51 protein-coding genes, 5 pseudogenes and 1 riboswitch (2 of these 57 running past the window's edge) are annotated in these 55,980 nt (G+C 71.0%); of the genes and pseudogenes, 18 read left to right on the top strand and 38 right to left on the bottom strand.

Annotated features, from left to right (window positions below; all coding sequences use genetic code 11):
- The 3 genes from ABZ919_RS03375 to ABZ919_RS03365 form a co-directional block, all read right to left on the bottom strand.
- Nucleotides 1-2,168: the 5' portion of a DUF262 domain-containing protein gene (locus ABZ919_RS03375; protein WP_361242101.1), read on the bottom strand. The gene continues 109 nt to the left of window position 1, outside the view; only the first 2,168 of its 2,277 coding nucleotides appear in the window; its start codon is at nt 2,166-2,168; its stop codon lies beyond the left edge, outside the window.
- Between the two features lie 387 nt (nt 2,169-2,555).
- Complete coding sequence (locus ABZ919_RS03370; RefSeq protein ID WP_361242098.1) at nt 2,556-2,693, bottom strand: hypothetical protein; 138 nt, start codon at nt 2,691-2,693, stop codon at nt 2,556-2,558.
- Between the two features lie 44 nt (nt 2,694-2,737).
- The gene (locus ABZ919_RS03365) at nt 2,738-3,877 is read right to left on the bottom strand and encodes a helix-turn-helix domain-containing protein (protein ID WP_361242094.1); all 1,140 of its coding nucleotides are present in this window, start codon (nt 3,875-3,877) and stop codon (nt 2,738-2,740) included.
- An 87-nt stretch (nt 3,878-3,964) separates the two neighbouring features.
- On the opposite strand from ABZ919_RS03365, the gene ABZ919_RS03360 reads away from it, so the two are divergent.
- The 6 genes and pseudogenes from ABZ919_RS03360 to ABZ919_RS03335 form a co-directional block, all read left to right on the top strand.
- The gene (locus tag ABZ919_RS03360) at nt 3,965-5,020 is read left to right on the top strand and encodes a ferredoxin reductase (RefSeq protein WP_361242091.1); all 1,056 of its coding nucleotides are present in this window, start codon (nt 3,965-3,967) and stop codon (nt 5,018-5,020) included.
- A 7-nt stretch (nt 5,021-5,027) separates the two neighbouring features.
- Entirely contained in the window at nt 5,028-6,146 is a 1,119-nt protein-coding gene (locus ABZ919_RS03355) for an acyl-CoA desaturase (RefSeq protein ID WP_361242088.1), read from the top strand.
- A 51-nt stretch (nt 6,147-6,197) separates the two neighbouring features.
- Nucleotides 6,198-6,272, top strand: a pseudogene (locus ABZ919_RS03350) (DUF6207 family protein); the annotation flags it as partial.
- 72 nt (nt 6,273-6,344) lie between these two features.
- A pseudogene (locus ABZ919_RS03345) lies at nt 6,345-6,585 on the top strand (transposase); the annotation flags it as partial.
- Nucleotides 6,586-6,745: 160 nt separating this feature from the next.
- Nucleotides 6,746-7,135, top strand: a complete 390-nt coding sequence (locus ABZ919_RS03340; protein WP_361242085.1) for a hypothetical protein — start codon at nt 6,746-6,748, stop codon at nt 7,133-7,135.
- Between the two features lie 5 nt (nt 7,136-7,140).
- Nucleotides 7,141-7,354, top strand: a pseudogene (locus ABZ919_RS03335) (hypothetical protein); the annotation flags it as partial.
- A gap of 61 nt (nt 7,355-7,415) precedes the next feature.
- Here ABZ919_RS03335 and ABZ919_RS03330 read toward each other — a convergent pair.
- From ABZ919_RS03330 to ABZ919_RS03295, 8 genes and pseudogenes are all read right to left on the bottom strand, one after another.
- Nucleotides 7,416-7,562, bottom strand: a pseudogene (locus ABZ919_RS03330) (NAD(P)H-dependent oxidoreductase); the annotation flags it as partial.
- Nucleotides 7,563-7,707: 145 nt separating this feature from the next.
- Nucleotides 7,708-8,460, bottom strand: a complete 753-nt coding sequence (locus ABZ919_RS03325; protein ID WP_361242082.1) for an alpha/beta hydrolase — start codon at nt 8,458-8,460, stop codon at nt 7,708-7,710.
- 58 nt (nt 8,461-8,518) lie between these two features.
- Nucleotides 8,519-9,013, bottom strand: a pseudogene (locus ABZ919_RS03320) (FAD-dependent monooxygenase); the annotation flags it as partial.
- Between the two features lie 375 nt (nt 9,014-9,388).
- On the bottom strand, nt 9,389-9,853 hold the full coding sequence (locus ABZ919_RS03315) for an ATP-binding protein (RefSeq protein ID WP_361242079.1): 465 nt from the start codon (nt 9,851-9,853) through the stop codon (nt 9,389-9,391).
- A gap of 47 nt (nt 9,854-9,900) precedes the next feature.
- Nucleotides 9,901-10,320, bottom strand: coding sequence for an STAS domain-containing protein (locus ABZ919_RS03310; protein ID WP_361242076.1), 420 nt, complete (start codon nt 10,318-10,320; stop codon nt 9,901-9,903).
- Between the two features lie 229 nt (nt 10,321-10,549).
- Nucleotides 10,550-11,503 (bottom strand): sensor histidine kinase, encoded by a 954-nt coding sequence (locus tag ABZ919_RS03305; protein WP_361242073.1) that lies wholly within the window; start codon nt 11,501-11,503, stop codon nt 10,550-10,552.
- Complete coding sequence (locus ABZ919_RS03300) at nt 11,500-12,282, bottom strand: MEDS domain-containing protein (RefSeq protein ID WP_361242070.1); 783 nt, start codon at nt 12,280-12,282, stop codon at nt 11,500-11,502. Before ABZ919_RS03300 ends, ABZ919_RS03305 begins: the two co-directional genes overlap by 4 nt.
- Nucleotides 12,283-12,363: 81 nt before the next feature.
- Nucleotides 12,364-12,693: a hypothetical protein gene (locus tag ABZ919_RS03295; protein WP_361242067.1), complete on the bottom strand. Its 330-nt coding sequence runs from the start codon at nt 12,691-12,693 to the stop codon at nt 12,364-12,366.
- A gap of 158 nt (nt 12,694-12,851) precedes the next feature.
- On the opposite strand from ABZ919_RS03295, the gene ABZ919_RS03290 reads away from it, so the two are divergent.
- Nucleotides 12,852-13,022, top strand: coding sequence for a hypothetical protein (locus ABZ919_RS03290; protein WP_361242064.1), 171 nt, complete (start codon nt 12,852-12,854; stop codon nt 13,020-13,022).
- Between the two features lie 421 nt (nt 13,023-13,443).
- Here ABZ919_RS03290 and ABZ919_RS03285 read toward each other — a convergent pair whose 3' ends face one another.
- Entirely contained in the window at nt 13,444-14,772 is a 1,329-nt protein-coding gene (locus ABZ919_RS03285; RefSeq protein ID WP_361242061.1) for a TRAM domain-containing protein, read from the bottom strand.
- A gap of 99 nt (nt 14,773-14,871) precedes the next feature.
- The gene (locus ABZ919_RS03280; RefSeq protein WP_361242057.1) at nt 14,872-16,923 is read right to left on the bottom strand and encodes an APC family permease; all 2,052 of its coding nucleotides are present in this window, start codon (nt 16,921-16,923) and stop codon (nt 14,872-14,874) included.
- A 427-nt stretch (nt 16,924-17,350) separates the two neighbouring features.
- On the opposite strand from ABZ919_RS03280, the gene ABZ919_RS03275 reads away from it, so the two are divergent.
- Together ABZ919_RS03275 and ABZ919_RS03270 are read left to right on the top strand one after the other, a co-directional pair.
- Nucleotides 17,351-18,022: a TrkA family potassium uptake protein gene (locus ABZ919_RS03275; protein WP_361242054.1), complete on the top strand. Its 672-nt coding sequence runs from the start codon at nt 17,351-17,353 to the stop codon at nt 18,020-18,022.
- Nucleotides 18,022-18,693, top strand: coding sequence for a TrkA family potassium uptake protein (locus ABZ919_RS03270; RefSeq protein WP_361242051.1), 672 nt, complete (start codon nt 18,022-18,024; stop codon nt 18,691-18,693). Before ABZ919_RS03275 ends, ABZ919_RS03270 begins: the two co-directional genes overlap by 1 nt.
- Before the next feature lie 85 nt (nt 18,694-18,778).
- Here the strand turns inward: ABZ919_RS03270 and ABZ919_RS03265 are convergent, their stop codons facing one another.
- The 7 genes from ABZ919_RS03265 to ABZ919_RS03235 form a co-directional block, all read right to left on the bottom strand.
- Entirely contained in the window at nt 18,779-19,564 is a 786-nt protein-coding gene (locus tag ABZ919_RS03265; RefSeq protein ID WP_361242048.1) for a DUF3159 domain-containing protein, read from the bottom strand.
- Between the two features lie 3 nt (nt 19,565-19,567).
- Nucleotides 19,568-19,966: an OB-fold nucleic acid binding domain-containing protein gene (locus ABZ919_RS03260; protein ID WP_361242045.1), complete on the bottom strand. Its 399-nt coding sequence runs from the start codon at nt 19,964-19,966 to the stop codon at nt 19,568-19,570.
- Nucleotides 19,967-20,046: 80 nt separating this feature from the next.
- Nucleotides 20,047-20,733: a response regulator gene (locus tag ABZ919_RS03255; protein WP_361242042.1), complete on the bottom strand. Its 687-nt coding sequence runs from the start codon at nt 20,731-20,733 to the stop codon at nt 20,047-20,049.
- The gene (locus ABZ919_RS03250) at nt 20,730-23,285 is read right to left on the bottom strand and encodes a sensor histidine kinase KdpD (protein WP_361242039.1); all 2,556 of its coding nucleotides are present in this window, start codon (nt 23,283-23,285) and stop codon (nt 20,730-20,732) included. The genes ABZ919_RS03255 and ABZ919_RS03250 overlap by 4 nt, the downstream gene beginning before the upstream one ends.
- Nucleotides 23,286-23,993: 708 nt before the next feature.
- Complete coding sequence (locus ABZ919_RS03245; RefSeq protein ID WP_361242036.1) at nt 23,994-24,761, bottom strand: DUF3710 domain-containing protein; 768 nt, start codon at nt 24,759-24,761, stop codon at nt 23,994-23,996.
- A gap of 1 nt (nt 24,762) precedes the next feature.
- Nucleotides 24,763-25,314 (bottom strand): dUTP diphosphatase, encoded by a 552-nt coding sequence (gene dut, locus ABZ919_RS03240; protein WP_361242033.1) that lies wholly within the window; start codon nt 25,312-25,314, stop codon nt 24,763-24,765.
- Complete coding sequence (locus ABZ919_RS03235) at nt 25,311-25,895, bottom strand: PaaI family thioesterase (protein WP_361242030.1); 585 nt, start codon at nt 25,893-25,895, stop codon at nt 25,311-25,313. Before ABZ919_RS03235 ends, dut begins: the two co-directional genes overlap by 4 nt.
- A gap of 58 nt (nt 25,896-25,953) precedes the next feature.
- Here ABZ919_RS03235 and ABZ919_RS03230 point away from each other — a divergent pair, with 58 nt between their 5' ends.
- Nucleotides 25,954-26,418, top strand: coding sequence for a DUF3093 domain-containing protein (locus ABZ919_RS03230; RefSeq protein WP_361242027.1), 465 nt, complete (start codon nt 25,954-25,956; stop codon nt 26,416-26,418).
- Nucleotides 26,419-26,436: 18 nt separating this feature from the next.
- On the opposite strand, the gene ABZ919_RS03225 is transcribed toward ABZ919_RS03230, so the two are convergent.
- The 4 genes from ABZ919_RS03225 to ABZ919_RS03210 form a co-directional block, all read right to left on the bottom strand.
- A complete protein-coding gene (locus ABZ919_RS03225) occupies nt 26,437-27,351 on the bottom strand; it encodes a hypothetical protein (protein ID WP_361242024.1) in 915 nt (304 codons plus the stop codon).
- A gap of 13 nt (nt 27,352-27,364) precedes the next feature.
- Nucleotides 27,365-27,661 (bottom strand): DUF4193 domain-containing protein, encoded by a 297-nt coding sequence (locus ABZ919_RS03220; protein WP_005481602.1) that lies wholly within the window; start codon nt 27,659-27,661, stop codon nt 27,365-27,367.
- Nucleotides 27,662-28,054: 393 nt separating this feature from the next.
- Nucleotides 28,055-29,311, bottom strand: a complete 1,257-nt coding sequence (locus tag ABZ919_RS03215; RefSeq protein ID WP_361242021.1) for a HAMP domain-containing sensor histidine kinase — start codon at nt 29,309-29,311, stop codon at nt 28,055-28,057.
- A 6-nt stretch (nt 29,312-29,317) separates the two neighbouring features.
- Nucleotides 29,318-29,971: a response regulator transcription factor gene (locus ABZ919_RS03210; protein ID WP_351208943.1), complete on the bottom strand. Its 654-nt coding sequence runs from the start codon at nt 29,969-29,971 to the stop codon at nt 29,318-29,320.
- A 416-nt stretch (nt 29,972-30,387) separates the two neighbouring features.
- Between ABZ919_RS03210 and ABZ919_RS03205 the strand changes: the two genes are divergently transcribed.
- Nucleotides 30,388-30,561 carry a hypothetical protein gene (locus tag ABZ919_RS03205; RefSeq protein ID WP_361242017.1) on the top strand — a complete coding sequence of 58 codons (174 nt, stop codon included), beginning with the start codon at nt 30,388-30,390 and terminating at the stop codon, nt 30,559-30,561.
- A gap of 74 nt (nt 30,562-30,635) precedes the next feature.
- Here ABZ919_RS03205 and ABZ919_RS03200 read toward each other — a convergent pair whose 3' ends face one another.
- Nucleotides 30,636-31,451 carry an inositol monophosphatase family protein gene (locus ABZ919_RS03200; RefSeq protein WP_361242014.1) on the bottom strand — a complete coding sequence of 272 codons (816 nt, stop codon included), beginning with the start codon at nt 31,449-31,451 and terminating at the stop codon, nt 30,636-30,638.
- A gap of 8 nt (nt 31,452-31,459) precedes the next feature.
- Nucleotides 31,460-32,587, bottom strand: coding sequence for a ferrochelatase (locus tag ABZ919_RS03195; protein ID WP_361242011.1), 1,128 nt, complete (start codon nt 32,585-32,587; stop codon nt 31,460-31,462).
- Nucleotides 32,588-32,760: 173 nt separating this feature from the next.
- On the opposite strand from ABZ919_RS03195, the gene ABZ919_RS03190 reads away from it, so the two are divergent.
- Together ABZ919_RS03190 and ABZ919_RS03185 are read left to right on the top strand one after the other, a co-directional pair.
- Nucleotides 32,761-33,999, top strand: coding sequence for an MFS transporter (locus ABZ919_RS03190; RefSeq protein ID WP_361242008.1), 1,239 nt, complete (start codon nt 32,761-32,763; stop codon nt 33,997-33,999).
- A complete protein-coding gene (locus ABZ919_RS03185) occupies nt 33,959-35,278 on the top strand; it encodes a D-arabinono-1,4-lactone oxidase (RefSeq protein WP_361242005.1) in 1,320 nt (439 codons plus the stop codon). The genes ABZ919_RS03190 and ABZ919_RS03185 overlap by 41 nt, the downstream gene beginning before the upstream one ends.
- Here ABZ919_RS03185 and ABZ919_RS03180 read toward each other — a convergent pair.
- The gene (locus ABZ919_RS03180) at nt 35,202-35,927 is read right to left on the bottom strand and encodes a hypothetical protein (RefSeq protein WP_361242002.1); all 726 of its coding nucleotides are present in this window, start codon (nt 35,925-35,927) and stop codon (nt 35,202-35,204) included. The two genes, ABZ919_RS03185 and ABZ919_RS03180, sit on opposite strands and share 77 nt — an antisense overlap.
- Before the next feature lie 479 nt (nt 35,928-36,406).
- Here ABZ919_RS03180 and sepH point away from each other — a divergent pair, with 479 nt between their 5' ends.
- Nucleotides 36,407-37,447: a septation protein SepH gene (sepH, locus tag ABZ919_RS03175; protein ID WP_361241999.1), complete on the top strand. Its 1,041-nt coding sequence runs from the start codon at nt 36,407-36,409 to the stop codon at nt 37,445-37,447.
- An 82-nt stretch (nt 37,448-37,529) separates the two neighbouring features.
- Here sepH and ABZ919_RS03170 read toward each other — a convergent pair whose 3' ends face one another.
- The gene (locus ABZ919_RS03170) at nt 37,530-38,381 is read right to left on the bottom strand and encodes a sulfurtransferase (protein WP_361241996.1); all 852 of its coding nucleotides are present in this window, start codon (nt 38,379-38,381) and stop codon (nt 37,530-37,532) included.
- A gap of 325 nt (nt 38,382-38,706) precedes the next feature.
- Between ABZ919_RS03170 and ABZ919_RS03165 the strand changes: the two genes are divergently transcribed.
- Nucleotides 38,707-39,498: a VOC family protein gene (locus ABZ919_RS03165; RefSeq protein WP_361241993.1), complete on the top strand. Its 792-nt coding sequence runs from the start codon at nt 38,707-38,709 to the stop codon at nt 39,496-39,498.
- 147 nt (nt 39,499-39,645) lie between these two features.
- Here the strand turns inward: ABZ919_RS03165 and ABZ919_RS03160 are convergent, their stop codons facing one another.
- From ABZ919_RS03160 to ABZ919_RS03145, 4 genes are all read right to left on the bottom strand, one after another.
- A complete protein-coding gene (locus tag ABZ919_RS03160) occupies nt 39,646-40,296 on the bottom strand; it encodes a thymidine kinase (RefSeq protein WP_361241990.1) in 651 nt (216 codons plus the stop codon).
- Between the two features lie 49 nt (nt 40,297-40,345).
- Nucleotides 40,346-41,536 (bottom strand): nucleotide pyrophosphatase/phosphodiesterase family protein, encoded by a 1,191-nt coding sequence (locus ABZ919_RS03155; protein ID WP_361241987.1) that lies wholly within the window; start codon nt 41,534-41,536, stop codon nt 40,346-40,348.
- Nucleotides 41,536-42,123: a DUF5998 family protein gene (locus tag ABZ919_RS03150; protein ID WP_361241984.1), complete on the bottom strand. Its 588-nt coding sequence runs from the start codon at nt 42,121-42,123 to the stop codon at nt 41,536-41,538. The genes ABZ919_RS03155 and ABZ919_RS03150 overlap by 1 nt, the downstream gene beginning before the upstream one ends.
- 281 nt (nt 42,124-42,404) lie before the next feature.
- On the bottom strand, nt 42,405-45,239 hold the full coding sequence (locus tag ABZ919_RS03145; RefSeq protein WP_361241981.1) for a GNAT family N-acetyltransferase: 2,835 nt from the start codon (nt 45,237-45,239) through the stop codon (nt 42,405-42,407).
- A 178-nt stretch (nt 45,240-45,417) separates the two neighbouring features.
- Between ABZ919_RS03145 and ABZ919_RS03140 the strand changes: the two genes are divergently transcribed.
- The gene (locus ABZ919_RS03140) at nt 45,418-45,699 is read left to right on the top strand and encodes an HPr family phosphocarrier protein (RefSeq protein ID WP_361241978.1); all 282 of its coding nucleotides are present in this window, start codon (nt 45,418-45,420) and stop codon (nt 45,697-45,699) included.
- 147 nt (nt 45,700-45,846) lie between these two features.
- Here the strand turns inward: ABZ919_RS03140 and ABZ919_RS03135 are convergent, their stop codons facing one another.
- The 4 genes from ABZ919_RS03135 to ABZ919_RS03120 all read right to left on the bottom strand — a co-directional run bounded on the left by ABZ919_RS03135 (nt 45,847) and on the right by ABZ919_RS03120 (nt 50,693).
- Complete coding sequence (locus ABZ919_RS03135; RefSeq protein WP_361241975.1) at nt 45,847-46,533, bottom strand: GntR family transcriptional regulator; 687 nt, start codon at nt 46,531-46,533, stop codon at nt 45,847-45,849.
- 213 nt (nt 46,534-46,746) lie between these two features.
- On the bottom strand, nt 46,747-47,490 hold the full coding sequence (locus tag ABZ919_RS03130) for a M23 family metallopeptidase (protein ID WP_361241972.1): 744 nt from the start codon (nt 47,488-47,490) through the stop codon (nt 46,747-46,749).
- Nucleotides 47,491-47,502: 12 nt separating this feature from the next.
- A riboswitch (cyclic di-AMP (ydaO/yuaA leader) is annotated at nt 47,503-47,665 on the bottom strand.
- Between the two features lie 248 nt (nt 47,666-47,913).
- The gene (locus ABZ919_RS03125) at nt 47,914-49,302 is read right to left on the bottom strand and encodes a pitrilysin family protein (protein WP_361241969.1); all 1,389 of its coding nucleotides are present in this window, start codon (nt 49,300-49,302) and stop codon (nt 47,914-47,916) included.
- Nucleotides 49,299-50,693 (bottom strand): pitrilysin family protein, encoded by a 1,395-nt coding sequence (locus ABZ919_RS03120; protein ID WP_361241966.1) that lies wholly within the window; start codon nt 50,691-50,693, stop codon nt 49,299-49,301. The genes ABZ919_RS03125 and ABZ919_RS03120 overlap by 4 nt, the downstream gene beginning before the upstream one ends.
- Before the next feature lie 260 nt (nt 50,694-50,953).
- Here ABZ919_RS03120 and ABZ919_RS03115 point away from each other — a divergent pair, with 260 nt between their 5' ends.
- On the top strand, nt 50,954-53,413 hold the full coding sequence (locus tag ABZ919_RS03115; protein ID WP_361241963.1) for a DNA topoisomerase IV subunit A: 2,460 nt from the start codon (nt 50,954-50,956) through the stop codon (nt 53,411-53,413).
- A 60-nt stretch (nt 53,414-53,473) separates the two neighbouring features.
- Here ABZ919_RS03115 and ABZ919_RS03110 read toward each other — a convergent pair whose 3' ends face one another.
- Entirely contained in the window at nt 53,474-54,541 is a 1,068-nt protein-coding gene (locus tag ABZ919_RS03110; RefSeq protein WP_361241960.1) for a GTP-binding protein, read from the bottom strand.
- Nucleotides 54,542-54,610: 69 nt separating this feature from the next.
- Nucleotides 54,611-55,777, bottom strand: coding sequence for a citrate synthase/methylcitrate synthase (locus tag ABZ919_RS03105; protein WP_361241957.1), 1,167 nt, complete (start codon nt 55,775-55,777; stop codon nt 54,611-54,613).
- A gap of 113 nt (nt 55,778-55,890) precedes the next feature.
- Between ABZ919_RS03105 and ABZ919_RS03100 the strand changes: the two genes are divergently transcribed.
- A protein-coding gene (locus tag ABZ919_RS03100) for a citrate synthase (RefSeq protein ID WP_361241954.1) crosses the window boundary here: on the top strand, nt 55,891-55,980 show its start. 1,167 nt of this gene lie beyond the right edge of the window; only the first 90 of its 1,257 coding nucleotides appear in the window; its start codon is at nt 55,891-55,893; its stop codon lies beyond the right edge, outside the window.

Genomic DNA, 55,980 nt, shown 5'->3' with positions numbered 1-55,980 from the left:
GGCTTGGCGAACACCGGCTTGCCTGCCGCGGCAACGCTGATCTGACAGACGACATTGCCGGAAATCTTGGGGAAGCGTACGCGGACGGTGGTCGCTGTCGGGGCCGACAGGCTGCTGTCGAGGAGTTGGCGTACGAAGAGCTCATACCCGTCGACATCGGCCTGCGACTCCAGAGTGGTGAAGTCGTTCTCGATGCCGAGGACGGTTCCGTCGTCGGCGACACCGATGAACAGGTTTCCGCCCTCGCCGTTCAGGAAGCCGCAGACGGCCTTGACGATGTTGTGCCGTAGGGACTTGTCGGCCTGCCGGGTGTGCACGTTCCAGCGGGCGCTGGCCTTGAACTCGGTGCCCTGGGACTCGCCGGCGGTGATCATGTCGGCCGGGGTGGTCGGGACGTACGCGGGGCGTTCCCCCGTGAGGGTTTCGAACGCTTCCCGCACGACCTTGGCGATCAGCTGGCGCCGCCGTTCCAGGAAGGTGAAATAGTCGAGCTGTTCCCAGCCGACCGGGAGCGCGTGCCACCGTACCTGCCGCTCGAGCACCCCCGGGTCCATCGCGTCCGTGATTCTCGGCCAGTAGTCATGTGGTGCGTCGGTGTTGGACGGCTCGTCTGCCGGCCACGTCACGTAGGCCATGTTGGCGATGGCATTGACTTGGCGCCGGTCGGTGATACCCAGTCCGGCGAGCGCCTTGCGGTGGAACAGGTTGTCCCGGTCGACAGCCTTGGCGGGTTGGACTGAGGGGTCCAGCAGATGACGGATGCGTTGGTCGCCGAAGAGCATTTCGGCATCGAGGATGTTGAGCGCCGCCTGGTAGGCGAACAGCACCGGTGAACGCGACGAGGATGTGTCCAACCGGTTCGGCAGGGAGATGTCCCAGTAGTCGCCGGTGAAGTTCGCTGCGATGATCCGGTCGAGTTCCGCGGTGAAGGCTCGGCCGTCGCCTGGCGGCAGACTGCCGATCCGTCCCAGGTCGAACTCCATCTGTGACTCCGGCGAGTTGGAGTACCGACCGGTGGTGTGCGCCATGAAGAACCACGGTCCGATCACGGGTCGAAGTTCACCGACCGTCAGCCCGAAGTCGTGGCGTCCGATCAGCCAGATCGTGTAGCTGTACAGCAGGGCGTTGTCGGAGGTGATCATCTTGCGACTGCGGAAGCCGGCCGCCGTGACGCACTGGAAGAACTCGTGCCAGCTGGTCAGGTCCAGGACCTTCGTGTGTGCTTGGGCGAGCCGGTCGAACTGCTCCTGCCGTCGAGCGGCGGTGACCTTGCCGGTTTCGAGGTCCTTTCCTCGTAGGACGCTGTAGACGTGCTGCAGCCGGGCGCGGCGGAAGGCGACAGCGACGGCTACGCGCAGCAGTTGGTCCGGGCTGGGGTCCAGAAAGGCATTCCGAGGGCTCGGACCGGGGAGCCCTGCGACCACCGCGCCGCGGCTGAAGTCTTCGAGCTGGCGGCGGCCCTTCTCCCAATGCACTGACATCAGGGTGAGGATGAAGTCGGACTGGTTAAGCTTCACGCCTTCGGAGTTGATGCGCACGAAGATGTCGGCGACCTGCTCCTCGTTGGCCGAAGCACCCAGCTCCACAACCTGGAAGCGGAACTCGTGCAGGTCCCGGACCCTGTCTATGCGTTCTTCGAGCTCATCCTTGGCAGCGTCCGACAAGGGCTGGCCGCTGGCCTGGTCGAGCCGTTGGAAGAACTGCCGGACGGTCGGCTTGTAACCGCCTTGGGCCCAGAGCGCGGTGATGTCCGGAATGAAGTGGGCGTCACGCTCGATCGCCGCGTCCGTGACCTCGAACGTCTGGTCCTCCGGGTGGAACGCGATGCGAACGTTGATCTCGTCGAAAGACTTGGTGACGATCTTGCGCCCGGTGAGGACGGCGTACAGGGCGGTGAGTCGCTGCTGCCCGTCAACGACCAACAATTGAGGTGCTCGATCGCCGGCTTCCGTTCCGATCTGCCGCGTCCCCACCTCAGCCCCGGTCTCCCAGAACATGAGGGTGCCGATCGGGTAGCCCCGATACATCGAGTCGAAGAGATCGCGGGTCTTCGCCGCAGACCAGACGAACGGGCGTTGAATGTCTGGTAGTCCGATGCGACCGCCTTCGATGTTCTCGATCAGGTGCCGGAGCGTGTAACCAGTGTCGCGATACAAAGTGGGTGGCACAGCCGAGGGCTCCTAACGTCCGAGGGCAGCTGGTCGGCGGAAGCGATCACGGCGTGGGAACAGCATCAGGTTTCTACCACGCGGACAGGTGGCATCGCAGGGCCGATTAGAAAGATGTCGACCTGAGCGATCTTCGGAAAACCAGAGGTCAGATCCCATTTCTTGGCCCATCGCCATGCATGCGGGTGCCCAGGGCGTCAAACGAGCGTCACGGCCGACAGTCCGTCCCTTCAACCCGGTCGCTTCAGCCTTCGCCAACACCCTGCTCGACGCGACCGGCGTCCGCCTCGACCAACTCCCGCTCACTCGTGACCGGGTGTGGCCAGGGCTGCGAGACGCGGGCCTGACGGATCGGTAGGTGAGTGACTCGTGGTGGAACGCTCCCCGTCAGCCGGCCTGCTGCACCGTGACCGCGTCGCCCACCCGGACCGTCCCGGCTTCAAGGACGTCCAGGTAGACACCGAGGCACGAGAGCCGCCCCAGGTCGAACAAGGGGACGCGGTGCTCGCGGGCGGCCCCGCGCATGGTGCCGGGATCCGCCGGGAGTTCGTGGACGGTCGAAGTACGCGTCAGCTGACCCGAAGACCGACCGCCAGCGTCAGTTCAAGGACCCGGTGTGGCGATGTGAGATCCGGAAACAGCTCCCGCAGCTGCGACATCCGGTACCGGACTGTCTGGGGATGGACGTACAACGCTGCCGCCACCTCGTCCCGCCTGCCCTGGTGCAGCAGCCACGCCCGCAACGTCTCCTCCAGCCGCCGTGCGGTCGCGACAGGCAAGGTGTGCAACGGGGCGAGGGCTCGGGCACGCAGGTCTGCCAACGCGTCCACATCGGCGCTCAGCACCAGCTCGGGCAGGTGGGCCTCGGTGTCGCGGATATCAGAGGAGAGGGAGCGCGCGCGTACGGCTCGTGCGTACGAGGCGGACGCACGAGTCCATGGCCGGGCCGGCCCGACCACTGCGGTGCGGTCGGTCAGCTGCCGCAAGAGATGTGATCGGTCGGCATCGGGGACGAGCAGCACACCGGTGGCGTCCGGCAGATCGTCGAGGACGAGGGTGCCCGGGTCGAGCGCGCGGTAGGCAGGCCGGGCCTGGGCGGCGGGCAGCAGGACCGCGGTCACCGAAACGGGAGGCTGCCACCCGGCCCGTTGAGCAGAGGCCAGCAACACGTCCGGGCTCGCGCCGGCGAGGAGGTCGCGGGCCAGGTGTTCCAGGTGGCGCTCGTGGGCCCTGCCCCGGGCGGCCAGTTCGTCGGCGTGGCCCGCGGCGCTCGCGGCGGAGAGCTCGTCGATGTAGGCGAAGGTCAGCTCGGCGAACTTGGCCACCTCGGCGGCGGGCAGACCTGCGGGTACGGCACCCGCTGCCAGGCATCGCCAGGCCACGCGGGCGCCGACGCGGTAGGCGCTGAGCAGGGCGTCCATCGAACGGCCGTCGCGCACCTCGCCGCGGCCCAGCTCGTAGGCTGCGTCACCGGCGTCGCCGCCCGTGGCGTTCCCGCTCGCGAGGTCCAGGTAGTGCCCCAGGGCGGTGCGGACGGCTCGGCGGATGGTGGCGCCCATGTGGCCCGACAGGGCGTTGGCGTAGGAGGGGACTTCGTCGATGATCGCCTGGACGACCTCGTCGGCGGTGATCTTCAGCGCGGCCCGAAGTGCGGTGACCGTCGTCTCATCCAGGGCCAGTTCGCTGGCCCTCCGGATTGCATGGCTCACGTCTTTGTTCCCTGCGAACAATTCAGCCGACCAGATTTACGTCCTGCGGTCAGGACTTTACGCCTTGAGGCGCAGCAAGCTAGAGCCATGACGAGTGCAGCCCTCCGCAGCAGGGCGTGGAAACTGCTGGAGATGGTCACGACGCCGCTGCTGCCGTCGGACTACCTCGACCTGGTCAGCCCGCTGCGTGCGGGCGCAGACCTGCGTGGGCGCATCGAGGCCGTGCACCCCGAGACGGGTGACGCCGCGACCATCGTGATCAGGCCGGGACGGGGCTGGCGCGGCCACACGGCCGGTCAGTACGTGCGGATCGGGGTCGACGTCGACGGGGTGCGCCTGTGGCGTGCCTACTCCATCACCTCGCCGGCAAAGCGCCAGGACGGCCGCGTCACGATCACCGTGAAGGCGATCCCGGACGGCAAGGTCAGCAACCACCTGGTCCGCAGGGCGAAACCGGGCACGCTGATCCAGCTCGACCAGGCGGCTGGTGACTTCGTGCTGCCGCGGGCCAAGCCCGCCAAGGTGCTCTACCTGACGGCCGGAAGCGGCATCACGCCCGTGATGGGCATGCTGCGCGACACCGAGTTCGACGACGTCGTCATGGTCCACTGCGCGCCACAGCCGCAAGACGTGATCTTCCGCAATGAACTGCACGACCTGGTCGCGGACAAGAAGCTGCGGCTCACCGAGGTGCACACCGACACAGACGGCATGCTCGACATCGCCCGTCTCGACGAACTCGTGCCCGACTGGGCCGAGCGCGAGACCTGGGCCTGCGGGCCCGCGGGACTGCTCGACGCCGCCGAGGCGCACTGGAGCGAGCACGGCGTACAAGAGCGCCTGCACACCGAACGCTTCCGCCCCGGCATCGTCATCGCCGGCGACGGAGGCGAGGTCACGTTCAGCGCCACCGGCAAGACCGTCGATGCGGACGGCGCCACGCCGTTGCTGGACATCGGCGAGGAGGCCGGCGTGCTCATGCCCTCCGGGTGCCGCATGGGCATCTGCTTCGGCTGCATCACGCCGCTCAAGGCGGGCGCCGTCCGCGACCTGCGCACCGGCGAGATCACCGAGGCCGAGCCGGGCGTCCTCATCCAGACCTGCGTGTCCGCCGCCGCGGGCCCCTGCGACATCGAACGGTAGGAGCACCTTGACCGCCATCGACCCCACCGCCCACCTGACCGCGGAGCAGATCGAGGAGCTGGGCCGCGAACTGGACGCGATCCGAGACGAGGTGATCGCCGGCCGCGGCGAGAAGGACGCCGCCTACATCCGTAGGGTCATCTCGGCGCAGCGCAAGCTGGAGCTGGCCAGCAGGGGCGTGCTGCTGTTCTCGATCTTCCCGCCGGCGTGGCTGCTCGGCACCGCCGGTCTGTCCGTGGCGAAGATCATGGACAACATGGAGATCGGCCACAACATCCTGCACGGCCAGTGGGACTGGATGCGGGACCCGAAGATCCACTCCACCACCTGGGAATGGGATCACGTCTCGCCGGCCGACCAGTGGAAGCACTCGCACAACGAGCTGCACCACACGTACACCAACGTGATCGGCAAGGACAACGACCTCGGCTACGGCATCATGCGCGTCGACGAGGACCAGAAGTGGCACCCGTTCCACCTCGGCCAGCCGCTGTGGAACTTCATCAACGCCTGCTTCTTCGAGTACGGCATCGCGGCGTACGACCTGGAACTCGGCAAGAACCTGAACAAGCGCCGCCGCAAGAACCCGGAGTTCCGCGCGCGGGCCAAGGCCGTGGGCCGCAAGATCCGCAAGCAGGTGCTCAAGGACTACGTGATCCACCCGCTGCTGTCGGGCCCGTCGTTCCTCCCCACGCTCGCCGCCACGTTCACCGCGAACCTGGTCCGCAACATCTGGTCCCACTCGGTGATCATGTGCGGGCACTTCCCCGAGGGCGTGCAGGTCTTCGAGCGCCGGTCGATCAAGGGCGAGACACGCGGCCAGTGGTACCTGCGCCAGATGATCGGCTCGGCGAACATCAGCGGCAACAGGGCCATGCACTTCATGACGGGCAACCTGTCGCACCAGATCGAGCACCACCTGTTCCCGGACCTGCCGAGCAACCGGTACGCCGAGGTCGCTGTGAAGGTGCGCGCGCTGTTCGAGAAGTACGAGCTGGAGTACGTCACCGGACCGCTGCCCAAGCAGGTGTTCTCCGCGTGGCGCAAGGTCTTCCGGCTCTCGCTGCCCAACAAGAAGCCCGAGGTCAGAACGCCGGACCGCGAGCAGGAGCTCGTCGCGGCCTGATACTGGTTCAGATCTTTCGGCCGTACCGGCGGCACCGCCGGGTTCGGTGAGATCCGTAGCGGACGGTGGGCGACCGCGACATCAGACCGTACGACACAGGATCCGCGGCAGCCCGGTGTCCGGCTGCGCTGCCTGACGTGCGCCAGGAGCTCAGCACACAGCCCACGGCGAGGTGTTGTAGTGCGCTGCCCTGTCATGGTCGGCGACGGCAGCAGCTTCCCGAGCGCCGCCCACCTGGCCTCCTACGCCGGCCTCGCACCGGCCACCAAATCCTCGGGGACCTCCATCCACGGCGCACGCGCCCCCAGGGAACCGACAGCTCACACGCGCGATGTTCCTCTCCGCGTTCGCCGCCCTCCACGACCCCGCCTCCCGCACCTACTACGACCGCTGCCGAGCCCGAGGAAAGACCCACACCCAGGCCCTCCTCCGACTCGCCCGGTAAGTGATGAGGCAGCACGGCTCTCGGCCCGTCCCGCCTACTCGGGGCAGACCGAGCTGCCACAACCAGCTCCCCCGGCAGGCTCCGTGCCGCTCACTCCAGCCGCCAGCTCGCTCATCATGACCCGCGCCACTTCTCCGGCCGCCAAAATGGGCTCATGGGCTCCAGCTCACAGCATCGCGCACCCGCGCCGAGGGAACTCCCGGGCGCGGACGCCGAGGACCTCGCGCTGTACCGGGAGAAGTTCCGGCTCCGTCTGCCAGAGTCGCTGGACGAGCTGCAAGGGCCGACTCATGGTGTCGTGGAGCTACCGCTGCACATGGCCTGGTCCGGGATGACGTCGTACGACCTGGGCAAGCCTCGCCAGCGCATGGGCTTGTACCGCACCGTCCTGCACGAGGGCCTGCGTGACCTGCCCCACTACCTCAACCGGGACCTGCTTCTCCAGCTGTGGCCGGTGCTGCGCACACTCGTCGGTCGCACCGTGCGCACCGTGTGGGAGGACGACTTCCCCCAGCTCGCCTCCCGCACCCGGGCAGCCGCGTGACGGACATGCCGAAGCTGCGCACGCGGGCCTGGCGGATGTGATCGCGCTCGGCTCCCCGTATCCCCTGGTCCTCACCGGCGGATTGCCGTGCGGGCGCACCGCCTCGTGATCCGCCCGAGCCAGGATCTCGACGTCTCCACCGAGAACCCGGCGCCCATGGTCGACATCGCCGCCACGCTCCGCGCCGGCCTGGAAGCCCGCGGCTGGAAGGTGCATGCGTGGCCCATTGCCGGGTGTGCGGGTGGGTGTAGCGGCCCATGGCGGGCGGGAACGGTTCGTCGATCTGCGGCAGGTCGACCTCGGCGAGGTCGATCAGGTCGTAGTCGGCGTCGCCGCGCTCTCGGGCCTGCTCCAGGACCCACTGTGCGACGCGTTCGCCGGCACGTCCGGCGCGGGTGCTGCCAAGAATGATCGCGATCTTCGTCATCATGCCTCCGGTGGATGAAAGGGGTGGTCGGCTCCCCGCCCCCGGGCGGTCGGTGTGCGACCGCGCGTGATGTGCCCCATGGGCGCCCGCTTGCCGAGGGGCGGTGCCGGTGCCGGCCCACGGACGGGGAACCAGAATGCAGAGTTCAGTGGCTGGTGGCCGGGCCTCGGGGGGTGAGGAAGGAGTCGAGATGGGCGAAGACCGCCTCGGGCTTCTCGCGGACGGGCAGGTGTCCTGCGCCGGGGATGAGTTCGAACCGCGCGTGGGGGAACGCCGCGGCGTAGGCGCGGCCGAAGTCCAGGGTGACGACTGCGTCGTCGGCGCCCCAGATCACCAGGACCGGGCAGGTGACGGTGGAGAGGCGGGGCAGCATGTCGGCGTCTGCCATGGTCTGCCCGGAGTAGGCGCGCATGGCGGCCATCGACTGTGCGGACGGTCCGCCCTGCGGCGCCGGTCCTGCGGCCGCCGGAGCCGGTGGCCCGGCGGGCAAGGTGATCTGCCGGCCGGGTATCACGGGGCCGATGGCGTCCATGAGGACGAGCTTGGAGATCCGGCCCTCGCGGTCGTCCAGGACGGTCTGGGTGGCAACCCAGCCGCCGAAGGACGTGCCGATCACCGTCACGTCGTTCAGGCCGAGATGGCTGAGCAGGTCCAGGTAGGCAGCGGCGAGTGCGGGCACGCAGTCCAGGTCGTGGGGCCGTACGGTGCCCTCCCAGCCCGGATGGGTGGGCGCGACCACCCTGTGCTCCGATGCGAGGTGGTCGATCAGGGGCGAGATGCTGGAGGGGCCAGGGCCGCCGTGCAGGACGAGGACCGGGCTGCCGCTGGTACCGGTCTGGCGCACTTCGAGGTCGAGGCCGGGCCGCACCGGAAGGGGGCGCTGATGGGGTGCGGTCATGAGGTGCTCCCGGTGGGCGGTTCGGTGGCTGAGGGCGCGGTGGCTGTGCGAGCGGGCCTCACTGGGCTGCCGGGCCGGAGGTGAAGAAGGCGACCATCTGTTCCAGGCCGCGCTCGCTGAACATCGTGTCCAGGTTGGCGGCGGACTCGGCGGCGGACTCCTCGCTGCGCGGGAAGAGGGCCTCCTCGTACGCGGCCAGGCCGGCCTCGGTGTCGCCGGGGTGGGCGGCGATGGTCAGGGCGAGTTCGGCGCCGTCGTACATGGCGAGATTGGCGCCCTCCCCGGCGAAGGGGGACATCAGGTGGGCGGCGTCACCGAGCAGCGTCACGCCCGGGACACGGTCCCAGCGGTGCCCCACGGGCAGGGCGTGGATACGGCGCGGTGTGATCGTGTCCGCGTCGGCGACCAGGGCGCGCAGGCCCGCGTCCCAGCCCTCGAAGTGGGCGAGAAGCGCGGCCTTGGCGGCGGCCTGGTCGATGAAGTCGACCGTGTCCAGCCAGCCTTCGTCGGCCTTGAGCGCCGTGTAGACGTGGAGACTGCCGTCGCTCTCCCGGGTGGTGACATGGCGTTGCGGCTCGCGTACCGTCCCGCCCAGCGGCACCGCGTACGGCGGTGCGGCCCCGGGCCGATCCGGGCGCACCGCTCGAACAGCTTGCGGACATCATGCGTCGCGCCGCCCCCACCCCACCGCTCCACCGGCCTTCCGGGTGAACTCCCTCCGGCCGTCCAGGGCCCGGCCGGAGGGACATCGGCCCTGGTCCCAGGAGTCCCGCACCAGGGCCGGTACCCGCAGGCTGCCGGACATCACACGCAGCGCGGCCCTTTCCTGCACACCAGGGCTCTCGTGGCACGAAGACACGAAGAAGCGTCACGCGGCCGGGCCCCGGAAGGCACGCTCCGGGCACGGCCGCATGCCCGGCTGTGTCTGTCACTCCAGCGCCACGTGGAGACGGACGACCAGACCGGACGGCCGTGTCCTGATCTTCACCAGGTCGCAGAACTGGTGCATCATCCATACTCCCCGTCCGCCGCCAGGAGAGGACGGATCGGGTCGGCGTCGGCCTGTGAGCGGATCCGTGAGCCGCCCGCGGTCCCTCACCTCGGCGACGGCCGTGTCCGCGGTGCACCACAGGCCCGCCGACTCGCCCCAGTCACCGACCGTGTCGCGGATCTTCCCGAGGTCCCGCTGCCCGAAGTGCAGGACGAGCGGATCTTCCGGTTCGGGCAGGGGCAGGTCACAGTCGCCGCAGACGGCGTACGGGTCCGTGTAGGGCGGACTGTGCCGGTACCCGTCAGGGCTGCCCACGACCGGATGCGTCCCGTGGGCCTGCGCCAGTGCGTGCTCGGGCAGGGAGGTGTCGTACGGGCAGAAGATGGTGGCTCGCCGACGCATGACGGGTCGCGGCCGTGGCCCTGTCCGCCGCAGTCGAGGGTGAGACCTCAGGGCGTCGTCTCCGTCCGTGCCGCGCATGCCGCAGGCGTGTCGGGCTCGGTCCGTTCCTCGGGTGCCCCGGGGATGTCGCCTGCGGCAGGAGGCTGGAGGGCGGCGTTCACCGAAGGGAAGACGGGAAAGACTTCCTGGAGCCCGAGCATGCGCCACACCTGCTCGTAGTGGGCGCTGAGAGCAGCCACGCGCAGGGTACCGGCGCGGTGGTCGAGGGTGCGCGACAGCGTGATGAGCATGCTGATGCCGGAGGAGTCCATGTACTGCACCTGGGATGCGTCCAGCACCAGGGTGGCGCAGCCACGGTTGACCAAGTCCTCGCACTGGGCACCGACAAGGGGCGCGTTGTCGTAGTCGACCGTCTCCGGGAGCTGTGCGATCGTCGTGTCCTCGTGCTGCATCTGGACAGTGAGCATGAAGAAGGGACTTCCCTCCAGATCGTTCTCGTCGGGCCGGGTCACAGGTGTGCTGCGGGCCTTGCCTCTGCTCCACCGTCTGCCCCCGTTGTCCTGGGACAGGCCGATGCATATGCGGGTGTGATGCCCGCCGAGGGTAGCGGTCTGCCGAATACAACGCATCCGCCGTCCCTGCTGGACGGTGCCTGGCTTCAGGACACCGTCCGGGCCGGATGAGATCGGTGCGGGTCTACTCCGGCAGTTCGGTGTGGAGCCTGACCCTGGTCCCCTCATCCGGTACGGAGCGGATCTCCACGAGGTCGCAGAGCTGGTGAACCAGCCATAGGCCGCGACCACCGACCTGCCTGGCGTCCGGCCTTCTCCGTCCGACCAGGGGGTCCTCGATGTAGCCCGCGTCGCGGAACTCGCACACGAGTCGGCGCTCCTCGCTCCAGGTGCGCAGCACACCGTGTCCGCCGCCGTGACGAATGCTGTTGGTGGCCACCTCCGTGGCGGCCAGGTGCAGTTCCCTCAGGCGTCGGCCGGTCAGGCCGTGCCGTTCGGCGCACGCGGTGATCTTCTCGCGCAGGGCGGGCAGGTCACCCCTGCTGTAGGCGAATTCCTCGTACGGGTCGCACGGGTCGGTGAGCGGTGTGAAGCGGTACGGTGCCTGCGGGTCGTAGTCCGCAGACGGCATCGTGCGGCCGTCCTGGCGCAGCTCAGGATGGCACCGGGCCATTTCCGCCAGTGATGCCTTGTCGTGAGCGATGTCGTAGGGGCACAGCAGCCACCAGGCCGGCCCCCGGGCGAAGGCTTTGTTGAGGAGCCATTCGTGATAGCGCAGCTCCTCGGCTTCGGCCGGGCCGCGGACCTTGTCCCAGGGTGATTCGCCGATCCCGCGGACGGGCCGGCCTTGCGAGGTGTACTCCTTAAGCCATTCCTGCCAGGCTCCGATGAGCCGACCGGGATGGTGCGCGACCCCTGTGGTGTCGACGTAGCGGACGGCATCCTCGTCGCGGATCTCGGCGCGCAGCAGGGACGCCTTGTCCTGTGGGACGGCTACGATGACGGCCTCGCCACCTGCGAGAGCGTCGTGGATGAAACTGAGGGCGCCCTCGACGAACGCGTCCCTGCCGGAGTACGGGTACAGCTCGTGCCGGTATCCGGTGCCCGGCGCGTTGGAGCTGGGAGCAGAGGAGGTCACGGCGCCATCACCACCGGAATCTCGGGGACCGCGAAGCCGGACAGCTGCCAGGTGAGCCGGACGGTGTCGTTGGTGCCTTCCAGGACGACCTTGCGGTCCGGAAGGTGCCTGGCCGCATCGGCCAAGGCGCTCATCCCGGCGGCGTCGAAGAACTCAAGTGCGTGGCAGAGCAGGCGCACCGTGGCCTTCTGGGCGAGGAGGGCGCACAGGATGGAGCCGAAGGCCACCGCGCCCTCGCTGTCGACGATCCCGTTCACCGTCCAGCCTTCCTTCCCCGTGCGGTACACGTGGAACGCCGGTGCCGTCGGACGGCTGCCCAGACTGTGGGGGTGCACGCACCTGATCTGCTCCAGGAGGGAGGGATCCCGGTCCGCACCGCTGTAGGCGCAGACCACCAGGGCTCCGGTGTCGGCGGCGAACTCCTCGAGATCGAGTTCACTGCGCAACAGTTCCTTCGTCCGCTCCGGACGGCAGTCGGGCCCGACGTGGTGCAGCACCCGGAGCGAGCGGAACCCCTCGCGGTCGGCGTTGGCCGCCTCCCGGCGCACCGCGGCCAGCAGAGAGCCGTCCAGCCGAGCCGGGTCGAGCACGAGCTGCGCGAACTCACTCCCCGCTTCGAGAGGCGGCCCGACGATCACCACCTTGTCCCCGTACAGGGCCCCGTCCGCGACGAAGGACCGGCTGCGGTCGATGACGTGGTCGGTCCGGTCCAACACCTGGCAGACGTGATCACCGGTCTCGACCTCGTCCAGAGTGGCCAGAGTGCGCGGCGCTCTCACTGCTCCTCCATCCTCACGCGTCCCACTCTACTGAGGGTGCCGACACGTGCCCGGCCTCGGAGGTGGCCACTCGGGGCGGCACTACCTGCCCTCCTGCATGTGCACGACAGGTGAAGCGTTCTCGGTCTTTCGGGGTACACCACGGCGGTAGAGCAGAGCGGTGACAACCAGGTCGGCGACGAAGACGGCCGCCGACCACCAGTAGGCCGTGGAATAGCCCTTCAGGCCGGCCTGGGCCAGCACGCCGGGGTTCTTGGGCCTGCGGCCAGCGAGGTAGCCGGTGGCGGCGTCGGATGCCATCGTGCTGAGCAAGGCGACGCCGATGGACCCGCCCACCCGCTGGAGCGTGTTGACAGCGGCCGACGCGACGCCGACATCCGCGGCGTCCACGCCGGAAGTCGCCAGGCTCAAGGCCACCGTTCTCGTGGATCACCTGGGCCTCGCGTGACCCGCGACCCGGGCCGCGAGGCTGACGGTTCCCTGGGAGGACACGGCCGGCCGCGCCGAGTACCTCGCCATCGCCCCGGTTCCGTTCGACCACCGCACCAGTCCCCAGCACCCTGCTGGCCATGACCAAGCTCGGCGTCGACTCCTCCGTGCACGACCTTTCGGCGCTCCGCGTCATCGACTGCACCGGCTCAGCCCTGCCGGCCACGGCATACTCGGGTCACCGGATGAAGCCTCCGCTGTTCGCTCGCCGTGCACTCATGACCAACACCGCACTGACAGGTGCGACCTAGGATCGGGCACGATGACCGCTTCAGGACGCCTGGCCCCCGCCCGGTCGAGGGCGGCACGGCCGTCCATGAAGGCGCCGAGGCCGAACGGGTACATGTCCTTGTCGCCGAAGCGCCCTTGAGCCCCGCGGACACGGCGACGTCGATACGGGCGCCAGGCGCTGGCGGACCAAGGCGGCAGAAGATCACTCAATGCGTCCGAACGCAAGGTGACAGCCCATCAGGAGGAGCGTCATCTCAGCGTCGGGACGACCTGCCGCCGTCCGCGCCGAAACGGCGGATGTTCACACCTCGTCCCGGCACGACGTCATGAAATGCCAGGTCAGCGTCGTTCGTGAGGCATACGACGCGCTTCACGTCATGCATTTCAAGAAACAGGTCGAGCACACCCGGCCGCGCCTGAACGGCCCTGGAAAACCCCAGGTCAGCGACCCTTTTCCGTAGGCTCAAGGATCGCCACGCACTCCACGTGATGCGTCATCGGAAACAGATCGAACGCCCGAAGCGTCCGCACCCGGTACCCGCCCTCGCGGAAGTACGCCAGATCGCGGGCCAGCGCGGCGGGGTCGCAGGCGACGTAGGCGATGCGGCGGGCGCCCAGGGAGGCGAGGTGGGCCACCGTCGCGCGGCCGGCCCCGGCGCGGGGCGGGTCCAGGACGATGAGGTCGACCTCCGTGATGCCGGTGCGCGGCAGGACCGACTCGACCTTGCCCTGTTCGATGCGAACGCGCGGGAAGTCGGCGAGGTTGTGCCGGGCGTCCTCCACCGCCCGCTTGCCGGACTCGATGCCGAGGACCGCGCCCTTCTCGCCGAGGCGGTCGGCCAGGGCCCCCGCGAAGAGGCCGACGCCGCAGTACAGGTCCAGGGCCATCTCGCCCTTGCGCGGGAGCAGCCCCTGCATGACCGCCGTCACCAGGGTGTCCGCCGCCTTCGGGTGGACCTGCCAGAAGCCGCCGCCCGCGACCCGGTGCGTGCGGCCGTCCGCCCGTTCACGGACGAAGGGGCGGCCGTGGACGCGGTGGACGCCGCCGGACTTCTCGTCGACCCGGAGCACCGAGACCGGCCTGTCCAGTTCGACGAGCGGAAGGCGGCCACCCGGACGCGGGGTCAGGATCACCTGGCGGTCCTGCGAACCGGTCGCCGCGATGGCCTCGACCGACTCCATGCCGGTCCAGTCGCGCCGTTCGATGCCCAGCTCGCTGACGCCCTCGGCCGCGATCATGCAGTGGTCGATGCGCTCGACCTCGTGCGAGCGGTGACGGCGCAGCCCCGCGTGGCCCTCGGCGTCGACGGCGTACTGGACGCGCGTGCGCCACTGCGGGACCTGGCCCGCGGGCACCTTGTCGCCCTCGGCGGGCATCACCGTGCCGTCCCAGCCGGCTTCCTCGGGGGTGAGGCCGGCGAGCCGCTTGAGCTGTTCGGCGATCACCTCGCCCTTGAGGCGGCGCTGGGCGCCCGGCTTGGCGTGCTGCCAGTCGCAGCCGCCGCAGCGGCCCGGCCCGGCGAAGGGGCAGGGGGCCTCGACGCGGTCCTTGGAGGCCTGAAGAATCTCCACCGCGTCCGCGCGCAGGAAGCGCGCGCCCTCCTCGCCCTCGGTCACCCGGGCCACCACCCGCTCACCCGGCAGCGCGTGCCGCACGAAGAGCACCTGGCCCTCGCAGGTACGGGCGATGCAGTGGCCGCCATGGGCGACGGGGCCGATCTCGACCTCGTACTCCTCCCCGACCAGCGACTTCTTCGGTTCTGCCTGCATGGCGGGGTGACTCCAGATCGGGAACGGGAAACGGCCGGACAACAGCCCACCAGTCTACGTGGCTGTCGTCCGGCCGTTCACCACAGGCCGAACCGGGGCTCAGTCCTTGGCCGCCGACGGCTCCTTCGGCCGCTCCCCGGCCGGACCGCGCCGCACCGCGCCCGGCGCGTTCCACTCCTGCCGCTTGCGGGCCCGCACCTTGGCCGCCTCGGAGGACGCCAGCTGGTAGGGCACCGACGTGACCATCACGCCGGGCGTGAAGAGCAGGCGGCCCTTCAGGCGCAGGGCGCTCTGGTTGTGCAGCAGGTGCTCGTACCAGTGGCCGACCACGTACTCGGGGATGATCACGGAGACCGCGTCGCGCGGGGACTCCTTGCGCAGGCCCTTGACGTACTCGATCACCGGGCGGGTGACCTCGCGGTACGGCGAGTCGAGGACCTTCAGCGGTACGTCGATGCCGCGTCGCTCCCACTCCTCGCGCAGCGCCTTGGTCTCCGCCGCGTCGACGTTGACCGTCAGCGCCTCCAGGGTGTCCGAGCGCATCAGCTTGGCGTACGCCAGGGCGCGCAGGGTGGGGCGGTGGATCTTGGAGATCAGGACCACCGAGTGCACACGGGACGGTCGGACCAGGTCGTCGTCCTTCTCCTCGGGGGCGGCGATCTCCTCGGCGACGCGGTCGTAGTGCTTACGGATGGCGGTCATGGTCGCGTAGAAGATGCACATGCCGAGCAGGGCCACCCAGGCGCCGTGCGTGAACTTGGTGACCAGCACGACGACCAGCACCAGGCCGGTCAGGAAGGCACCGAACGCGTTGATCGCGCGGGAGCGGATCATGTGGCGGCGCTTGGCCTGGTCCTGCTCGACCGCCAGGTGCCGGTTCCAGTGCCGGACCATGCCGGTCTGGCTGAGCGTGAAGGACACGAACACGCCGACGATGTACAGCTGGATCAGCCGCGTGGAGTCCGCGCCGTACAGGACGGTCAGCAGGGTCGCGGCGCCCGCGAGCAGCACGATGCCGTTGGAGAAGGCCAGGCGGTCGCCGCGGGTGTGCAGCTGGCGCGGGAGGTAGCGGTCCTGGGCGAGGATCGAGCCCAGCAGCGGGAAGCCGTTGTACGCCGTGTTCGCGGCCAGGAACAGGACCAGGGCCGTGGCCGCCGCCAGGACCACGAACAGGAAGCTGCCCTTGCCGAAGACCGCCTCGGCGACCTGGGAGATCACCGGGTTCTGGACGTAGCCGGAGCCGATGGGGTGGCCGTTGTGGAGCAGGTCGGTGGCCGGGTTCTCGGCCATGCGGACCTTCGTGGTCATGGCCAGGACGATGATGCCGCAGAACATGGTGACGGCCAGCAGGCCCATCATGGCGAGCGTGGTCGCCGCGTTCTTCGACTTGGGCTTGCGGAAGGCCGGGACGCCGTTGGAGATCGCCTCGACGCCGGTCAGTGCGGCACAGCCGGAGGAGAAGGCGCGCAGCAGCAGGAAGATCAGGGCGAAGCCCGCGAGTCCCTGGTGCTCGGCCCGGACGTGGTAGTCGGCGGTCGGGGCCCGCATGGTGTCGCCGAGGGCCAGGCCGCGGAACGCGCCCCAGGCGATCATGACGAAGACGCCGCCGACGAACACGTACGTCGGGATCGCGAAGAGCTTGCCCGACTCCTTCACGCCGCGCAGGTTCATCAGCGTCAGCAGCACGATCACGACGACCGCGCACAGCACCTTGTGCTGGACCACGAACGGGACCGCGGACCCGAGGTTCTCGATGCCGGAGGCGATGGAGACCGCGACGGTCATGACGTAGTCGACGAGCAGGGCGCTGGCGACCGTGAGGCCGGCCCTCGCGCCCAGGTTCGTGGTGGCGACCTCGTAGTCGCCGCCGCCGCTCGGGTACGCGTGGACGTTCTGCCGGTAGGAGGCGACCACGGTGAACATCAGCACCACGACCGCGACGGCGATCCACGGGCTGAAGTGGTACGCCGACACACCCGCGATGGACAGGACCAGCAGCACCTCCCCCGGCGCGTAGGCAACGGAGGACAGCGGGTCGGAAGCGAAGACGGGGAGTGCGATGCGCTTCGGCAGGAGCGTTTCGCCCAGCCGGTCACTGCGCAGTGCGCGCCCGATCAGGATCCGTTTGGGCACGTCGGTCAGTTTGGACACGAGAGAGGATCGTAAGCCTTCGAACTGGCACCCGCCCACCCGGTGGGCAGGATCTGCCTCACGAGTGAATTCAATGGGGCGCGGAACTGCGGAATCCGTGGTCCGTCTGCCCGCCGTGCCTAGATGGCAAACCCCGCCCGTCTTCGCACTTCGGAGGTCCCATGCCCGCACCCGCAGAGTTGATCGGGGCCCTGGTCGCCCTCGTCGGCCTCGGAATCCTGACCCTGTGCAGCGTGCGCAGCATCACGCGCCGGCGATGGTCGCCGACGCGGATCACTGATCCCGCTCGCCCGTACGGCCGCGGACGGTGATCACAGCAACCCTCGCACGGGGGTGCCCGTTCCGGACGGTGCGTGTGTAGCTTGGGCCCCGGTCTGAGAACCTGTTAAGGGCAAGTCAAACGATTCTTGACATCGGAAGGACGGTCGTGCACATCGTCATCATGGGCTGCGGGAGAGTGGGTTCCGCTCTCGCCCAGACCCTGGAGCAACAGGGCCACACGGTCGCAGTGATCGACCAGGACCCGACCGCCTTCCGTCGGCTGGGCCCGGGCTTCGGGGGTCGCCGGGTCACCGGTGTCGGCTTCGACCAGGACACCCTGCGCGAAGCGGGCATCGAGGAGGCGGGGGCCTTCGCCGCCGTCTCCAGCGGGGACAACTCCAACATCATCTCCGCGCGCGTGGCCCGCGAGATGTTCGGCGTGGAGAACGTGGCCGCCCGCATCTACGACCCCCGCCGTGCCGAGGTCTACCAGCGCCTGGGCATCCCCACGGTGGCGACCGTGCGCTGGACCGCCGACCAGATGCTGCGCCGTCTGCTGCCCGCCGGGGCCGAGCCGCTGTGGCGCGACCCCACCGGCGGGGTGCAGCTCGCCGAGGTGCACGCCTCGGCGAAGTGGGTCGGCCACAAGATCAGCAAGCTGCAGGAGGAGACGGGCGTCCGGGTGGCGTTCCTGACCCGCCTCGGCGAGGCGATCCTGCCGACCTCGCAGACGGTGCTGCAGGAGGGCGACCTCGTGCACGTGATGATGCGGACGGACGACGTCGAGAAGGTCGAGGCGGCGTTCGCCCAGGGCCCGGAAGAGGAGAGCGGTCACTGATGAGGGTCGCCATTGCCGGAGCCGGCGCCGTCGGCCGCTCGATCGCGGGCGAGCTGCTGGAGAACGGCCACGAGGTCCTGCTCATCGACAAGGCCCCGACCGCCATCTCGGTGGAGCGGGTGCCCCAGGCGGAGTGGCTGCTGGCCGACGCCTGCGAGATCACGTCCCTGGACGAGGCGGCGCTGCAGCGCTGCAACGTCGTCATCGCCGCGACCGGGGACGACAAGGTCAACCTGGTGGTCTCGCTGCTCGCCAAGACCGAGTACGGCGTCCCGCGCGTCGTGGCCCGCGTCAACAACCCGAAGAACGAGTGGCTTTTCAACGAGTCCTGGGGTGTGGACGTGGCCGTCTCCACGCCGCGCCTGATGTCCGCCCTGGTCGAGGAGGCGGTGAGCGTAGGCGACCTGGTCCGCCTGCTCCGCTTCAGCCACGGCGACGCCAACCTCGTCGAACTGACCCTGCCCGAGGAGTCGGCCCTGGCCGGCACCCAGGTCGGGGACGTGCAGTGGCCCGAGGACACCTCCCTGGTCACCATCATCCGCGGCACCCGTGTGCTGACCCCGTCCAAGGAGGACTCCCTGGAGCCGGGGGACGAGCTCCTCTTCGTGGCCGCGCAGGCCCGCGAGGAGCAGCTGGAGGAGCTGCTGTCGGTGCGTCGGGAAGAAGGCTGAACGGAAGGCTGGGCGAAGAGGCCCGGCCTGTGACAAAGGGCGCCCTTGTTGCCGAGGGCGCCCTTTGTCGTCGTACGACGGCGGTCTACGCCCCCCGGCGGTGCCGTCCGCCCGCCTGCTCGCCGGCCTCGGCGGCCTCGGCGGAAAATGCGGCCTTGCGCTCCTGCTCCGCCTTCTCCTCCGCCTCCATCTCGGCGAAGACGTCGATGGGCGCGGGCGCCTTCGCGAGGAAGACCCAGGTCAGCCAGACCGCGAGCAGGAACGGCGGGATCTTCAGGGCGACGAGGACCCAGCCGAGCTTGGTGGTGTCGGACCACCAGTAGAGCGGGAAGAGGATCGCGCACTTGGCGAGCAGGATCAGGCCCCAGGCCCAACTGGCCTTGGCGTACGCCTTCTTGCGGCCGGGGTTGCGGGTGCGCCAGGAGAGGTTCTCCTTGAACACCGGGCCGAGGATGAGGCCGATCAGGGGCACACCGGCGAGGGTCGTGACGATGTACGCCAGTGCCAGGCCCAGCGTGTAGAGCATGCCGGGGAGGTAGAAGTCCTTGGCGTTTCCGGTGAACATCGCGAAGGCGACACCGAAGGCCACGCCGAAGACGCCGCTGAAGGCGTGCTTCACGGTGTCCTTCATGACCAGCCGGACCACGACCAGCACCAGGGACACGGCCAGCGCGGCGAGCGCCGACACGTGCAGGTTCTTGTTCACCGTGAAGATCGCGACGAAGAGCAGGCCCGGCACGACCGTCTCGATCATGCCGCGGGCACCGCCGAACGCCTCGAACAACGCGGCCTCGGTCACCGCCCGGGCGTCGCCGGCCCCGTGGGGCGGACTCTGGTCGGTGCCTTCGGTCGGCTTGTCGAGGGACGTCACCGGCTACTCCCGTCCGAGGGGTCGCAGTTCGTATTTCGGGTTGAAGAGCACCCGGCGGCCCCGGCTCATCGAGATCCGGCCCGATGCGATCAGCCTGCGCCCTGGTTCTATGCCCACGATGGAACGCCTGCCGAGCCACACCACGTCCAGCGCGGCGGAGCCGTCGAACAGCTCGGCCTCCAGGGCGGGAACCCCGGCACGTGGACGCAAGGTGACCGTGCGCAAGGTACCAGTTACGGTGACGATCTGCCGGTCGTGGCAGTCACCGATCTTGGTACAGCCCGTCGCGTCGGCGTCCTCGCGCAGCTCCTCGGACTCCAGGTCCTCCTGCGACGAGGAGAGCCGGTCGAGCATGCGCCGGAACCGGCCGGCCGGCTTTTCGGAACGAGGAACAGCACTCATACCTGAAGCGTACCGGGGCGCACCGACGGCACCGTAGCCCAGCTCACTTCGTAGCCGGGCTCACTTCGCCTCGCTTCGGCTCACTTCTCGAACCGGTACCCCATGCCCGGCTCGGTGATGAAGTGCTGCGGGTGCGACGGGTCCGTCTCGAGTTTGCGGCGCAGCTGGGCCATGTACACGCGCAGGTAGTTGGTCTCGGTCCCGTACGACGGCCCCCACACCTCCTGCAGCAGCTGCTTCTGGCTGACCAGGCGGCCGGTGTTGCGGACCAGCACCTCCAGCAGGTGCCACTCGGTGGGGGTGAGCCGGACGTCCCTGCCCGCGCGGTTGACCTTCTTGGCGGCCAGGTCCACGGTGAAGCCCTCGGTCTCCAAGGTCGTCAGGTCGTCCTCGCCGGGCCCGGCCGGCTCGGCGCGGCGTACGGCGGCCCGCAGCCGGGCCAGCAGTTCGTCCATGCCGAAGGGCTTGGTGACGTAGTCGTCGGCACCCGCGTCCAGCGCCTCGACCTTCTCGTCGGAGGAGTGCCGCGCGGACAGGACCAGGATCGGCACTCGGGTCCAGCCGCGCAGGCCCCGGATCACCTCCACGCCGTCCATGTCGGGCAGGCCCAGGTCGAGCACGACCACGTCGGGGTGCCGGGAGGCGGCGAGTTCCAGGGCGGTGCGGCCGTCGGGGGCCGCATCGACGTCGTACTTGCGCGCCTTGAGGTTGATCACGAGGGCGCGCACGATCTGCGGCTCGTCGTCGACCACGAGCACCCGGGTCATAGGGTCTGCCTTTCTGGTTCTGCGATGTCCGTGCCCCCGTCCAGGGGCTGGGGCCCCGATCCTGCCGCCCGCAGGCTCAGCACCATGGTGAGCCCGCCGCCCGGGGTGTCCTCGGCGTTGAGGGTGCCGCCCATGGCCTCCGCGAAGCCCCGGGCGACCGCGAGGCCGAGCCCGACCCCGGCTCCGCGCGGGGCGTCACCGTACCGCTGGAAGGGCTCGAATATCCGGTCCTTGGCCTCGTCCGGCACCCCCGGCCCGCGGTCGACCACGCGCACCTCGACCCGGTCGGCTATCGCGCTGGCGGAGACCAGCACGGACCGTCCGCGGGGGCTGTACTTGACGGCGTTCTCCACCAGGTTGGCCACGGAGCGCTCCAGCAGCCCGGGGTCGGCGTCGATCATCGGCAGGCTCTCGGGCACGTCCAGTACGACGCTGTCCTCGGGCACGCCGCCCAGGGCCATCGGGACCACCTCGTCCACGTCGATCTCCCGGATCAGCGGGGTGACCGTGCCGGTCTGCAGCCGGGACATGTCGAGGAGGTTGCCGACCAGGTGGTCGAGCCGGTCCGCGCCCTCCTCGATGGCGGCCAGCAGTTCCGCCCGGTCCTCCTCTGACCACTCGACGTCGTCGGAGCGCAGCGAGGAGACCGACGCCTTGATCCCCGCCAGCGGGGTGCGCAGGTCGTGGCTGACGGCGGCGAGCAGGGCGGTGCGGATGCGGTTGCCCTCGGCGAGCGCACGGGCCTGGTCGGCCTCTTCCTGCAGGCGCCGGCGGTCCAGGGCGACGGCGGCCTGCGCGGCGAAGGCGGCGAGCACCCGGCGGTCCTCCGCGGGCAGCACCCTGCCGGTGAGCGCGAGTGCCATGTGGTCTCCGACGGGCATGTCGACGTCGGCGTCCTCGGGCCGCTCCAGCGGCCGCCCGAATCCGGCGCGGCCCGCACAGGTCCAGGGCTCCACGTCGCTCGTGCGCTCCAGCAGCGCGGCCGACTCCATCGCGAAGGTCTCGCGGACCCGCTCGAGCAGCTCCTCCAGGCTGGTCTCGCCGCGCAGCACGTTCCCGGCGAGGAAGGAGAGTATCTCCGACTCGGCGCGCAGCCGGGCGGCCTGGTGGGTGCGCCGGGCGGCGAGGTCCACCACGGAGGCCACCGAGACGGCGACGCCGGTGAAGATCACGATGGCGACGATGTTCTTCGGGTCGGCGATGGTCCACCTGTGCAGGGGCGGGGTGTAGAAGTAGTTCAGCAGCAGCGAACCGAAGGCCACCGAGGCCAGTGCGGGCAGCAGGCCGCCGAGCAGCGCCGCCGCGACGGTCACGGCGAGGAACAGCAGCACGTCGTTGGCGAAGCCGATGTCGACGGTGTTCAGCAGCACCGCGAGGACCGCGGGGCCCGCCAGGCCCACGGCCCAGCCCCAGATGATGCGGGAGCGTCCGAGGCGGGCCCCCCGCGCCACGGGCAGTCCACGGCCCTTGGCGACCTCCTCGTGGGTGACGATGTGGACGTCGAGGTCGGGGCCGGACTCGCGGGCGACGGTCGAGCCGACACCGGGCCCGAAGACGTACTGCCAGGCCTTGCGGCGGGAGGAGCCCAGCACGATCTGGGTGGCGTTCACGCCCCGCGCGAAGTCCAGCAGGGCGGCCGGTATGTCGTCGCCGACCACGTGGTGGAAGGTGCCGCCCAGATCCTCCACCAGCGTGCGCTGCACGGCCAGTTCCTTCGGGGACGCCGAGGTCAGCCCGTCGCTGCGGGAGATGTACACGGCGAGGACCTCACCGCCGGCGCCCTTCTCGGCCAGCCGCGCGGCCCGCCGTATCAGCGTCCGCCCCTCGGGACCACCGGTCAGCCCCACCACGATCCGCTCCCGCGAACCCCAGATCGCCGACACCCGGTGCTCACGCCGATAGGCGTTCAGATACTCGTCGACCCGGTCCGCCACCCACAACAGCGCCAGCTCCCGCAGCGCCGTGAGGTTCCCGGGCCGGAAGTAGTTGGACAGCGCCGCGTCCACCTTGTCCGGCTTGTAGATGTTGCCGTGCGCCATGCGCCGGCGCAGCGCCTGCGGGGACATGTCGACCAGCTCGATCTGGTCGGCCCGCCGTACCACCTCGTCCGGAACGGTTTCACGCTGCCGCACCCCGGTGATCGACTCCACGACGTCACCGAGTGACTCCAGGTGCTGGATGTTGACGGTGGAGACGACGTCGATCCCGGCGGCGAGCAACTCCTCCACGTCCTGCCACCGCTTGGCGTTGCGCGAGCCCGGAACGTTCGTGTGGGCGAGTTCGTCCACCAGAGCGACGGCGGGCGCCCGGCGCAGCACCGCCTCGACGTCCATCTCGCCGAAGGCCGTGTCCCGGTACTCCAGCTCCCTGCGCGGCACCTGCTCCAGACCGTGCAGCATCACCTCGGTGCGCGGCCGGCCGTAGTGCTCCACGAAGGCCACCACGCAGTCGGTGCCCCGCTCGATCCGGCGGTGCGCCTCGGACAGCATCGCGTACGTCTTGCCCACCCCCGGTGCCGCACCGAGGTAGATCCGAAGCTTGCCGCGTGCCATGGCTCCATTGTCTTCCCGTGACTGCTGCCTACGCAGCGTCGACCCTACGGCCATCAATCACGGCAAACGGGACAGGGGGGCGGGCAGCGGGCAACTTTGACGCAACCCTGATGAGCCGACCGGGGCGGCGGACACGGCAGCACGGAAGCGTCCGGTCCGGCCGCTTCCGTGCTCCGCGATCGCGCCGTGGTCCGGCTCCGGCATCCGCTCGGCCGAGTCGAGGGGGCCGCGTGGGGAGGGAGGTCGTGCGGGTCGTGGCGATCAGCGGGGACAGGGGCCCCTCCCGGCCGGCCGTGAAGGGCCCTCGCGCACCACGGGCCCGCGGCAGCCCCGGGACGGCGTGCGTGCCCTGTCTCGGCGTCGGGGCGGCAGGCCGGCTCGTCGGCGGTCAGCGGGGCCGGCCGGCCGGGGCGGGCGACGGCGACCCGCTGCTGCAGGGGCGTAGGTGGCACCCGTCGGGGCCGACGCCCCGAAAGGGTCGCGGAGTTCCGCCGCGGGTGCGGCTGCCGCCGCATGGGCGCCACCAGCCGCTGCGGCCGACACACGGCCGACGGCGGCTTCCCGGGCAGCGCGCACCCGCGGCAGACGGGCCGCGCCCCTGCAGAGGCGGTGGCCCGTGTCGCACGGGTGGACCCGGTGGTCTAGTGCTGCGCCCGGAAAGGTTCACCGGCTCGCGACGCCCGGCACGGCACCTTTCCGGTCACAGCACTAGCGAACCTCGGTGATCTCCGGTCCGCGCTGGAGCTGTCCCATGCCACCGGAGAAGCGCGAGCCCTCCTCCTGCTGGACGCCCTCGGGGACCATCTGGGCGTCGTTGGGCAGCTGCAGGACGATCGGGTCGCGGGGCGCCATCGGGCCCTCGCCGCGGACCACGACCGTGTCGCGGAAGATCTGCTCCAGCAGGCCGGCGGCCTGCGGCTGCACGGCGCCCTGGCCGGAGATCACACCGCGCAGGAACCAGCGCGGGCCGTCCACGCCGACGAACCGCACGACCTGGAAGCCGCCGGTGCCGTCGGGCAGCTGCACCGGCACCTGGGCGCGCAGCTCCCAGCCGAGCGGGCCCTCGACCTCGTCGACGATGCCACCCTGCTGGGTGATACCGGACGCGATCTCCTCGCGGACCTCGCCCCAGATGCCCTCGCGCTTGGGAGCGGCGAAGGCCTGGAGCTGGACGGCGCTGTCACGCAGCACTACGGTCGCGGCGACGATCGCGTCACCGGCGACCTCGACCCTGAGCTCCATGCCGTCGACGCCCGGCACGAACAGTCCGCCGAGGTCGACGCGGCCCTCGCCCGGATCGCGCACCTCGCTGCTGTCCCACGGCCCGTCGGGCCGCGGCCCGGGCTCCAGCCGGACGCGCTCGCGCCCGGCTTCCTCCTCTGCTTCGTCCGCCTCGGTGTCGACGTTGTCGACGACCTGCTCGGCCTCGCCGGCCGCGTCCTCGGCGGCACCCTTCTTGTTGCGACGTCCGAACACGTCACTGTCCTTCCCGGTCGGATACGACCGAAGCGTATCGATTCCCACCCGTCGGACCGCCATCGACGGCCTGACCGCTTGTGCCGCTCTCGTCGCCCACCGCGGCATGGCCACCGGTGGACCCGAAGCCCCCTTCGGCCCGCGCCGAGTCGGGAAGTTCCGCGACCTGACAGAAGCGGACCCTCTCGACCTGCTGGACGACCAGTTGGGCAATCCGGTCGAAGCGCTCGAACCGCACGCTCTCGCGCGGGTCGAGATTCACCACGATCACCTTGATCTCCCCACGGTACCCGGCATCCACCGTCCCCGGCGCATTCACGAGGGCGACACCGCAGCGCGCGGCGAGACCGGAGCGTGGGTGCACGAAGGCCGCGTACCCCTCGGGCAGGGCGATCGACACGCCCGTGGGCAGTACGGCCCGCTCCCCGGGGCCCAGCTCGCACGGCTCGGTGGTGCGCAGATCGGCGCCGGCGTCCCCGGGGTGCTCGTACGCCGGAAGCGGTACGTCGGGGTCGATGCGCCGCAGCAGCACGTCGAGGGGGCCACGGCTCACGGGTTCACCTCGAAGGCGCGGGCGCGCCGGATCTGGTCCGGGTCGCTCATCGCGGCCTGGATCTCCTCGCTGCGGCCGTGGTCGATGAAGTGGTCGACCTTGACCTCGATGAAGAGGGCGTCGGCACGCACGGCGACGGGGCCGTCGGGGCCGCCGATGCGTCCGGTGGCGGTGGAGTAGATCTTGCGCCCGGCGAGGGCGGTGACCTCGGCCTCCAGGTACAGCGTGGTGCCCACCGGCACCGGCCGTACGAAGTCGGTCTCCAGGCGGCCGGTGACGGCGATGGTCCGCAGCAGCCAGTTCAGCGAGCCGAGCGTCTCGTCGAGGGCGGTGGCCAGTACTCCGCCGTGCGCCAGGCCCGGGGCGCCCTGGTGAGCGGGCTTGACGGTGAACTCGGCGGTCAGCGAGACGCCCTCGCCGGCGCGGGCCTCCATGTGCAGCCCGTGCGGCTGCCCGGGGCCGCACCCGAAACAGTGTGCGTAGTGGGCGCCGAGGAGCTCCCCGGGCGCGGGCGCGTCGGGGTGCCGCACCGGTTGCACGGCGTCGGCGGGAGGCTGAAGGCTTGCGGAACTACCACTCACAGGGCGAGACCTTACCCGCGCGTCGGCCGGCATCGGATCCCGTGCCAAGCTTGGCTGCATGCAGCTCTCCGCCACCCCGTACGAAGAACGCCTCACCACCCCCCGTTCGTGGTGGCTGATCAGCTTCCTCGTGGGCGTCTCCTTCGCCCTGATCCTGCTTCCCTTCGGCACCCTGCCGCTGCTCGGCGGCCTGGTCGGCGGTACGGCCGCGGCGGCGGTGGTCGCGAGTGCGTACGGCTCCCCGCGCATCCGTGTGGTGGGTGACTCGCTGATCGCGGGCGAGGCGAAGATCCCGGTGTCGGCGCTGGGCGGGGCGGAGGTGCTGGACGCGGAGGAGGCTCGCGCCTGGCGGACGTACAAGGCCGACACCCGGGCCTTCCTGCTGCTGCGCGCCTACATCCCCACGGCGCTGCGGGTGGAGGTCACCGACCCCGAGGACCCGACGCCGTACCTGTACCTGTCGACGCGGGAGCCGGAGCGGCTGGCAGCGGCGATCGAGGCCGCACGCACGACGACCGCCTGAGATCGTCCGGTCGCAGCACTAGAGTTCTTCGGGGAGCTCGCTCAGTTTCAGGGGCTCGGCGGGCTCCTCCAGCGGCGGAAGCTGATCCAGTTCCTCCCAGGGAACCTGGGTCTTGCGCAGGTCGGCACGGATGCGCGCGGCGAGCTTCCTGGTGTCCCGGCGGTTGACGACCGCCCCGACCGCGGCTCCCACCATGAACGGCATGAGGTTGGGCAGGTTCCGGACCATGCGCTTCATGATCTGCTGGCGCAGTTCGCGCTTCATGCGTCCGCCGAGGGCCGCGTCGTACGTCGACGGCTTCGTCACGTCGACGCCGCGCTCACCCGACCAGGACGACAGATACGCCGCGCTGCGGGTCTTGAGGTTCCCGGGCGGTCGTACGCCGTAGACCTCGTGCAGTTCGGCGATGAGCTTCAGCTCGATCGCGGCGACGCCGGTGATCTCCGCGGCCAGCTCGGTCGGCAGGGCGGGCGGCACCGGCAGCATCGCCGCCGCTCCGACCCCCGCTCCGACCGTCGAGGTGCCGGCCGCCGCGCCCGCCACCAGCTTGTCGGCGAGCTCTTCGGGCCCGAGGCCCGGGAACTGCCGGCGCAGGGTCGCGAGGTCGCGTACGGGGACGCGCGGGGCGATCTCGATGATCCGGTCCGTGAGGTGAGCCAGGCCCGCGCGGGCGCGGCTGCCACCTCTGCGTACTCCTTCCCGGGCCATGTCCCGGGCCTTGTCGCGCACCACCGCGGCCCGCCGCCGTGCGACGGGCGCGGGCTGCCGCACCGGCGCCGGGTGGTCTGCCCGGTCGGTCGCCGGCTCGAGCGGGGCCACCACTCCTGGTGTGCCCCGCTCGTCGTCACGCGCGCCGTGCGGGCCGTCGGACGGCCCTTCGTCCGCCTTCCCGAGGGAGAAGCGGCGCTTCCGAGGAGGGGTCGAGCCAGACACGGCCGACCCGACCTCAGTCGCAGTCGCGGCAGATCGGCTGACCGTTCTTCTCCCGGGCCAGCTGACTGCGGTGGTGCACCAGGAAGCAGCTCATGCAGGTGAACTCGTCCTGCTGCTTGGGCAGCACCCGGACGGCCAGCTCCTCGTTCGAGAGGTCGGCCCCGGGCAGCTCGAGTCCCTCGGCGGCCTCGAACTCGTCGACGTCCACCGCGGAGGTGGACTTGTCGTTCCGCCGGGCCTTCAGCTCTTCAAGGCTGTCGGAGTCGACATCGTCGTCGGTCTTGCGTGGAGTGTCGTAATCGGTTGCCATATCGCTCTCCCCCTCTGGGTGTCTGCGGTGTCTCCAGCGCACGTAACGCGTGAGAGGCCGGACTTGTGCCCGACCTGAGGCGGAGATTTTGCCTCACATCAAGGTCTGTTACTCAATCGACACCCAGGCCGACCTCTCAAGAGCGATCGGCTTGGATGGCGGTGAGGACCGTACACGGTTCGAATGCCGCACCTCAAAGGCGCCTCACCGTGTACTTCCCGTGATCAAGAGCCCTGAAAACCAGGACTTTCCCGGCTTTCCGCCATGTTTCATGATCACAGAGAGTACATGGCCGAAAATCCGTTCATGTGATCGATCCCACAATGGGAAGCCCGTTCGGCGGCTCAAAAATTCCGCGTGAAGCGAACAGCCTCCGCGTGTGTCGGTCACGGATCACAGCGGCATCGTGACCCGCATCACGAGGCCGCCGCCCTCGCGGGGCTGCGCCACGATGTGGCCGCCGTGCGCACGCGCCACGGACCGGACGATGGACAGGCCGAGGCCCACACCCTTGTCGCTGCCCGTGCGCTCCGTACGGAGCCGTCTGAAGGGCTCGAAGAGGTTGTCGATCTCGTACGCCGGCACCACCGGACCGGTGTTCGTGACGGTCAGCACCGCCTGCCCGTGCTGGACCTCGGTGGTCACCTCGACCCAGCCGTCGTCGGCCACGTTGTACCGCACCGCGTTCTGCACCAGGTTCAGCGCGATCCGCTCCAGCAGCACGCCGTTGCCCTGCACGACGGCAGGCTTCCGCTCGCCGCGGATCTTCACGCCCTTGGCCTCCGCCTCGGCGTGCACCTGATCGATGGCCTGGGTGGCGACCTCGGCCAGGTCGACGGGCTTGCGTTCGACGATCTGGTTGTCGCTGCGGGCGAGCAGCAGCAGGCCCTCGACCAACTGCTCACTGCGCTCGTTGGTGGCGAGCAGCGTCTTGCCCAGCTGTTGCAGCTCCACCGGCGCTTTCGGGTCCGACAGGTGGACCTCCAGGAGCGTCCTGTTGATCGCGAGCGGGGTGCGCAGCTCGTGGGAGGCGTTGCCGACGAAGCGCTGCTGGGCGGTGAAGGCCCGCTGCAGCCGCTCCAGCATGTCGTCGAAGGTGTCCGCCAGCTCCTTCAGCTCGTCGTCCGGGCCGTCCAGCTCGATCCGGCGCGACAGATCGGAACCGGCCACCTGACGGGCGGTACGGGTGATCCGGCCGAGCGGGGACAGCACGCGGCCGGCCATCGCGTAACCGAACGCGAAGGCGATCACGGCAAGGCCCAGCAGGGCCAGCAGCGAGCGGCTGAGCAGGTCGTCCAGGGCCGTCTGACGCTGCTGGTCCACGCAGTGGGCGATCGCGTCGTTGAAGTCCTGCAGCGGCAGGCTGGTCGCGTTGATCGCGGGGCAGTTGGGGCTGGAGACCTTCAGCTGCGAGCCCTGCGAAAGGCTGACGATCTTGAACAGCGGCTGGTTGCCGGTGCTGATCGCCTGGGCGGCCAGCAGGTAGATGATCGACAGCAGCAGGATGCCGGCGATCAGGAACATGCCGCCGTACAGCAGCGTGAGCCTTATGCGGATGGTGGGGCGCAGCCACGGAAAGGGGGGCTGTGGCCTTCTGGGGTCCCAGGTGGGTTTCGGAGGCGCCTGGGGCGGTGCGGGGGTGGCGGCCATGGCGGATCAGATCCGGTAGCCGGAGCCGGGGACGGTGACGATGACCGGGGGCTCGCCCAGCTTGCGCCGCAGGGTCATCACGGTGACGCGCACGACGTTGGTGAACGGGTCGGTGTTCTCGTCCCAGGCCTTCTCCAGCAACTGCTCGGCCGAGACGACCGCGCCCTCGCTGCGCATGAGCACCTCCAGCACCGCGAACTCCTTCGGCGCGAGCTGGATCTCCCTTCCCTCGCGGAAGACCTCGCGGCGGTTCGGGTCGAGCTTGATGCCGGCGCGCTCCAGGACCGGCGGCAGGGGAACGCTCGTACGGCGGCCGAGGGCGCGCACGCGCGCGATCAGCTCGCTGAACGCGAACGGCTTGGGCAGATAGTCGTCGGCGCCGATCTCCAGACCTTCGACGCGGTCGCTGACGTCGCCGGATGCCGTGAGCATGAGCACGCGCGTGGGCATGCCCAGCTCGACGATCTTGCGGCAGACGTCGTCGCCGTGCACCAGCGGGAGGTCACGGTCGAGGACCACCACGTCGTAGTCGTTGACGCCGATGCGCTCCAGGGCGGCCGCACCGTCGTACACGACGTCGACGGCCATCGCCTCCCGGCGCAGTCCGGTGGCCACCGCATCGGCGAGCAGCTGCTCGTCCTCGACGACGAGTACGCGCACGTCGCAAGTCCTTCCTCTGTCCACCCGCGTAGGGCACCGTGGGCTCACGCGGGCAGGGGTGTTCGTGGGGTGTGACCTCCATCCTGCCCTTTTCGGCCGTAAGTCGGCTGTAAGGCGGGTTGCGGACCGCACGGATCGCCGTCCCCGGGCCGGAATACGAGATTTTCTCCTCCGGTTGAGGTTTCCGAGGAAGGGAGCGGGGGGAGGACGGCTTTACACCCCGCGATCACGCTCTGCATGTGCCGCAGCACCATGTGGTACTCCGCGATCCGCTTTCGGCAGAGTGGGCGCGGGTGTCCGGCACCGTCGCCGCCCGGCAGGGCTGCGCTGGGCACCCGTGAGAGACGTGATCGCCCCTTCTCGAACCGGCACACCCCCGTGCCACCGACCCACGACCCAGGACGAGGGGGCGCAGCATGGACGCTTTCACCGCAGGACTTCTGCAGCGTATAAGGGCGACCGAGTCCGACCTGTCGCGGGCTCGCGACGACGGAGACGACTTCCTCGTCGAGGTGGAGCAGGCAGAGCTCGACGACCTGCGACGCCTCGCCGCCGAACACGGTGTGGAGGTCGGCGCGTACCGCGTCTGACCGGCCCGAAAGCGCATGCGGCGGGACCCCCGGCGAATCCAGCGCCGGGGGTCCCGTCGTGTCCCGGCCGCGGGTCAGTCGTGCCACGCTCCGAAGTCCTCCAGCAGCCGCTGCAGGGGCTCGAACACACCCGGCGCGCCCGCCACCGTCAGGTCCCGCGACGGACGCTCTCCAGGCCGTCCCCCGACCAGCGCGCCCGCCTCCCGCGCGATGAGATCACCGGCGGCGAAGTCCCACGCGTTGAGGCCCCGCTCGTAGTACCCGTCAAGCCGGCCGCAGGCCACGTCGCACAGGTCGACCGCCGCCGAGCCGCTGCGCCGGATGTCCCGCAGCAGCGGGATCAGCCGGGCGGCCACCTCGGCCTGACGGGTGCGGACCTCGGCGACGTAGTTGAAGCCGGTGGAGACCAGGGCCTGGTCCAGCGGGGGCGCGGGGCGGCAGGCGAGCGCCCGCTCGCCCTCCCATGCGCCGGTCGCCCAGGCGCCGCCCCCGCGCACGGCGTGGTACGTCTCGCCGCGCATCGGAGCCGCGACGACCCCTACGACCGCCTCGCCGTCCTGCTCGGCCGCGACGGACACCGCCCAACTCGGCAGGCCGTAGAGGTAGTTGACCGTGCCGTCGAGCGGGTCGATCACCCAGCGGATGCCGCTGGTGCCCTCCACGGCGGCGCCCTCCTCACCGAGGAAGCCGTCCTCGGGCCGGCGGCCGGAGATCAGATCCGTGATCAGCTTCTCCGCCGCGATGTCCATCTCGGTGACGACGTCGACCGGGCTGGACTTGGTCCTCGCCACCGCGAGGTCGGCCGGGCGTCCGTCCCGCAGCAGCTCTCCGGCCCGCCGGGCGGCCTCCCGGGCCAGCTCGAGCAGATCCCGGTGCAGGGCGTCGGTCACGGTGCTCCTCACGCGTAGGGGCTGTCGGCGCCGGCGGCGGCCGGGTGGGGGGCGCGGGCCGGGCAGCAGCCGACGGGGCAGAGGTGTTGGCTCGGGCCGAGGGCGCCCAGCGCGCAGGGGGTGACCTCCTGGCCCCGCTCCACGGCGGCGCGCTCGACGATCAGCTCGCGGATCGCGGCCGCGAACCGCGGGTCGGCGCCCACGGTGGCCGAGCGGCGCACCGGCAGGCCCAGCTCCTCGGCCTTGGCCATGGCCTCGGTGTCGAGGTCGTACAGGACCTCCATGTGATCGGAGACGAAGCCGATGGGCGCCATGACGACGGCCGGGGCGCCCGCCGCGTGCTCCTCCTCCAGGTGGTCGCAGATGTCCGGCTCGAGCCACGGGATGTGCGGGGCGCCGGAGCGCGACTGGTAGACCAGCCGCCAGGGGTGGCCGACGCCGGTGCGCTCGCGGACGGCGTCGGCGATCAGCTGGGCCACGTCCAGGTGCTGCTCGACGTAGGCGCCGCCCTCGCCGTGGGCCTCGACGGGACCGGAGGTGTCGGCGGCGGAGGCCGGGATGGAGTGTGTGGTGAAGGCGATGTGGGCGCCCGCGCGGACGTCCTCGGGCAGGTCCGCCAGCGAGCGCAGCACGCCGTCGGTCATGGGCTCGACGAAGCCGGGGTGGTTGAAGTAGTGGCGCAGCTTGTCGATCCTCGGCAGTTCGAGGCCCTCGGCTTCCAGCGTGGCCAGCGCGTCGGCCAGGTTCTCGCGGTACTGCCGGCAGCCCGAGTAGGAGGCGTAGGCGCTGGTGGTGAGGACCAGGATGCGACGGCGGCCGTCGGCGGCCATCTCGCGCAGGGTGTCCGTCAGATAGGGCGCCCAGTTGCGGTTGCCCCAGTAGACCGGCAGGTCCAGGCCGTGCTCGGCGAAGTCCTTGCGCAGGGCGTCCAGCAGGGCGCGGTTCTGGTCGTTGATGGGGCTGACCCCGCCGAACAGGAAGTAGTGCTGCCCGACTTCCTTCAGGCGTTCCTTCGGGATCCCCCGCCCGCGCGTGACGTTCTCCAGGAACGGGACCACGTCGTCCGGGCCTTCGGGGCCGCCGAAGGAGAGCAGGAGCAGGGCGTCGTACGGGGTGGCATCGAGCGCGTCTGGCATGTCTCGATCCTGCCACCCGGCACTGACCGCAGGGCAACAGCGGGATGACGAGTCGGGTTCCAGTCGGTTTATGCCGGTTTTTCCCACGGCCAAATGAGGTGCACCGAGCATCACCCGATTCGTAAGCTGTATCAGCCGCGTTCGCGCCTTACCGAGCCCCTTTCGGAGACCACGTGCCCAGCCCCTACAGAGCCCTGTTCGCCGAACCGGGCACCAAGGCGTTCTCCGCCGCGGGACTCCTCGGCCGGATGCCGCTGTCGATGATGGGCATCGGCGTGGTCACGATGATCTCCCAGCTGACCGGGCGGTACGGGCTCGCCGGCGCGCTGTCGGCCGCCATCGCGCTGTCCGCCGCGGTCGTCGGACCTCAGATCTCCCGGATGGTGGACCGGCACGGGCAGCGCCGGGTGCTGCGCCCCGCGACCCTGGTGGCCCTCACCGCGGCCGCCGGGCTGCTGCTCGCCGCCCATCTGCAGGGGCCGGACTGGGTGCTGTTCGTGTGCGCGGCCGGAATCGGCTCGGTGCCGAGCCTCGGCGCGATGATCCGGTCCCGCTGGGCGGCGCTGTACCGGGGCACCGAGAAACTGCACACGGCCTACTCGTTCGAGTCGGTCGTCGACGAGGTCTGCTTCATCGTCGGGCCGATCGTGTCCATCGGGCTGTGCACGGCCTGGTTCCCCGAGGCCGGGCCGCTGCTCGCCGCGTGTTTCCTGGCCGCCGGCGTCTTCTGGCTGACCTCCCAGCGTGCCACCGAGCCGGAGCCGCACCCGCGCGAGCACCACGGCGGCGGCAGCGCCCTGCGCTCGGCCGGGCTGCAGGTGCTGGTGGGTACGTTCACAGCGACCGGCGCGATCTTCGGTTCGGTGGACGTGGTCACCGTCGCCTTCGCCGACGAGCGCGGCCACAAGGGCGCCGCGAGCCTCGTGCTGGCGCTGTACGCGGCCGGTTCCTGCGTGGCCGGAGTGGTCTTCGGGCTGCTGCGGTTGGCCGGGGAGCCGGAACGCCGCTGGCTGCTGGGCGTGACGGCGATGGCCGTGAGTATGATCCCCCTCCTACTGGTCGGAAACCTGCCGCTTCTGGCCGTGGCGCTGTTCGTTGCGGGGCTGTCCATCGCACCGACGATGATCACGACGATGTCCCTCATCGAAGAGCACGTACCTCGCGCGAAGCTCACCGAGGGCATGACCTGGGTGAGCACCGGCCTCGCGGTCGGCGTCGCGCTCGGCTCCTCCGTGGCCGGCTCGGTGATCGACGCCGCCGGGGCGCGGGTCGGGTACGGGGTTCCGGCCGTGTCCGGAGCCGTCGCGGTCGCGGTCGGTTTCCTCGGGTACCGCCGGCTGCGCAGGCCGGCCGCGGGTCGGGGAGGCACCGTTGAGCAGCACAGCGAGCGGGAAGAACGGCACCTGGCGTAACTGGGGCGGGAACGTGGCCGCCCGGCCCGCGCGGCAGGTCGCGCCGGCGTCGGTGGAGGAGCTGGCTGCGGCGGTGCGCCGGGCACGCGAGGACGGCCTGAAGGTGAAGGCCGTCGGAACCGGGCACTCCTTCACGTCGATCGCCGCCACCGACGGTGTGCTGATCCGCCCTCACCTGCTGACGGGGATCCGCACCGTCGACCGTGCCGCCATGACCGTCACGGTCGAGGCCGGAACGCCGCTCAAGAGACTCAACGCGGCCCTGGCGCGCGAGGGTCTGTCGCTCACCAACATGGGCGACATCATGGAGCAGACCGTCTCCGGGGCCACCAGCACCGGCACGCACGGCACGGGCCGCGAGTCCGCCTCCATCGCCGCCCAGATCAAGGCGCTGGAACTGGTCACGGCGGACGGCTCGGTGCTCACCTGCTCCGAGAAGGAGAACCCCGACGTCTTCGCGGCCGCCCGAATAGGTCTCGGCGCCCTCGGCATCGTCACCGCGATCACCTTCGCCGTGGAGCCGCTGTTCCTGCTCACCGCGCGGGAGGAGCCGATGCCCCTGGACCGGGTGCTCGCCGAGTTCGATCAACTGTGGGCGGAGAACGAGCACTTCGAGTTCTACTGGTTCCCGCACACCGGCAACACCAATACCAAGCGGAACAACCGCAGCGCCGGCCCCGAGCAGCCCGTGGGGCAGCTGGCCGGCTGGTTCGAGGACGAGTTCCTCTCCAACGGCGTCTTCCAGGTGGCCCAGTGGGTCGGCCGCGCCGCCCCCGCCGCCGTTCCGGCCATCGCACGGGTCTCCAGCAAGGCCCTGTCCGCACGGACGTACACGGACATCCCCTACAAGGTCTTCACCTCACCGCGCCGGGTGCGCTTCGTGGAGATGGAGTACGCCGTCCCGCGCGCGACCCTGGGGGAGACGCTGCGCGAGCTGAAGTCCATGGTCGACCGCTCGGGGCTGCGCGTCAGCTTCCCGGTCGAGGTGCGCACCGCCCCGGCCGACGACATCACCCTGTCCACGGCCTCCGGCCGGGACAGCGCCTACGTCGCCGTCCACATGTTCCGGGGCACGCCCTACCAGGCCTACTTCACCGCCGCGGAGCGGATCCTCACCGCGCACGAGGGGCGGCCGCACTGGGGCAAGGTGCACACCCGGGACGCCGAGTACTTCGCGCGCGTGTACCCGCGCTTCGGCGAGTTCACCGCGTTGAGGGACCGCCTGGACCCGGAACGGCTGTTCCAGAACGACTACTTGCGGAGGGTTCTGGGAGCGTAGGCGTCGCGGCGGACCCGCTGGGCGTGGGGACCGGGGACGCGCTCGGGCCGTCGCCCGGCCCCGGGCTCGGGGAGTCGCCGGGCGTCGGGGTCGTGGCGTGGGGCGTACCGGCGCCGGTTCCGGGCACGTGTCCGCGGGACGGGACGTCCGAAGGGGCCGGGTTCTCACCGGTCCGGGAAGGGAAGCCGGACGTCGAGGCGGCGGAGCCCCGTCCGCTGACGGCGTCGCTGACCGTCGTGCCCGTGCCGCCGCTGAAGCTGTTGCCCGACACCAGTTCGTACGTCGTGATCCCGGCCATGGTCATGCCGAACACGACGGCGGCCGCGGCCACCGGGCGCCGCCGGCTCTTCACTCTCGCGCGGTAGACGGTCCCCGCGGTGAACTCACCGGGAGCCGGTACCACTTGCTCCCTCGGGCGGGCGGCGACCGTAGCCCTGCTCAGCTGCTCCCCCGTCCGCTTGAAGAAGTGCTGGAACAGCGTGCCCCCGCAGGTGGCCACGATGCTGACGACACCCGCACCCGCGATCGTGCCGTACACGCCGAAGTACGAGGCGAGTTTGGCGGCCACGACCGCCGCCAGGGCGCTGCCCGCCACCTGGGGGACGTTCAGATCGATCCGCTTGCGACCCACGTCGGGCGTTTCACGCATACCCGGAGCTTGCCTGCCTTTCCCGTACTTGATCGACATTGACCGACCCACTGCACGAGAAGGGACGTAGGACAGAAACCATTAGTTCCGTTTCTGGGGATTGCGTGAAATTCGCCACGTTCATGATCGGCAGAACCGGTTGCCGGCGGCCAAGTCGCCACCCTTGCCAGAAGTTGGGCGGCGCGCCCATCCACGCACATGGTCCAAATGGAGTACTGTTGCGAGCCCTGGGTCCGGTCTCCCACCAGGGTGTCCGCGGCCTTGCAGGACCGCCGGGAGGGGGCTGGTTGCACAGGGTGACGGAGTTGGTCACTTAGCGTTGCGAACAGGTAACCGTGCCATAACGGCGGCCCAGGGCCCATGCCCGACACGCCGGGCAACTCGGCAAGGTTGTGGCAGGCTGCACCCGGGCAGGCCACACTCGACTAGCGGAAGCAGCGACGCACGTGACGTCGGCAGGCACCACCCGGGAGGTCCCCATGCCCGAACTGCGTGTCGTGGCCGTCTCCAATGACGGCACACGGCTGGTGCTGAAGGCTGCCGACTCTACGGAGTACACGCTTCCGATCGACGAACGTCTCCGCGCCGCCGTGCGCGGCGACCGGCCGCGCCTCGGCCAGATCGAGATCGAGGTCGAGAGCCATCTGCGCCCGCGTGACATCCAGGCGCGTATACGTGCAGGTGCCACCGCGGAAGAGGTCGCCCAGCTCGCCGGCATCCCCGTCGACCGGGTACGGCGCTTCGAGGGTCCCGTGCTGGCCGAGCGCGCCTTCATGGCCGAACGCGCCCGCAAGACTCCGGTCCGCCGCCCCGGCGAGAACTCCGGCCCGCCGCTCGGCGAGGCGGTACAGGAGCGGCTGCTGCTGCGCGGCGCCGAGAAGGACACCGTGCAGTGGGACTCCTGGCGCCGCGACGACGGCACCTGGGAGGTGCTGCTCGTCTACCGTGTCGCGGGCGAGCCGCACTCGGCGAGCTGGACGTACGACCCGCCGCGGCGGCTCGTACAGGCCGTGGACGACGAGGCGCGCTCGCTCATCGGCGAGTCCGACGACCTCGCCGTGCCCGAGCCGAGCTTCCCGTTCGTGCCGCGCATCGCCCGGCTGCCGCGGGAGCGTTCGCTGGACCGTGCGCTCGACCGGGGTGAGCGGGAGCGGCCGAGTCTGCCCGCGCAGCCGTCCGAGCCCGCCGAGGAGGGCACGGGCGAACGCGACTCGCTGACCAGTCTGCTGGAGGCGGTACCGAGCTTCCGGGGCGACCTGGTGGTTCCGGAGCGACCGGTGGAGACGCCGGAGGAACCCGCCGACGAACCGGCCGCCGAGGAACCGCCGGCGCCCGCCGCATCGGCCGGTTCGGCCTACGCGGACGTCCTCATGCCCCGCTCCGTCGGCAGTCACCGGGACCGGCTCATCGGGGCCACCGACCGCCAGGCGGAGGCCGACGGCGTCCGCCCCGGCCGCCGCGCCGCCGTCCCGAGCTGGGACGAGATCGTGTTCGGCACGCGCCGCAAGAAGCAGGAGTAGAGGACAGAAGCAGAAAGAGGCAGGGCAGAGCGACCGTACGGGTATCGCAGGCACGCGTGCGTGCCTGCGATACCCGCTGCCGTCACTGCGGATCCGCGCCGACCGCCACCGGGCGGGCCGGGTCCGAGGACCACTCGGACCAGGAACCCACGTACAGGGCCGCCGGAATGCCGGCCACCGCGAGCGCGAGGACCTCGTGGGCGCCGGAGACGCCCGAGCCGCAGTAGACGCCCACCTCGGCGTCGGTGGACACGCCCAGGGCCTTGAAGCGGTCCCGCAGCTCCGCCGCGGGCAGGAAGCGGCCGTCGGGGCCCACGTTCTCCGTCGTCGGCGCGGACAGAGCGCCCGGGATGTGGCCGCCGACCCGGTCGATCGGCTCCACCTCACCGCGGTACCGCTCCCCCGCGCGCGCGTCCAGCAGGACGCCCGTGCCGGCCAGGGCCGCGGCCCCGTCCGCGTCCAGCAGCCCCGCCGCGGCCGGCACCGGCCGGAAGTCGCCCTCGGCCGGGTCCGGGATCTCCGTGGACAACTCGCCCCGCCAGGTCGGCATTCCACCGTCGAGGACCCGCACGTCCGGGTGACCCGTCCAGTGCAGCAGCCACCAGGCGCGTGCGGCCGCCCAGCCCTGGCCCCCGTCGTACACGACGACCGGACGGTCGGCCGACACGCCCGCGCGGCGCATCGCGGCACCGAACTCCGCGAGGTCCGGCAGCGGATGCCGGCCGTTCCCTCCGGGCTCTCCGGCCAGCTCCCGGTCCAGGTCGACGAAGACCGCGCCGGGAATGTGGCCGGCCGCGTACTCGGCCCGCCCGTCGAAGGCCGGCGCACCCGCCGCCTTCGCCACGCTCAGCTGCCAGCGCACGTCCAGCAGCACCGGCGGGCGGGCCCCGGTCAGCTCGTGGGCGAGATCGATTGCGGTGATGATGGCTGTCATGGCATCCATCCATACGCCAGGGGTGGCCGCGGCGTCCAGGTCCGGCTACTCTGCTCGGCCGGACAGGCTCGATCACGCGGCGTACGGGATCGAGCACGTGCTGTACAGCCGGCGGACACCCGCCGGCCATCGTCAGGAAGCGGCGAAAGACGACAGATCGGGCATCCTCCTCCCGGAGGCATCGCCGGGCGGCGGCGTGGTCTCGCACCCGGCGCCGTGGAGGATGCGGGCACCGGCACGGGCGTCACCCGCCGCCGGCGTGGACACCCCTTCCGGGGAGCGGAAGCGACACGGCCACCGCGAGGGGCCGGGGAGAGAGTGATCGATGACCGAGGCACGGGAGCCGGCCGGCCCGCACGCACGGCGCGCGCCCGGCACACCCTGCTGGGTGAGCCTGATGGCGCACGGGCTGGCCGCCACCGAGGAGTTCTACGGTGAGCTGTTCGGCTGGGAGTTCCGGCCGGGCCCGCAGCAGCTCGGCCCGTATGTGCGGGCGCTGCTGGACGGGCACGAGGTGGCGGGCATGGGCCAGCTGCCGCCGGACCGCCGGCTGCCGATCGCCTGGACGCCGTACCTCGCCTCGTACGACGTGGACCTGACGGCCGACACGGTACGGGAGTGCGGCGGCACGGTGGCGGTCGGTCCGCTGGACGCCGCCGAGGCCGGGCGGATGGCCATCGCCGCGGACCCCGCCGGGGCGGTGTTCGGCATCTGGCAGGGCTCCGCGCACCTCGGCACCACGATCACCGGCATGCCCGGCACTCCCGCGTGGAACGAGCTGGTGACCTTCGAGACCGAGAGCGTCGCCAAGTTCTACGCGACCGTGTTCGGTTACGAACAGGAACCGGTGGTCTCGGCCGACTTCGACTACGTCACCCTGCATCTGGCCGGCCGCCCGGTGGCCGGCCTGCACGGCGTCGGCCACGCCCTGCCCCGCGATCGCGGACCGCACTGGCAGACGTACTTCGAGGTCGCCGACACCGAGGCGACGGTGCGGCAGGTCGCGGAGCTCGGCGGCCGCGTCATCCGCCAGCCGCAGGACAGCCCGCACGGCCGTGTGGCCACGGTGGCGGACCCGGAGGGCGCGGAGTTCTCCGTGATCCAGAACCCGCACTGAGCGAACTCGGCACTGCGCGAACCCGGGCGGCTGCCGGGGAGCCCGCCGTGGAGCAAGTGCGGGACCGGTGGAACCGGTGGACGTACCCGGAGAACGGGCGGAAGCGTCCGGGGACCCGGCCCGCGTGCCCGCGACGAGGCCCGTGGCTCAGGACGGTGCGACGGGCAGGACGTCCGGGGACAGGGCCGCCGCGCGGGCCGTCGCCGCGGTCATGCGGCGCCGGTGGTGGCGGCGGCACAGCACCTCGTAGCCGACTTCGCCCGCCGCCTGGTTGACGTCGCCGACGACCACCTGGGCGCCCTCGACCACCATCTCGCCGCCTATGGTGCGCGCATTGTGCGTGGCGCGGGCGCCGCACCAGCACAGCGCCTCCACCTGGAGCACCTCGATCCGGTCGGCCAGCTCCACCAGCCGCTGTGAGCCGGGGAAGAGCTTGGAGCGGAAGTCGGTGGTGATCCCGAAGGCGTACACGTCCAGACCCAGGTCGTCCACCACGCGCGCGAGCTGGTCGATCTGCTCGGGTGCGAGGAACTGTGCCTCGTCCGCGATCACGTAGTCGGCCCGGCGGCCCTGCGAGAGGTGATCCACGAGATAGGCGTACAGGTCCTGGTCGTCCGCGACCTCCACGGCGTCGGTGACCAGGCCGAGCCGGGAGGACAGCTTGCCCTCGCCCGCGCGGTCGTTCCGGGTGAAGATCATGCCGGCGAGGCCGCGCGCGGAGCGGTTGTGCTCGATCTGCAGAGCCAGCGTCGACTTCCCGCAGTCCATCGTTCCGGAGAAGAACACCAGCTCGGGCATGAGGAGTTGAACACCTTTCGGCAAGGGTGGGGGCGGAGCTTCGAGGGTTTCAGGAGCGTACTTCGAGCAACGGGACCAGCTGCTCGGCGGGCGTCATCGAACCGTGGTTGCCGACCAGGGCCGACTCCTTCGGCTCCCGCTCGGACGCGATGATCAGCACGTCGTCGTGCGCGGCCGCGACCACGTCCCCGAGCCGTGGGTACACCCGCTCGTCGATGTGCGGCCCGAACCAGCCCGCCGCGATCGCCTCGTCCCGCGAGGCCACCCAGAACTGCTCGCCGAGCACCTCGCGCCAGCAGGTCAGTACGTCGTTCTCGGCGCCCGGCACCGCGTACACGTGCCTGGCCCGGCCCTCGCCGCCCAGCAGGGCGGCCCCGGCGCGCAGCTCCCAGTCCGTGTCGAAGTCGAGCCGGTGCTCCTCGTCGAACGGCACGTCGACCATGCCGTGGTCGGCGGTGATGTACAGCGCGCTGCGCGGCGGCAGTTGCTCGGCGAGGCGCTGGGCGAGCCGGTCGACGCGCATCAGCTGGCCGCGCCAGGTGTCGGAGGCGACGCCGTAGCGGTGGCCGGCGCCGTCCAGCTCGGAGTAGTACGTGTAGACCAGCGAGCGGTCGCCGGCGGCCAGTTGACCGGCCGCGAGGTCCATGCGCTCCTCGCCGCTCAGCCGTCCGTGGAAGCTGCCGCCGCTGAGCGCGATCTTGGTGAGCGGGGTGTACTCGAAGGCGGGCGAGGTCACCTGGGCGGTGTGCACCCCGGCGTCGTGGGCCAGCTGGAAGACGGTGGGATACGGCTGCCAGGCGCGCGGCTCGGTGTACGGCTGCCAGCGGAGCTGGTTCATCAGCTCGCCGGTGGCCGGGTTGCGCGCGCTGTAGCCGGGCAGGCCGTGCGCGCCGGGTGGCAGGCCGGTGCCGACGGAGGCGAGGGAGGTGGCGGTGGTCGCCGGGTAGCCGGCGGTGAGCGGGCGGCCGGTGCCGCCGCGCGAGGTGCCGAGCAGCGAGGCGAGGAAGGGGGCCTCGTCGGCGTGGGCCCGGAGCTGCTCCCAGCCGAGCCCGTCGATCAGGAACACACAGACCCGGTCGGCCGCGGTCAGTTCGGAGATGGTGGCGGTCACGCCGGGGACGCCGAGGCCCGCGGCCAGCGTGGGCAGCAGATCGGCGAGGGAGCCGGTGCCGTACTCGGGCAGCGGCGCGGTGTCGAGGGCGAGGGGCTCCGGGTGGTCCCAGGCGGAGAGCTGGGACATCAGCGCGCGATGTCCGCGGTCGCCTCCGAGATGGCCTGGGCGAAGGCGAGCGCCTGGCGCACCGTCTCCGGGCCGTCCCCGGCCTCGCTGACGCGCAGGCTGAGGTCGTCCGCCGTGGAGCTGCCGGTGTAGCCGTGGTCGGCGTCGCAGTTGGGGTCGCCGCAGGCGGCGGGCTCCAGGTCGATGCGGCTGACGGCACCCCAGCCGATGGTCAGCACGACCTCGCGGGGCAGGGTGCCCGGGGAGTACTGCTCCGGGTTGGCGACCACCCGGCTGACCACGACGGAGGAGATCCGGCCGAGCTTCACGGACTCGGTGGAGGTGGTGGCGTACGGCGTCGGGGAGGTGCTGTCGGCGGCCTGCTCGTCGGTGTGGCTGACGATGAAGCGGTTACCGGTGAGGACCAGCACCGTGACATGGCGGCGGACCTCGTTCTGGTCGAACGTGGTCTCCTGGTGGACCAGGTACGACCGGATGGGCTCGCCGCCCACGGCGGCCTCCACCGCCTCGGCCACGAGGGCCGGGTAGTAGCCGCTGCGCTCGATCGCCGCGCGCAGCCCCTGGGTCGTCGTACTGGTCTTGGCCATGGCGTCCATCCTAATCCGTGGGCAAGGGGGGTCCGGGCCAGTCACGCAGACCCGGGAAGGCCCGCGCAGGCCGGGCGGCGGCTCGCTGGAAGCCCACGTGGGGGCGGCGGGCCCAGGGGCGGCGCGAGGCTGCACGGCATGTGCGGCTCCGCCGCATCCGCGCGGGAACCCACCACGGCCCCGCACCCGCGCACGTACTTGTACGTCCCGGCCTGCGGGTCGCGCCTGCCCTCGGGCAACCGGCGCCACGCGGTCTCCACGCGGTTCCCCCTGCCCTCCGCTCAGTAGGCCGGCATCCTCCGCGGGCCGAGGTCGTCGCGGGCCGGCGGAGGCGCCAGCCGCACGGTGGCGCCGAGGACGCTCACGCCGTGCGGGGCGACGACGACCGGCTCCAGGGTCACGGCGACCACCTCCGGGTGATCGTCGACCAGCCGGGACACCCGCAGCAGCAGCTCCTCCAGCGCCGGGGTGTCCACGGGTGTGGAGCCACGCCAGCCGAACAGCATCGGTGCCGTGCGGATCGACCGCACCAGGGAGGCCGCCTCCCGGTCGGTGACCGGGACGAGCCGGTGCGCCATGTCGCCGAGCAGCTGGGAGGCCGCCCCGGCGAGCCCGAAGGACAGCACGGCTCCGGCCGCCGGGTCGATCACGGCCCGTACGACGGTGTCGACCCCGCGCGGTGCCATGCCCTGCACCACCGGCCGCAGCTCCTCGGGCTTCCCGAACAGCTCGGTCAACTCCGCGTACGTCCGGCGCAGTTGTTCCTCGTCGGCGAGGTCGAGGCGTACGCCGCCGAGATCGGCGCGGTGCCTGAGACGGGGGGCGGTGGCCTTCAGGGCCACCGGGTAGCCGAGGGCGCGGGCGGCCTCGGCGGCGGCGTCGGGGCTGGGCGCGGGCAGCGCGCGCCGCACCTGGATGCCGTACTTGCCGAGCAGCTCGCAGGTCTCCGCGTCGGAGATCGTGAGCCCTTCGCCGCGTGCGAGCAGCTCACCGATGAGCCGCGCGGCCCCCTTCTCGTCCATGTCGTCGTACTCAGGCACCTTCCCCGGTTCCGCCGTCTCCCGACGCCACTGCGCGTACTTCACGGCTTCGGCCAGAGCCCGGACGGCACGCTCGGCGGCGGGGTAGGCGGGGATGAGACGGGTGCCCTCCGGGGGAGCCGGCAGCGCGGCGCCCATCCGTTCCGCAGGGCGGGCGGGGGCGGCACCGCCCTGGGTGCCGGGTGCTTTGTCCAGGGCCGCAGGCGCGGTACTGGCCGCGGCCGACAGCGCCTCGGCCAGCCCTCCGAGCTCCACGTGCACCACCAGCACCGGCTTGCCCGGGACGGCAGCCGCAGCCGACCGCAACGCCTCGGCCAGCTCGGCGTCCCCCGCCGAGCCCTCCCCGATCGCGGGGATCGCGCAGACGACGACGGCGTCGTTGGTGTCGTCGGCCAGCGCCGCGGACAACGCCCGGTGGAAGTCCTCCGCCGTCGCCCCGGTCGTCAGGTCCAGCGGACGCGAGGGCCGCAGTTCCTCCGCCAGACACCGGTCGTACGTCAGCACTCCCAGCGATTCCGAGTTGCCGAGGATCGCCACCCTCGGCCCGGCCGGCAGCGGCTGCCGGGCGAGCAGCAGACCCGCGTCGACCAGCTCGGTGATCGTGTCGACCCGGATGACCCCGGCCTGGCGCAGCAGCGCGGAGACGGTGGCGTGCGGCAGCCGGGTGGCCCGGACCGCGTGGCCCTGCGGCGCGGTGCCGGCGCCCTGCACCACGACGAGCGGCTTCGACACCGCGGTCCGCCGGGCCAGGCGCGTGAACTTGCGCGGGTTGCCGATGGACTCCAGGTACATGAGGACGACGTCGGTCCCGGGGTCGTCGTACCAGTACTGCAGGACGTCGTTGCCGGAGACGTCCGCGCGGTTGCCGGCGGACACGAAGGTGGACACGCCGGTGACCCCCGTGACGCCTCCCCCGCGCCGGTGCAGGCGGGAGAGCAGGGCGATGCCGATGGCGCCGGACTGGGCGAAGATCCCGATGCGGCCGGGGCGGGGCATCTCCGGGGCGAGGGAGGCGTTCAGCCGGACGTCCGGGGCGGTGTTGATGATCCCGAAGGCGTTGGGGCCGATGATCCGCATGCCGTACGCCCGTGCCTGCCGGACGAGCGCCCGCTGCCGCTCGCGCCCCTCGGGCCCGATCTCGGCGTACCCGGCGGAGAGCACGACGAGTCCCTGCACCCCGTGCTCTCCGCACTCGGCGACCGCGGCCGGCACGTACTCGGCCGGCACGGCGACGACGGCCAGGTCGACGGGGCCCTCTATGTCCCGCACGGACCGCTGCGCCGGCACCCCGTCGACCTCCTCGAGGTCCGCCGGGAAGGACTTGTTGACGGCGTACAGCCGGCCGCCGTAGCCGGCGTCACGGAGGTTGCCCAGGACGCTGCGGCCGACACCGCCGGGGACGCGGCCGACGCCGACGACCGCCACCGAGCCGGGGACGAGCAGCCGCCGCACCGAGCGGGCCTCGGCGCGCTGCTCCCGGGCGCGCTGGACGGCGACGGAGCGGTCGGTGGGTTCGAGGTCGAACTCCAGACGGACGACGCCGTCCTCGAAGCTGCGCTTCTGGGTGTAGCCGGCGTCCGTGAAGACCTTGATCATCTTGGTGTTGGCGGGCAGCACCTCCGCGGCGAAGCGGCGGATGCCGCGCTCGCGGGCCACGGCCGCGATGTGCTCCATCAGGGCGGAGGCGACCCCGCGGCCCTGGTGGGCGTCCTGCACCAGGAAGGCGACCTCGGCCTCGTCGGCGGGCGCGGAGGCGGGCATGCCGTCGGCGCCGATGCGGTCGTAGCGTACGGTGGCGATGAACTCGCCGCCGATGGTGGCCGCGAGCCCCACCCGGTCCACAAAGTCGTGGTGCGTGAAGCGGTGGACGTCCTTGGCGGAGAGCCTGGGGTACGGCGCGAAGAAGCGGTAGTACTTCGACTCGTCCGAGACCTGCTCGTAGAAGCTGACCAGGCGGTCGGCGTCATCAATGGTGATGGGCCTGATGCGTGCCGTACCACCGTCGCGCAGCACCACGTCCGCCTCCCAGTGGGCGGGGTACTGGTGCCGGTCCTGCCGGTCCGCCGAGGTCTGCATGGGCCCCAGAGTACGGCTCGCGTCCGACAACGGCGCGGGGCAGTCTGTGGAGGACGACACGTCGGATCGAGGCCGCGGTCCGACGACACGCCCGAGCAGGACGCAGGTCCGATCCGGGCACGCTTCACGGTATGGGAAACTGGTCTAGACAACCCTGAAGAATGAAGGGCAGCAACACATGGCTGAGCGCCGCGTCAACGTCGGCTGGGCCGAGGGCCTCCACGCCCGCCCCGCTTCCATCTTCGTCCGAGCCGCCACGGCCGCAGGCGTCCCGGTGACGATCGCAAAGGCCGGCGGCCCGCCGGTCAACGCGGCCTCCATGCTGGCCGTCCTGGGCCTCGGCGCCCAGGGTGGCGAGGAGATCGTCCTGGCCTCCGAAGCCGAGGGCGCGGACGCCGCCCTGGACCGTCTGGCCAAGCTGGTCTCCGAAGGCCTCGAGGAACTGCCCGAGACGGTCTGAACACCAGCGCACTGACGCACCGGAGCCGCGCCGCCCTTTTCGGGTGGCGCGGCTCCGCCGCATCCCGGCTCATCGCGCACACACTGGAATTCGGGCAGCCAAAATAAACCACCGCCGAATTACTTCTCTTTGTATACGGCGCCCGTGTTAATGCCGAAGGCCAGACATGTTTACGCCGTGTTGCGAAGTCCTCACACGCTCGGCGGCCCTGGAAAAACGCAGTCGGTGCGCGCCCGCCGCGCGCTCGGCGTGCAGCGCCGTGACCGCCCGCGCGCGTTCGCCGTCGCCGCGCGCCACCGCGTCGACGATGGCGCCGTGTTCCGCCCACGAGTCCACCGGGCTCGGCGGTGCCTCCACCGCGTACATCCAGGCGATCTTGTACCGCAGTTGGGTGAGCATCGCGGTCAGCGAGGGGCTGCCGCCGGCCTGCACGAGCGTCTCGTGGAACCAGCCGCCGAGCGAGCGCAGATCCTCGCTGTTCCCCCTCCTGGCCCGCTCCTGCCCCAGCCTGACCAGGCCGCGCAGCACCTTGAGATGGGCCTCGGTGCGCCGCTGGGCGGCCCGGGCGGCGCCGAGCGGCTCCAGGAGCATGCGCATCTCCAGCAGGTCGGCGGCCTCCTGCTCGGTCGGCTCGGCCACGCACGCGCCCGCGTGCCGGCGCGTCACCACGAAACCCTCGGCCTCCAGGGTGCGCAGCGCCTCGCGGACGGGGACGCGCGAGACGCCGTAGCGGCGGGCCAGGACTTCCTCGGTGAGGCGGCCACCGCGTTCGTGGACACCCGCGACGATGTCGTCCCGGATGGCCGTGCACACCGAGTGCGCCGGAATACGCATGTCCGACCTCCGCCTTAATCCCCGTGAAACGCCGACGATGGACGCGTGTTCCGTGACTCTATTCCAATGGGCCGGAATTTCCGACGCCGGGTCGGAATCCATGGATATTTTTTGGTCGGCGGACCGGGCGGGCACCGGGGAAAACGGTGAAAGCCCCGGCTCGGTGAGCCGGGGCCTCACATGCCGTGCGACGACTGCCGTGCGACGAGGTGGTCAGACGTTCACGCCGTGCTTGCGGAGGTAGGCGAGGGGGTCGACGTCCGAGCCGTAGTCGGGGCTCGTACGGGCCTCGAAGTGCAGGTGCGGGCCGGTGACGTTGCCGGTCGCGCCGGACAGGCCGATCTGCTGGCCCGGGGTGACCCGCTGGCCCACCGAGACGCCGATGGACGACAGGTGGCCGTACTGGGTGTACATGCCGTCGGCCATCCGGATCACGATCTGGTTGCCGTACGCGCCGCCCCACCCGGTGGAGACGACGGTTCCGGAGCCCACCGCGTGGACGGCGGTGCCGCTCGCGGCATGGAAGTCGATGCCCGTGTGGTGACCGGAGGACCACAGGGAGCTGCTGGCCTGGTAGCCGGTGGAGACGTAGGAGTCGGCTATCGGGGCGACGAAGGCGTTCAGGCGCTTGCGCTCGGCCTCGCGGGCGGCGCGGGCCCTGGCCTCCCGCTCCTCCTTCGCCTTCTGGGCGGCGGCCTGCTCGGCCGCCTTCTGCTCGGCCGCGTGCTTCTGGGCGGCGGCCTGCGCGTCGATCTTCTCGGCGATGTCGTCGCCGACGCTGATCACGGGCGTGAGGCCGGTCTGCTCGGCGGTGTTCTCGGTGGCGAACGCGGGGGACGCCGCGAGGGTGCCGATGACGCCGGTGGTGGTGAGGGCAGCGATGCCGGCCGCCTGAGCGGTGGTGCGCTTGACCCGGCCGGGCTTGCGGTGCTTCCCGGTGGCGCACATGAACGCCATGGAGTGGCTGGTCCTTTCCTTCCCTCTCGCCTACCGGGTTAGCTGACGGGTTCGGAGCAGGAAGGTCTCCTACGGACTCCCTCGCAGGCGCGCGGGTGCCCGATTCACCCCAGGGACTGCGTGGGTCCCCGGCTCCCCTGGCTCGCGCCGTACGGGGACTCGGCGATGGCTGTCCGGTGCCGCGGGTGCGGCGCACTGCCCGACGAACAGCCCGGACGACGCTACGAAAGCCGACCTTGGAATCCCAAACGGATCCGGGCTTTTGTAGCGCATCCCACAGGGCAGACAGGCAACCTCCGCCGCAAATCGGGCATCTGAGGAAGGGAGTGGAACAGCAGGGGCCCTGACGGCCTGTAAGCCGTCAGGGCCCCTCGCGCGTGTGCGGGAGCTCGGCCGAGCGCCCGGGCGCGGCGGCGGACCGGTCTACTCGGCCGCCACCACGGTCACTTCGCCGATGCCGAGCGCCTCCACCGGTGCCTTGATCTGGGAGGCGTCACCGACGAGGACGGTCACCAGGCGGTCCACCGGGAAGGCGTTCACGACGGCCGCCGTGGCCTCCACCGTGCCCGTGGCAGCCAGCTGCTGATACAGCGTCGCCTGGAAGTCGTCGGGCAGGTGCTGTTCGACCTGGTCGGCCAGCGTGCTCGCGACGGCCGCCGCGGTCTCGTACTTCAGCGGCGCCACCCCGACGAGGTTCTGCACGGCCACGTCCCGCTCGGCGTCGGTCAGGCCGTCCGTGGCGAGGGTGCGCAGCACCTTCCACAGGTCGTCCAGCGCCGGGCCGGTGTTGGGGGTGTCCACCGAGCCGCTGATGGCGAGCATCGAGGCACCGGTGCCGTCGGGGGCGGACATGAGGACCTGCCCGAACGCGCGCACACCGTAGGTGTAGCCCTTCTCCTCACGCAGGACGCGGTCCAGGCGTGAGGTGAGGGTGCCGCCGAGGCAGTAGGTGCCGAGCACCTGGGCGGGCCACACGCGGTCGTGCCGGTCGGGGCCGACGCGGCCGATGAGCAGCTGCGTCTGGACGGCGCCGGGCCGGTCCACGATGACCACGCGCCCGGTGTCGTCGGCGGTCACCGGCGGCACGGGCCGCGGACGGCCCGGGGTGCCGGTCCAGCCGCCCAGGGTGTCGCCGAGCAGCTCGTCCAGGTCGATCCCGGTGAGGTCGCCGACCACGACGGCGGTGGCCGTGGCGGGGCGTACGTAGCGGTCGTAGAAGGCGCGTACGGCGGCGGCGTCGATCTTCTCGACCGTCTCCTCGGTGCCCTGGCGCGGGCGCGACATGCGCGAGGCCGCCGGGAAGAGCTCCTTGGAGAGCTCCTTGGCGGCCCGGCGGGAGGGGTTGGCCAGCTCGTGCGGGATCTCGTCCAGGCGGTTGCGGACCAGCCGCTCGACCTCGCTCTCGGCGAAGGCGGGCGCGCGCAGGGCGTCGGCGATCAGGCCGAGGCCCTTGGCCAGGCGGGAGGCGGGGACCTCCAGGCTGATCCGGACGCCGGGGTGGTCCGCGTGCGAGTCCAGCGTGGCGCCCGCGCGCTCCAGCTCGGCGGCGAACTCCTCGGCGGAGTGCTTGTCGGTCCCCTCGGAGAAGGCCCGCGCCATGATCGTGGCGACGCCGTCCAAGCCGGCCGGCTCGGCGTCCAGGGGCGCGTCCAGCAGCACCTCGACGGCGACGACCTGCTGGCCGGGGCGGTGGCAGCGCAGCACGGTCAGACCGTTGTCCAAAGCGGTGCGCTCGGGGGCCGGGAACGCCCACGGCCTGGCCTCGCCGGGCTGCGGCTGGGGGTGGAAGTCCATGGTGGCGAGCTCGGTCACTTGGCCGTCTCCTCGTTCTCGTTACCGGCCTCTACGGTCGCTTCCTGCTCCGGGTCCTCGGGGATGTCGGCGTCCGGGACCTCCTCCGGGGACTTCGGCTCGTAGACCAGCACCGCGCGGTTGTCGGGGCGCAGCCGGGCCGCGGCGACCTCCCGGACCTCCTCGGGGGTCACCTCCAGGACGCGCTGGACGGCGGTGAGGGCGAGCTGCGGGTCGCCGAACAGAACGGCGAACCGGCACAGTTCGTCGGCGCGGCCGGCGACCGTGCCGAGCCGGTCCAGCCACTCGCGCTCCAGCTGGGCCTGGGCGCGTTCCATCTCCTCGGGCGTGGGGCCCTCCTCGGCGAAGCGGGCCAGCTCCTCGTCGATGGCGGTCTCGATGACCGGCACCTCGACATCACCGGAGGTCTTCACGTCCAGCCAGCCCATGGAGGGCGCGCCGGCCAGGCGCAGCATGCCGAATCCGGCCGCGACGGCCGTACGGTCGCGGCGCACCAGCCGGTTGTAGAGGCGGGAGGACTCGCCGCCGCCGAGGACCGTCAGGGCGAGGTCGGCCGCGTCGCACGCGCGCGTGCCGTCGTGCGGCAGCCGGTAGGCGGCCATCAGGGCGCGCGCCGGGACCTCCTCGACGACGACCTCGCGCTTCTGCTCGCCGATGACGTCCGGCAGGGAGCCGTCGCGGGGCGCGGGCTTGCCGTCGTGCGCCGGGATCGATCCGAAGTACTTCTCGATCCAGGCCAGGGTCTGCCGCGGGTCGATGTCGCCGACCACGGAGAGCACCGCGTTGTTCGGCGCGTAGTACGTGCGGAAGAACTGGCGGGCGTCCTCCAGGGTGGCCGCGTCCAGGTCCGCCATCGAGCCGATCGGCGTGTGGTGGTAGGGGTGGCCCTGGGGGTACGACAGGGCGGTCAGCTTCTCGAAGGCGGTGCCGTAGGGCACGTTGTCGTACCGCTGGCGGCGCTCGTTCTTGACGACGTCCCGCTGGTTCTCCATGGACTCGTCGTCGAGGGCGGCGAGCAGCGAGCCCATCCGGTCGGCCTCCAGCCAGAGGGCGAGCTCCAGCTGGTGCGCCGGCATGGTCTCGAAGTAGTTGGTGCGCTCGAAGCTGGTGGTGCCGTTGAGCGAGCCGCCGGCGCCCTGCACGAGCTCGAAATGACCGTTGCCCTTGACCTGCGCGGAGCCCTGGAACATCAAGTGCTCGAAAAGGTGAGCCAGGCCGGTACGTCCCTTGACTTCGTGGCGGGAGCCGACGTCGTACCAGAGGCACACCGCCGCCACCGGGGTCAGGTGGTCCTCGGAGAGCACCACGCGCAGACCGTTGGCCAGGCGGTGCTCGGTCGCTGTCAGGCCCCCGGAGCCTGCCTCGGCTGTGGTCGTGTGACCCATGGGCATGTACGTCCCTTCGCGAGCGGAGGCGGTTGTGGAAACCGCGGTTTTCCTGCCGTTCCTGCCACTGTATGCAAACCGTCCGGGCCGTCGGCGAAGTTCCCGCGGGACATACGCCCACAGGGGACCGCGCAGCCCCCGCCGGACCGGGCTGCGCGGGTCCGGGAAGCCCGCAGGGACCGGGTCGTGGCACGGGTTGTCGGTGCCTCGGTCCACAATGGTCGGCGTCAGATCCGTCCCACGCTTCAGCAAGGAGCCAGGCAGCGATGGCCCGCCGCAGCACGAAGACCCCGCCGCCCGACGATTCGTTCGAGGAGAGGATCCTCGACATCGACGTCGTGGACGAGATGCGTGGCTCCTACCTCGAGTACGCGTACTCGGTCATCTACTCGCGCGCCCTGCCGGACGCCCGTGACGGCCTCAAGCCGGTGCACCGCCGGATCGTCTACCAGATGAACGAAATGGGCCTGCGCCCCGACCGCGGCTATGTGAAGTGCGCGCGCGTCGTCGGCGAGGTCATGGGCAAGCTGCACCCGCACGGTGACGCGTCGATCTACGACGCCCTGGTGCGCATGGCACAGCCCTTCTCCATGCGCGTGCCGCTGGTCGACGGCCACGGCAACTTCGGCTCGCTCGGCAACGACGACCCGCCGGCCGCCATGCGGTACACCGAGTGCCGGCAGGCCGAGGCGACGAGTCTGATGACCGAGTCGATCGACGAGGACACGGTCGACTTCGCTCCGAACTACGACGGCCAGGAGCGGGAGCCGGTGGCGCTGCCCGCCGCCTTCCCGAACCTGCTGGTCAACGGCTCCTCGGGCATCGCGGTCGGCATGGCGACGAACATGCCGCCGCACAACCTCGGCGAGGTCATCGCGGCCGCCCGCCACCTGATCCGGCATCCGAACGCGGACCTGGACGCGCTGATGAAGCACGTCCCGGGCCCGGACCTGCCCACCGGCGGCCGGATCGTCGGCCTGGACGGCATCCGGGACGCGTACGCGACCGGCCGCGGCACCTTCAAGATCCGTGCCACGGTGTCGGTGGAGACGGTGACGGCCCGCCGCAAGGGCCTGGTCATCACCGAACTGCCCTTCACGGTCGGTCCCGAGAAGGTCATCGCGAAGATCAAGGACCTGGTCAATTCGAAGAAGGTCCAGGGCATCGCCGACGTCAAGGACCTCACCGACCGCGAGCACGGTCTGCGCCTGGTCATCGAGATCAAGAACGGCTTCGTGCCGGAGGCGATCCTGGAGCAGCTGTACAAGCTGACCCCGATGGAGGAGTCCTTCGGCATCAACAACGTCGCCCTGGTGGACGGCCAGCCGCTCACGCTGGGCCTGAAGGAGCTGCTGGAGGTCTACCTCGACCACCGGTTCGACGTGGTCCGCCGGCGCAGCGAGTTCCGCCGCGGCAAGAGGCGTGACCGGCTGCACCTGGTCGAGGGTCTGCTGACCGCGCTCGTCGACATCGACGAGGTCATCCGGCTGATCCGCTCCAGCGAGAACTCCGCGCAGGCCAAGGAACGCCTGATGCAGCGCTTCTCGCTGAGCGACGTGCAGACGCAGTACATCCTCGACACGCCGCTGCGCCGGCTCACCAAGTACGACCGCATCGAGCTGGAGGCGGAGAAGGAGCGGCTCACCGCGGAGATCGAGGAGCTGACCCGGATCCTGGAGTCGGACGCGGAGCTGCGCAAGCTGGTCTCGGCGGAACTGGCCGCCGTGGCCAAGAAGTTCGGCACCGACCGGCGCACGGTGCTGCTGGAGTCCGCGGGCGCCGCGGTGGCCGCGGTGCCGCTGCAGGTGGCCGACGACCCGTGCCGGGTGCTGCTGTCCTCGACCGGTCTGCTGGCCCGTACGTCGACCGACGAGCCGTTCCCGGAGCAGACGGACGCCAGGCGCGTCAAGCACGACGTGATCGTCTCGGCGGTCCCGGCGACCCAGCGCGGCGAGATCGGCGCGGTGACCTCGGCGGGCCGTCTGCTGCGGATCAACGTGGTCGACCTGCCCCGGCTGCCGGACACGGCGGCGGCGCCGAACCTCTCCGGGGGCGCGCCGCTGGCGGAGTTCGTCTCCCTGGAGGACGACGAGACGGTGGTCTGCCTGACCACGCTGGACGAGTCGTCCCCGGGTCTGGCGCTCGGCACCGAGCAGGGTGTCGTCAAGCGCGTGGTGCCCGACTATCCCTCCAACAAGGAGGAGTTGGAGGTCATCACCCTCAAGGAGGGCGACCGGATCGTCGGCGCGGTGGAGCTGCGCACCGGCGAGGAGGACCTGGTCTTCATCACCGACGACGCACAGCTGCTGCGGTTCCAGGCGTCCATCGTGCGCCCGCAGGGCCGTCCGGCCGGCGGTATGGCGGGCATCAAGCTCACCGAGGGCGCCAAGGTCATCTCGTTCACGGCGGTCGACCCGGCCGTCGACGCGGTGGTCTTCTCGGTGGCCGGCTCGCGTGGCACGCTGGACGACTCGGTGCAGACGACGGCCAAGCTGACCCCGTTCGACCAGTACCCGCGCAAGGGCCGGGCCACCGGTGGTGTGCGCTGCCAGCGGTTCCTGAAGGGCGAGGACTGCCTGTCCCTGGCCTGGGCGGGCCCCGTTCCGGCGCGCGCGGCGCAGAAGAACGGCAGCCCGGCGGAGCTGCCGGAGCCGGACCCGCGCCGGGACGGCTCCGGCACGTCACTGGCGAAGACGGTGGCGGTGATCGCGGGTCCGGTCCTCTAGTGCTGTGACCGGAAAGGTTTGCCGGGCGTCGCGAGCCGGTGAACCTTTCCGGTCGCCACGCTAGGCGCCGTACGTCGGAGCGCCGGGCTCCTCCTCGGAGCCCTGGACATAGCGCAGGACGCCCCACATGCCGTGTTCGTCGGCATGTGGGGCGTCGTTCACGCACCCCTTGAGCTCCTGGCCGAGGGCCTCGGTGTCGATGCCGGAGCCGATCAGCACGAGCTGGGTCAACCGGGCGTCGGCAGGCCCCCAGGGCTCGGGGTAGAACCGCAGGAACCGTCCGACGGCGTGCACGGCGTACCGGTTGAGGGGGTCGTACGGCCCGAAGTCGACGTACCCCTTGATCCGGTACAGCCCCTCCGGCCGGCCGTCCAGGAAGCGCATGAGCCGGCGGGGTTCCAGGGGGGCCGCGGAGGTGAAGGGCAGGCTGTCGTATCCGGCGTGCAGGTGACCGGCGTGGTCGTCGTCGCCCGCGGTGGGCTCGTGCAGGTCCTCGAAGGACAGCTGCCCGAGCCGCTCCTCGCTCGGCCTGCAGTCGAAGAGGAATTCCGGGTCGATGCGGCCGTAGGTGGCCGGGACCACGGCGGCACGGTCCGCGAGGGACCGCACCAGAGCGGGCACCCGGTCACCGTCGCCGGCCCGGTCGAGCTTGTTCACCACGACCAGGTCGGCGAGGGCCAGGTGCCGGTCGATCTCGGGATGCCTGGCGCGGGTGTCGTCGAACTCCGCGGCGTCCACGACCTCGACCAGGCCGCCGTAGACGACCCTCGGGTGCTCGGCGGCCAGCACCATCCGCACGAGTTCCTGCGGTTCGGCGAGCCCGCTGGCCTCGATGACGATCACGTCGATGCCCGTGGCCGGGTCGGCGAGCCGGTCCAGGTAGACGTCGAGTTCGCTCGCGTCGACGGCGCAGCACAGGCAGCCGTTGCCGAGCGAGACGGTCGAGTCTCCGAGGGCGCCCGCGACGGCCATCGCATCGATCTCGATGGCACCGAAGTCGTTGACGATCGCCCCGATACGGCTGCCTCCGCTGCGGTGCAGGAGGTGGTTGAGGAGGGTGGTCTTCCCGGAGCCCAGGAACCCCGCGAGCACGACGACCGGGATCTGCGGACCGCTGCTGTTCCCCAACGGGTGACCTCTCTCCTGTGGACGGCTGCCGGACCAGGATAGGAGGGCGTCGGCGCCGGCGGGCGCGGGTCAGAGGGCGGCCGGTACCGCGACCGGCGGCTGCGGTCCCACGTAGCGCGCCACGGGACGGATGATCTTCGAGTCGGCCGCCTGTTCCAGGATGTTGGCGCTCCATCCCACCACCCGTGCCGCCGCGAAGGTGGGGGTGAACATCTCGCGGGGAAGCCCGCAGAGTTCCATGACCACGCCGGCGTAGAACTCGACGTTGGTGTGGAGTTCACGGCCGGGTTTCAGCTCGGCGAGGATCGCCTCGACCCGGCGTTCGACCTCGACGGCGAAGTCCACGCGCGGGCCGCCGAAGGCGAGGGCGATCTCGCGCAGCATCCGTGAACGGGGGTCCTCCGTACGGTAGACGGCGTGCCCGAACCCCATGATCCGGTCACCGGCGAGCACCCGCTCGCGGATCCAGGGGTCGATACGGTCCGGGGTGCCGATGGCGTCGAGTGTGTCCAGTGCCCTGCTGGGCGCGCCTCCGTGCAGCGGGCCGGACAGGGCGCCCACGGCACCGGTCAGGCAGGCCGCCACGTCGGCGCCGGTGGAGGCGATGACGCGAGCCGTGAAGGTTGATGCATTGAATCCATGATCAATGGTGGAGATCAGGTATTGCTCGACCGCACGGGCCCGCCGGGGCTCGGGCTCCTCACCCGTGAGCATGTACAGGTAGTTGGCGGCGTACGGCAGGTCCTCGCGCGGCTCGACCGGGTCGAGGCCCCGCCCGAGCCGGTGAAGCGCGGTGAGCAGTGTGGGCACCGTCGCGCAGACGGCCACGGTGTCGGCACGGCGCCGGTCGGCGTCGATGTCGTACACCGGGCGCAGCCCCCGCGCCGAGCCCAGCAGGGACAGGGCCGTACGCAGCCCGGACAGCGGGCCGGAGGCGCGGCTCGCCGCGGCGATGGCGGGCAGCGCCGCGGCGACCTCCTCGGGCAGGTGCCGCAGCGCCGCCGTCTCGGCGGTGAAGGCGGCACGGCGCCGCGCGTCCGGGAGCGTGCCATGGACGAGCAGGTGCCAGACGTCCTCGAAACCGCGGGTCCGCGCGAGTTCGACGGCCGAGTACTGGCGGTAGTGGTAGAAGCCCTCGCGTCCCCGGACGTCACCGATCTCGGTGTCGGTGACGACCACGCCGGCGAGGCCGCGCGGCGCTTTGACGAGGGGGGTTGCGGTGCCGTTGATGGCCATGGTTCTCCTCCCTGGACTTGATCCGACTGTCCATGCTTGACTGATTTCTTGTCAATATTGATTTGATCAATGAGAGCGGATCAATGTGTGCAGAGACGGCTACGGTGACCCTCATGCACGATGACGAACCCGCTCCCGGCCGTCCCGGGCGCAGGCTGACCACCAAGCAGACCGCCGAACTGCTCGGCGTGAAGCCGGAGACG

The sequence above is a fragment of the Streptomyces sp. NPDC046759 genome, assembly GCF_040645475.1.
Lineage (GTDB): Bacteria > Actinomycetota > Actinomycetes > Streptomycetales > Streptomycetaceae > Streptomyces.
Note: the sequence above shows the minus strand (reverse complement) of the source record. Positions and strands in the feature narration are given on the sequence as shown.

Excerpts from the sequence above, each read along its gene's own strand:
- ABZ919_RS03370 (WP_361242098.1), bottom strand. The coding sequence starts at position 2,693 with ATGCGCGGGGCCGCCCGCGAGCACCGCGTCCCCTTGTTCGACCTGGGG.
- ABZ919_RS03360 (WP_361242091.1), top strand. The coding sequence starts at position 3,965 with ATGACGAGTGCAGCCCTCCGCAGCAGGGCGTGGAAACTGCTGGAGATG.
- ABZ919_RS03340 (WP_361242085.1), top strand. The coding sequence starts at position 6,746 with ATGGGCTCCAGCTCACAGCATCGCGCACCCGCGCCGAGGGAACTCCCG.
- ABZ919_RS03325 (WP_361242082.1), bottom strand. The coding sequence starts at position 8,460 with ATGACCGCACCCCATCAGCGCCCCCTTCCGGTGCGGCCCGGCCTCGAC.
- ABZ919_RS03315 (WP_361242079.1), bottom strand. The coding sequence starts at position 9,853 with ATGCGTCGGCGAGCCACCATCTTCTGCCCGTACGACACCTCCCTGCCC.
- ABZ919_RS03310 (WP_361242076.1), bottom strand. The coding sequence starts at position 10,320 with ATGCTCACTGTCCAGATGCAGCACGAGGACACGACGATCGCACAGCTC.
- ABZ919_RS03290 (WP_361242064.1), top strand. The coding sequence starts at position 12,852 with ATGACCAAGCTCGGCGTCGACTCCTCCGTGCACGACCTTTCGGCGCTC.
- ABZ919_RS03285 (WP_361242061.1), bottom strand. The coding sequence starts at position 14,772 with ATGCAGGCAGAACCGAAGAAGTCGCTGGTCGGGGAGGAGTACGAGGTC.
- ABZ919_RS03270 (WP_361242051.1), top strand. The coding sequence starts at position 18,022 with ATGAGGGTCGCCATTGCCGGAGCCGGCGCCGTCGGCCGCTCGATCGCG.
- ABZ919_RS03260 (WP_361242045.1), bottom strand. The coding sequence starts at position 19,966 with ATGAGTGCTGTTCCTCGTTCCGAAAAGCCGGCCGGCCGGTTCCGGCGC.
- ABZ919_RS03255 (WP_361242042.1), bottom strand. The coding sequence starts at position 20,733 with ATGACCCGGGTGCTCGTGGTCGACGACGAGCCGCAGATCGTGCGCGCC.
- ABZ919_RS03250 (WP_361242039.1), bottom strand. The coding sequence starts at position 23,285 with ATGGCACGCGGCAAGCTTCGGATCTACCTCGGTGCGGCACCGGGGGTG.
- ABZ919_RS03230 (WP_361242027.1), top strand. The coding sequence starts at position 25,954 with ATGCAGCTCTCCGCCACCCCGTACGAAGAACGCCTCACCACCCCCCGT.
- ABZ919_RS03220 (WP_005481602.1), bottom strand. The coding sequence starts at position 27,661 with ATGGCAACCGATTACGACACTCCACGCAAGACCGACGACGATGTCGAC.
- ABZ919_RS03215 (WP_361242021.1), bottom strand. The coding sequence starts at position 29,311 with ATGGCCGCCACCCCCGCACCGCCCCAGGCGCCTCCGAAACCCACCTGG.
- ABZ919_RS03205 (WP_361242017.1), top strand. The coding sequence starts at position 30,388 with ATGGACGCTTTCACCGCAGGACTTCTGCAGCGTATAAGGGCGACCGAG.
- ABZ919_RS03195 (WP_361242011.1), bottom strand. The coding sequence starts at position 32,587 with ATGCCAGACGCGCTCGATGCCACCCCGTACGACGCCCTGCTCCTGCTC.
- ABZ919_RS03180 (WP_361242002.1), bottom strand. The coding sequence starts at position 35,927 with ATGCGTGAAACGCCCGACGTGGGTCGCAAGCGGATCGATCTGAACGTC.
- sepH (WP_361241999.1), top strand. The coding sequence starts at position 36,407 with ATGCCCGAACTGCGTGTCGTGGCCGTCTCCAATGACGGCACACGGCTG.
- ABZ919_RS03170 (WP_361241996.1), bottom strand. The coding sequence starts at position 38,381 with ATGACAGCCATCATCACCGCAATCGATCTCGCCCACGAGCTGACCGGG.
- ABZ919_RS03165 (WP_361241993.1), top strand. The coding sequence starts at position 38,707 with ATGACCGAGGCACGGGAGCCGGCCGGCCCGCACGCACGGCGCGCGCCC.
- ABZ919_RS03160 (WP_361241990.1), bottom strand. The coding sequence starts at position 40,296 with ATGCCCGAGCTGGTGTTCTTCTCCGGAACGATGGACTGCGGGAAGTCG.
- ABZ919_RS03155 (WP_361241987.1), bottom strand. The coding sequence starts at position 41,536 with ATGTCCCAGCTCTCCGCCTGGGACCACCCGGAGCCCCTCGCCCTCGAC.
- ABZ919_RS03150 (WP_361241984.1), bottom strand. The coding sequence starts at position 42,123 with ATGGCCAAGACCAGTACGACGACCCAGGGGCTGCGCGCGGCGATCGAG.
- ABZ919_RS03145 (WP_361241981.1), bottom strand. The coding sequence starts at position 45,239 with ATGCAGACCTCGGCGGACCGGCAGGACCGGCACCAGTACCCCGCCCAC.
- ABZ919_RS03140 (WP_361241978.1), top strand. The coding sequence starts at position 45,418 with ATGGCTGAGCGCCGCGTCAACGTCGGCTGGGCCGAGGGCCTCCACGCC.
- ABZ919_RS03135 (WP_361241975.1), bottom strand. The coding sequence starts at position 46,533 with ATGCGTATTCCGGCGCACTCGGTGTGCACGGCCATCCGGGACGACATC.
- ABZ919_RS03130 (WP_361241972.1), bottom strand. The coding sequence starts at position 47,490 with ATGGCGTTCATGTGCGCCACCGGGAAGCACCGCAAGCCCGGCCGGGTC.
- ABZ919_RS03120 (WP_361241966.1), bottom strand. The coding sequence starts at position 50,693 with ATGCCCATGGGTCACACGACCACAGCCGAGGCAGGCTCCGGGGGCCTG.
- ABZ919_RS03115 (WP_361241963.1), top strand. The coding sequence starts at position 50,954 with ATGGCCCGCCGCAGCACGAAGACCCCGCCGCCCGACGATTCGTTCGAG.
- ABZ919_RS03105 (WP_361241957.1), bottom strand. The coding sequence starts at position 55,777 with ATGGCCATCAACGGCACCGCAACCCCCCTCGTCAAAGCGCCGCGCGGC.